50 protein-coding genes (1 of these 50 running past the window's edge) are annotated in these 57,671 nt (G+C 42.4%); 39 read left to right on the forward strand and 11 right to left on the reverse strand.

Going from position 1 to position 57,671, the window contains the following annotated elements; genetic code table 11:
* The first annotated feature begins 451 nt into the window (after positions 1–451).
* Together PGY05_RS07120 and PGY05_RS07125 are read left to right on the forward strand one after the other, a co-directional pair.
* On the forward strand, positions 452–922 hold the full coding sequence (locus tag PGY05_RS07120; protein ID WP_055246762.1) for a hypothetical protein: 471 nt from the start codon (positions 452–454) through the stop codon (positions 920–922).
* A gap of 78 nt (positions 923–1,000) precedes the next feature.
* Positions 1,001–2,602: an AAA family ATPase gene (locus tag PGY05_RS07125; RefSeq protein ID WP_055246760.1), complete on the forward strand. Its 1,602-nt coding sequence runs from the start codon at positions 1,001–1,003 to the stop codon at positions 2,600–2,602.
* A gap of 74 nt (positions 2,603–2,676) precedes the next feature.
* Here the strand turns inward: PGY05_RS07125 and PGY05_RS07130 are convergent, their stop codons facing one another.
* Genes PGY05_RS07130 through PGY05_RS07145 form a run of 4 tightly spaced genes read right to left on the reverse strand, consistent with a single transcriptional unit; the run spans position 2,677 to position 6,277 of the window.
* Positions 2,677–3,354 (reverse strand): hypothetical protein, encoded by a 678-nt coding sequence (locus PGY05_RS07130; RefSeq protein WP_008374417.1) that lies wholly within the window; start codon positions 3,352–3,354, stop codon positions 2,677–2,679.
* Positions 3,355–3,358: 4 nt separating this feature from the next.
* Positions 3,359–4,135, reverse strand: coding sequence for a carbohydrate ABC transporter permease (locus tag PGY05_RS07135; protein WP_022220100.1), 777 nt, complete (start codon positions 4,133–4,135; stop codon positions 3,359–3,361).
* Complete coding sequence (locus tag PGY05_RS07140; RefSeq protein ID WP_008374422.1) at positions 4,128–4,985, reverse strand: carbohydrate ABC transporter permease; 858 nt, start codon at positions 4,983–4,985, stop codon at positions 4,128–4,130. Before PGY05_RS07140 ends, PGY05_RS07135 begins: the two co-directional genes overlap by 8 nt.
* Before the next feature lie 26 nt (positions 4,986–5,011).
* Positions 5,012–6,277, reverse strand: a complete 1,266-nt coding sequence (locus PGY05_RS07145) for an extracellular solute-binding protein (RefSeq protein WP_215686160.1) — start codon at positions 6,275–6,277, stop codon at positions 5,012–5,014.
* Positions 6,278–6,511: 234 nt separating this feature from the next.
* On the opposite strand from PGY05_RS07145, the gene PGY05_RS07150 reads away from it, so the two are divergent.
* From PGY05_RS07150 to PGY05_RS07175, 6 genes are all read left to right on the forward strand, one after another.
* Complete coding sequence (locus PGY05_RS07150) at positions 6,512–7,729, forward strand: hypothetical protein (RefSeq protein ID WP_117824124.1); 1,218 nt, start codon at positions 6,512–6,514, stop codon at positions 7,727–7,729.
* Between the two features lie 47 nt (positions 7,730–7,776).
* On the forward strand, positions 7,777–8,412 hold the full coding sequence (locus tag PGY05_RS07155) for a DUF5052 family protein (protein ID WP_008374432.1): 636 nt from the start codon (positions 7,777–7,779) through the stop codon (positions 8,410–8,412).
* A gap of 171 nt (positions 8,413–8,583) precedes the next feature.
* Positions 8,584–9,249 carry a DUF1847 domain-containing protein gene (locus tag PGY05_RS07160; protein ID WP_022220098.1) on the forward strand — a complete coding sequence of 222 codons (666 nt, stop codon included), beginning with the start codon at positions 8,584–8,586 and terminating at the stop codon, positions 9,247–9,249.
* A complete protein-coding gene (locus PGY05_RS07165; RefSeq protein ID WP_055156476.1) occupies positions 9,249–9,971 on the forward strand; it encodes an HAD family hydrolase in 723 nt (240 codons plus the stop codon). Before PGY05_RS07160 ends, PGY05_RS07165 begins: the two co-directional genes overlap by 1 nt.
* 119 nt (positions 9,972–10,090) lie before the next feature.
* Positions 10,091–11,131, forward strand: coding sequence for a D-alanine--D-alanine ligase family protein (locus PGY05_RS07170; RefSeq protein ID WP_270475582.1), 1,041 nt, complete (start codon positions 10,091–10,093; stop codon positions 11,129–11,131).
* 263 nt (positions 11,132–11,394) lie between these two features.
* On the forward strand, positions 11,395–11,646 hold the full coding sequence (locus PGY05_RS07175) for a hypothetical protein (protein WP_055156479.1): 252 nt from the start codon (positions 11,395–11,397) through the stop codon (positions 11,644–11,646).
* 68 nt (positions 11,647–11,714) lie between these two features.
* Here PGY05_RS07175 and PGY05_RS07180 read toward each other — a convergent pair whose 3' ends face one another.
* Positions 11,715–13,325: a CTP synthase gene (locus PGY05_RS07180; RefSeq protein WP_055246750.1), complete on the reverse strand. Its 1,611-nt coding sequence runs from the start codon at positions 13,323–13,325 to the stop codon at positions 11,715–11,717.
* Positions 13,326–13,615: 290 nt separating this feature from the next.
* Positions 13,616–15,094, reverse strand: a complete 1,479-nt coding sequence (locus PGY05_RS07185) for a DUF1846 domain-containing protein (RefSeq protein ID WP_270475583.1) — start codon at positions 15,092–15,094, stop codon at positions 13,616–13,618.
* Positions 15,095–15,253: 159 nt separating this feature from the next.
* Here PGY05_RS07185 and ftsH point away from each other — a divergent pair, with 159 nt between their 5' ends.
* The 12 genes from ftsH (at position 15,254) to PGY05_RS07245 (ending at position 30,140) form a co-directional block, all read left to right on the forward strand.
* On the forward strand, positions 15,254–17,401 hold the full coding sequence (gene ftsH / locus PGY05_RS07190) for an ATP-dependent zinc metalloprotease FtsH (RefSeq protein ID WP_055156964.1): 2,148 nt from the start codon (positions 15,254–15,256) through the stop codon (positions 17,399–17,401).
* Between the two features lie 119 nt (positions 17,402–17,520).
* Positions 17,521–19,416, forward strand: coding sequence for an excinuclease ABC subunit UvrC (gene uvrC / locus PGY05_RS07195; protein ID WP_055156966.1), 1,896 nt, complete (start codon positions 17,521–17,523; stop codon positions 19,414–19,416).
* 14 nt (positions 19,417–19,430) lie between these two features.
* Positions 19,431–20,354 carry an HPr(Ser) kinase/phosphatase gene (hprK, locus tag PGY05_RS07200; RefSeq protein ID WP_270475584.1) on the forward strand — a complete coding sequence of 308 codons (924 nt, stop codon included), beginning with the start codon at positions 19,431–19,433 and terminating at the stop codon, positions 20,352–20,354.
* Positions 20,355–20,368: 14 nt separating this feature from the next.
* Positions 20,369–21,307, forward strand: a complete 939-nt coding sequence (locus PGY05_RS07205) for an ROK family glucokinase (protein ID WP_008374456.1) — start codon at positions 20,369–20,371, stop codon at positions 21,305–21,307.
* A gap of 196 nt (positions 21,308–21,503) precedes the next feature.
* Positions 21,504–22,166, forward strand: a complete 663-nt coding sequence (locus PGY05_RS07210; RefSeq protein WP_008374458.1) for a GntR family transcriptional regulator — start codon at positions 21,504–21,506, stop codon at positions 22,164–22,166.
* Between the two features lie 4 nt (positions 22,167–22,170).
* A complete protein-coding gene (locus PGY05_RS07215) occupies positions 22,171–23,106 on the forward strand; it encodes an ABC transporter permease (protein WP_044999327.1) in 936 nt (311 codons plus the stop codon).
* 11 nt (positions 23,107–23,117) lie between these two features.
* On the forward strand, positions 23,118–24,062 hold the full coding sequence (locus tag PGY05_RS07220) for an ABC transporter permease (RefSeq protein ID WP_008374461.1): 945 nt from the start codon (positions 23,118–23,120) through the stop codon (positions 24,060–24,062).
* A 16-nt stretch (positions 24,063–24,078) separates the two neighbouring features.
* The gene (locus tag PGY05_RS07225; protein WP_022220294.1) at positions 24,079–25,104 is read left to right on the forward strand and encodes an ABC transporter ATP-binding protein; all 1,026 of its coding nucleotides are present in this window, start codon (positions 24,079–24,081) and stop codon (positions 25,102–25,104) included.
* 2 nt (positions 25,105–25,106) lie between these two features.
* The gene (locus PGY05_RS07230; protein WP_022220293.1) at positions 25,107–26,096 is read left to right on the forward strand and encodes an ABC transporter ATP-binding protein; all 990 of its coding nucleotides are present in this window, start codon (positions 25,107–25,109) and stop codon (positions 26,094–26,096) included.
* Between the two features lie 27 nt (positions 26,097–26,123).
* On the forward strand, positions 26,124–27,812 hold the full coding sequence (locus PGY05_RS07235; RefSeq protein WP_008374467.1) for a peptide ABC transporter substrate-binding protein: 1,689 nt from the start codon (positions 26,124–26,126) through the stop codon (positions 27,810–27,812).
* Between the two features lie 100 nt (positions 27,813–27,912).
* Complete coding sequence (locus tag PGY05_RS07240; protein WP_055246734.1) at positions 27,913–28,983, forward strand: amidohydrolase family protein; 1,071 nt, start codon at positions 27,913–27,915, stop codon at positions 28,981–28,983.
* On the forward strand, positions 28,983–30,140 hold the full coding sequence (locus PGY05_RS07245) for an amidohydrolase family protein (protein ID WP_008374474.1): 1,158 nt from the start codon (positions 28,983–28,985) through the stop codon (positions 30,138–30,140). Before PGY05_RS07240 ends, PGY05_RS07245 begins: the two co-directional genes overlap by 1 nt.
* An 82-nt stretch (positions 30,141–30,222) precedes the next feature.
* Here the strand turns inward: PGY05_RS07245 and PGY05_RS07250 are convergent, their stop codons facing one another.
* Positions 30,223–32,880, reverse strand: coding sequence for a transglycosylase domain-containing protein (locus tag PGY05_RS07250; RefSeq protein WP_270475585.1), 2,658 nt, complete (start codon positions 32,878–32,880; stop codon positions 30,223–30,225).
* A gap of 216 nt (positions 32,881–33,096) precedes the next feature.
* On the opposite strand from PGY05_RS07250, the gene PGY05_RS07255 reads away from it, so the two are divergent.
* Positions 33,097–33,753, forward strand: a complete 657-nt coding sequence (locus tag PGY05_RS07255; protein ID WP_008374480.1) for a YigZ family protein — start codon at positions 33,097–33,099, stop codon at positions 33,751–33,753.
* A gap of 114 nt (positions 33,754–33,867) precedes the next feature.
* Here the strand turns inward: PGY05_RS07255 and hpf are convergent, their stop codons facing one another.
* The 3 genes from hpf to typA all read right to left on the reverse strand — a co-directional run bounded on the left by hpf (position 33,868) and on the right by typA (position 37,129).
* Positions 33,868–34,404, reverse strand: a complete 537-nt coding sequence (gene hpf, locus PGY05_RS07260) for a ribosome hibernation-promoting factor, HPF/YfiA family (RefSeq protein WP_022220288.1) — start codon at positions 34,402–34,404, stop codon at positions 33,868–33,870.
* 208 nt (positions 34,405–34,612) lie between these two features.
* Positions 34,613–35,224: a transporter gene (locus tag PGY05_RS07265; protein WP_008374483.1), complete on the reverse strand. Its 612-nt coding sequence runs from the start codon at positions 35,222–35,224 to the stop codon at positions 34,613–34,615.
* Positions 35,225–35,302: 78 nt separating this feature from the next.
* Positions 35,303–37,129, reverse strand: a complete 1,827-nt coding sequence (typA, locus tag PGY05_RS07270) for a translational GTPase TypA (RefSeq protein WP_008374484.1) — start codon at positions 37,127–37,129, stop codon at positions 35,303–35,305.
* A 218-nt stretch (positions 37,130–37,347) separates the two neighbouring features.
* On the opposite strand from typA, the gene PGY05_RS07275 reads away from it, so the two are divergent.
* The 11 genes from PGY05_RS07275 to PGY05_RS07325 all read left to right on the forward strand — a co-directional run bounded on the left by PGY05_RS07275 (position 37,348) and on the right by PGY05_RS07325 (position 49,788).
* Positions 37,348–37,992, forward strand: a complete 645-nt coding sequence (locus PGY05_RS07275) for a single-stranded DNA-binding protein (protein ID WP_008374486.1) — start codon at positions 37,348–37,350, stop codon at positions 37,990–37,992.
* Positions 37,993–38,048: 56 nt separating this feature from the next.
* Complete coding sequence (dapA, locus tag PGY05_RS07280; RefSeq protein ID WP_008374488.1) at positions 38,049–38,939, forward strand: 4-hydroxy-tetrahydrodipicolinate synthase; 891 nt, start codon at positions 38,049–38,051, stop codon at positions 38,937–38,939.
* A 119-nt stretch (positions 38,940–39,058) separates the two neighbouring features.
* On the forward strand, positions 39,059–39,817 hold the full coding sequence (gene dapB / locus PGY05_RS07285) for a 4-hydroxy-tetrahydrodipicolinate reductase (protein ID WP_022220287.1): 759 nt from the start codon (positions 39,059–39,061) through the stop codon (positions 39,815–39,817).
* A 34-nt stretch (positions 39,818–39,851) separates the two neighbouring features.
* Positions 39,852–41,804, forward strand: a complete 1,953-nt coding sequence (locus tag PGY05_RS07290) for a fructose-1,6-bisphosphatase (RefSeq protein ID WP_173692251.1) — start codon at positions 39,852–39,854, stop codon at positions 41,802–41,804.
* Positions 41,805–41,877: 73 nt separating this feature from the next.
* Complete coding sequence (locus tag PGY05_RS07295) at positions 41,878–42,150, forward strand: hypothetical protein (RefSeq protein WP_055156975.1); 273 nt, start codon at positions 41,878–41,880, stop codon at positions 42,148–42,150.
* Positions 42,151–42,276: 126 nt separating this feature from the next.
* Entirely contained in the window at positions 42,277–43,050 is a 774-nt protein-coding gene (gene hisA / locus PGY05_RS07300) for a phosphoribosylformimino-5-aminoimidazole carboxamide ribotide isomerase (protein ID WP_008374497.1), read from the forward strand.
* Between the two features lie 115 nt (positions 43,051–43,165).
* Positions 43,166–45,733, forward strand: coding sequence for a preprotein translocase subunit SecA (secA, locus tag PGY05_RS07305; RefSeq protein ID WP_055156979.1), 2,568 nt, complete (start codon positions 43,166–43,168; stop codon positions 45,731–45,733).
* Between the two features lie 50 nt (positions 45,734–45,783).
* Positions 45,784–46,894, forward strand: a protein-coding gene (gene prfB / locus PGY05_RS07310) for a peptide chain release factor 2 (RefSeq protein ID WP_117556961.1) whose coding sequence is annotated in 2 segments (ribosomal slippage) — positions 45,784–45,858 and positions 45,860–46,894 — 1,110 coding nt in all. Because the reading frame shifts where the segments join, the coding sequence is not laid out codon by codon here.
* Positions 46,887–47,327, forward strand: a complete 441-nt coding sequence (locus PGY05_RS07315; RefSeq protein WP_008374505.1) for an ACT domain-containing protein — start codon at positions 46,887–46,889, stop codon at positions 47,325–47,327. Before prfB ends, PGY05_RS07315 begins: the two co-directional genes overlap by 8 nt.
* Positions 47,328–47,335: 8 nt before the next feature.
* The gene (locus PGY05_RS07320) at positions 47,336–48,553 is read left to right on the forward strand and encodes a homoserine dehydrogenase (RefSeq protein WP_022220282.1); all 1,218 of its coding nucleotides are present in this window, start codon (positions 47,336–47,338) and stop codon (positions 48,551–48,553) included.
* A gap of 26 nt (positions 48,554–48,579) precedes the next feature.
* On the forward strand, positions 48,580–49,788 hold the full coding sequence (locus tag PGY05_RS07325) for an aspartate kinase (protein ID WP_008374509.1): 1,209 nt from the start codon (positions 48,580–48,582) through the stop codon (positions 49,786–49,788).
* A gap of 68 nt (positions 49,789–49,856) precedes the next feature.
* Here PGY05_RS07325 and PGY05_RS07330 read toward each other — a convergent pair whose 3' ends face one another.
* Positions 49,857–50,306, reverse strand: a complete 450-nt coding sequence (locus PGY05_RS07330; protein ID WP_270475586.1) for a CYTH domain-containing protein — start codon at positions 50,304–50,306, stop codon at positions 49,857–49,859.
* 132 nt (positions 50,307–50,438) lie between these two features.
* On the opposite strand from PGY05_RS07330, the gene PGY05_RS07335 reads away from it, so the two are divergent.
* From PGY05_RS07335 to yihA, 7 genes are all read left to right on the forward strand, one after another.
* Positions 50,439–50,990 (forward strand): DJ-1 family glyoxalase III, encoded by a 552-nt coding sequence (locus tag PGY05_RS07335; protein WP_195255388.1) that lies wholly within the window; start codon positions 50,439–50,441, stop codon positions 50,988–50,990.
* Positions 50,980–51,660 carry a hypothetical protein gene (locus PGY05_RS07340; RefSeq protein ID WP_173690277.1) on the forward strand — a complete coding sequence of 227 codons (681 nt, stop codon included), beginning with the start codon at positions 50,980–50,982 and terminating at the stop codon, positions 51,658–51,660. The genes PGY05_RS07335 and PGY05_RS07340 overlap by 11 nt, the downstream gene beginning before the upstream one ends.
* Positions 51,661–51,743: 83 nt before the next feature.
* The gene (gene tig, locus PGY05_RS07345; protein ID WP_055246719.1) at positions 51,744–53,030 is read left to right on the forward strand and encodes a trigger factor; all 1,287 of its coding nucleotides are present in this window, start codon (positions 51,744–51,746) and stop codon (positions 53,028–53,030) included.
* Between the two features lie 40 nt (positions 53,031–53,070).
* Complete coding sequence (clpP, locus tag PGY05_RS07350; protein WP_008374523.1) at positions 53,071–53,655, forward strand: ATP-dependent Clp endopeptidase proteolytic subunit ClpP; 585 nt, start codon at positions 53,071–53,073, stop codon at positions 53,653–53,655.
* Between the two features lie 64 nt (positions 53,656–53,719).
* A complete protein-coding gene (gene clpX / locus PGY05_RS07355) occupies positions 53,720–54,970 on the forward strand; it encodes an ATP-dependent Clp protease ATP-binding subunit ClpX (protein ID WP_008374524.1) in 1,251 nt (416 codons plus the stop codon).
* 79 nt (positions 54,971–55,049) lie between these two features.
* On the forward strand, positions 55,050–57,389 hold the full coding sequence (gene lon / locus PGY05_RS07360; RefSeq protein ID WP_270475587.1) for an endopeptidase La: 2,340 nt from the start codon (positions 55,050–55,052) through the stop codon (positions 57,387–57,389).
* On the forward strand, positions 57,379–57,671 hold the 5' end (the start) of the coding sequence (gene yihA / locus PGY05_RS07365; protein WP_008374529.1) for a ribosome biogenesis GTP-binding protein YihA/YsxC. 310 nt of this gene lie beyond the right edge of the window; only the first 293 of its 603 coding nucleotides appear in the window; the start codon lies at positions 57,379–57,381; its stop codon lies off the right edge, out of view. The genes lon and yihA overlap by 11 nt, the downstream gene beginning before the upstream one ends.

Below are 57,671 nucleotides of genomic sequence, written 5' to 3' on the forward strand. Positions count from 1 at the left end.
ACTCTAAGGAATTGACCTAATTATCTAAGTTTCATGTCCACACTATAGGGTCCATTATAACGCCGAATTTGTTGATTTATTTATGATTTCTGTAATTTTCAATCAACCAGATTAAACGAATTTGTTGATCTGTTTTTAATTTTTGAAATTCTAAATCAACTATATCTGCATATTTCGTTGATTAGCTTTGAATTTTACAGTATCTAAGTCAATAAAATATTCTTATTTTGTTGACTTGTTTTTGAGTTTTATAGCATCTAGATCAATAATAGTTCCTTATTTCGTTGATTCATTTTCGGCTTTTAAGTTTTGCAATCATTTTTTTCAGTATAACGCATGTAAAAATGTGTATCAATGAAGCAAAAAATAAATATGAAAAACTGTAAAAAATATTGCCATCAATAAAAATCATATATATGATATTTATAAAGAACAAAGGAGGTTTAAAATAATGCCTATGAAAAAAAGATTATCCAGTTCCATTGGTACTATTATTGTTCTCTGTGCGATAATCATAATATCGTTGCAGAAATATCAGCCGGACAAAGAAGTAATTACTACTTTCATATATGAATGGCTAAATGACGATTCCAGGGCAGAGACAGAATACAAAAAAATTCTGGAAACCGGAAGTGATAATCAATCCTTATCTCAGCCTTTGCAAAAATACTTCATAACAGAAGCGGCATTCCAATCTTTCTTAAAGACATTTTATTATTTACCAGTAAAAATTCTGCAACAATACGATTCCTACAATTTAATAGACATTAACATAACAAAAGAATCTAATAGTTACTTTGTAAAAGTAGACTTAGAATTGATAAAAGAAGAAAAATCAAAGAATCATTCCATCACAATAAAAATTCAAATGGATCATAAAAAGTTTACCTATTTTACCATCACAGAAGGAAAAGAAATTTAACACAAATAAGCGGTTGAAAGATAAGAAACAAATAGGATATAATAACCCATAGATATTCAGGAAGGGAGGAAATCTTTCATGCAAAAAGTAATCAGTATCGGAAAACAGAATTTTGTATCTCTTCGGGAGAATGATTGTTTTTATATTGATAAAACAGATCTGATCTGTAAGTGGTGGGAATCAAAAGATGAAATTACTTTGATCACCAGACCGCGTAGATTTGGAAAAACATTGAATATGAGTATGCTGAATTGTTTCTTTTCCAATCAATTTACAGGACGGGAAGACCTTTTTAAAGGATTGGCAGTCTGGAAAAAGGAAAAGTATCGTAAAATGCAAGGAACCTATCCGGTAATTTTTCTGAGTTTTGCCGCAATTAAAGGCAGTAATTATGAAGATGCCAGAGATGGGATTATCATGGCGATCAATGAAGCCTATTCAGAACATAGGTATCTGCTTGAAAGTAATGAACTTACGGATGGTGAGAGGAAATGCTTTGAAGAGTTAGATTATTATGCAAAAAATCCAGGAATCAAAAAACAGGTGGCAAATGATACAATCTGTAATGCGGTAAAAAATCTGGCAAATTGCCTGAGCCGGTATTATAAAAAGAAAGTTATTATTTTGCTGGATGAATATGATACCCCGATGCAGGAAGCTTATCTCTATGGATATTGGAAAGAATTTACAGCATTTATCAGAAGTTTATTTAATGCAACGTTTAAGACAAATCCATATTTGGAAAGAGCAATGATGACAGGGATTACACGCGTGTCGAAAGAATCTGTATTTTCAGATTTAAATAATCTTAACGTTGTAACAACGACATCAACGGAGTATGAAACCTGTTTCGGATTTTCGGAAGAAGAAGTATTTCAGGCGTTAGAAGAGCGTGGGATGAACAATCAGAAAAAGCTTGTAAAGTCCTGGTATGATGGTTTTGTATTTGGAAATACGCATGATATCTATAATCCTTGGTCAATTACTAATTTTTTAGATAAAAAACAGGTCCGTCCTTATTGGGCAGATACCAGTTCAAATAGTATGATTGATGAACTGATTCGAAAAGCTTCCACAGACATCAAAGAAAAGATGGAAGAATTGCTGCAGGGAAAAGAAATCGTAGTTAATTTTGATGAACAAATCGTATTTGAGCAGCTTGATCAAGATGAGAATGCAATCTGGAGCCTGATGCTGGTAAGTGGTTATCTGAAAGCAGAGCAGATAGAATATCGGGGCGTTTTGTTAGAGCCATGGTATCATCTGCGAATCACCAATCTGGAAACAACAGCAATGTTTACAACTATGTTTAAAGGATGGTTCGCAAAGAATCAATCCAATTATAATCAGTTCATGAAGGCATTATTAAGTGATGATATAGATGCTATGAACTATTATATGAATCAGATTATAATGACAACATTCAGTTATTTTGATGTAGGACAAAATGAACCGGAACGATTTTATCATGGATTTGTTCTGGGACTCATTGCGGATCAGACTGATATTAAAGTGAGAAATATAAAAAGAGAAGAATCGTTGGAAGACACTGTGCAGACGGCACTGACACAGATTAAAGAAAAATGTTATGATGCAGAACTATATGACAGAGGTCTAAAAAAAGAAGAGATTCATCATTATGGTTTTGCATTTGAAGGAAAAAAAGTATTGATAGGATAAAAAGAAGAAAGTCAAACTGCTATTGCGATTTAAAACTTTTTCATATAGCAGTTTGACTTTATCCGTTTTATAGATTAATGTAAATAAAATCCCAGATCCAATATACATTCCGGAGGCAGATATTCTCGCGGAATATTCACAAGTGCAGTAATTTTCCATAAGATACCAAATCCAATCAGAATGAGTAGCATTCCTCTGACACATTTTCTATAATCTCCGGCAGGAAACTTATACAAATCTTTAATTCCAAAAGCAAAGATAAAAATTAAAATCAGGACGGTTATTCCAAACAAAAAGAAAAAAGATTTTTGCTTTTCTAAAATACGTCTGTTTTCACCAGACTGTTTTTTATGTTCCCCTTCCTGGTCGATGGTGACTTCATCTCCATCTTTTAATGGATATGTAGACCATTTTATGATCTGCAAAAGTTGTCCTTTTTCATCTTTTTCTTCCGGAAGAAGAATACTATCTGCGGTTATGGAAAGAGGATCGACAGCCTTTGAAAAGGCGAGAAATTTTGTTCCGAATACTCCTTCTTGCTCTGCCAGATAAAAAATCATATTTGTATCGGTATTATAGCAACTTTTGGGAATACGGATGGTAGAATTAAGCTTTTCTTCTTCTGTCTGACTGATCGTTGCAATCTCTACAGGTATCTGCATCCATTTTTCTATACGGATGGATAAAATAGTACAGATCATTAAAGAAATCAGGATCATACATCCGGCATTCCAGGTTTTCTTTTTCATCATTTTATCAACTCCATAAAATATCTTTTAGTCCATCCGTCAATTCTGTATTGTAATATAAAAAGAAAAATGTCACTGGAAGTAAACATAGTAGACCACAGACGGATTGAATTCCAACAGCATTTTGATTGAGTGATGCGAGAAAAACAGAAAGGGGATAGTCGGTTTCTTTTTCGAGAAAAAGGATAGGCTGTTCAACCATATTCCAGCTTTCTGTAAATACTAATATAAATAATGTGATAACGGCAGGTTTTGAATTTGGAACTATAATGTAGCGAATCATTTGTAGCTGATTTACGCCATCCATTCTTGCGGCATCAAGTGTAGAATCTGGGATTGCCTGGAAAACGAAAGTAAGCCATACAGTTCCAAAAGGTGAAAATATTGCAGGGATTATCAAAGCTTTCCAACTGTTTAAAAGTTTTAGTTTTTCTAATAAAATATAATTCGGCAGCAGTGTTACCTGAATCGGTAAAATCATAAATAGTGCAAATAGTATAAACCAGAATTTTTTCAGAGGAAAAGAATATTTTGCAAATGCTGTTCCTGACATACAGGAAAAAAGGGTTTGTCCTGCCGCAATCATCAGACACATGGCAAGGCTTCTCCAAAATTTTATCAGATAATCAGGTTTTGCCAGAAAAACTTTATAATAATTCATCAGAGAAAATCCGGTATCTGAATGAAAAACTGAAAATACAATCAGATAGATAATTGGAAATAAAAAAATAAAGGCTATGATCGAAAAAACAAAGAGCCGGGTGTACTGTTTGTACTTATGCATCGGCAGTCCTCCTCTTTAGAAAATAGTATATCATATAGATAAGACCACTTAGAAAAAGAATAAATACGGTAATAATAGTTGCACTGGCGGAAACCTTTTGGTAATTCAGATTTTGTAAATTATTATTCATAAAATGTTGTAAAAAATAAATACTGTTGTCTGGATGAGTTCCGCCAAGTAAAAAGGCTTCTCTGTAGCATTTAAACGCATTCATTATGGAGAGTATTAATGTAAAAAGGATAACCGGAAACAATATAGGACAGGTAATATAATAAAAGCTCTGCCATTTTCCGGCTCCGTGAAGACTGGCATATTCATAATATTCTTTCGGAATCATCTGAAGTCTGGAAGAATAAATGAAAATATAATATCCAACAAATTTCCAGAAATATAAAATACAGATGATCCAAAAAGCGCTTGATGTATGAAGCCAGTCTTTTTCAGGAAGATAAAAAAAGTTTAGTATCAGATTCAAAAAACCATTATTTTTGAAAAAAAACTGGATGACTAAAACTATAGATGCGATTGGCATGATGATTGGATAAAGAAAAGAGAGTCGGAAAATTTTCTGACCTTTCGTAATCTGTTGTAAAATTACAGAAATACAGAGAGCTGTCCCTAAAGTAACTGGTATTGTAACAAGCATATATTTACAAGTGTTTTTTACTGCCAGTAAAAACATTGTATTTTTAAATAGTTCTTTATAATTATCAAGACCTACAAATTCGCGTTTTCCGATACCAAAAGAAACAGAATACCACAAAACAATCAAAAATGGGATCAGATAAAAGAAAAGAAATCCTGATATTGCAGGGAAAGCCAGTAAGAATCCCTTCTTCTTTTTTTTCATTGCATCACGCTCGCTTTCACTTAAAACTATTCTGTCACCTGTGTATGATAATCATTCCATGCTTTGTCTGCTAAAGCCGAGAGCTTATCTTGCCATATCTTTTTAAAATCAGTTTGCGGACCATATAATAAACTACTATTTTCTATAATCTCTTCATAAATAAAATGTTCAACTTCTGTCGGAAAATATGCTCCTTCTAAGGACTGAAATGCTTTTATAGCTAAATCCTGTTTTGACTGATCTAAGAAGGACAGTTTTGTACGGATGGCAGATACTTGTACCGGATAATCTGTTCCAAGGACACCATTTGCGCTTAGTGACATTCCATTAGTACTAGTTGATTCTTGAATTACGCTATTTAAAAAATACATTAAGAAGTGATAAGCTTCTTCTTTATAATCAGATGCCATACTTACAGCACCAAAGCAACGAATGGCAGCCATTTTTTTCCCCTGAATATCAGGGATTATGTCTATTTGCGTTGTGTGTTCGTTTATGTCATCCAAAGATGAGATTAAAATATGCGAAGAGCTAGTATCAGTATTATTTGTCTTTTCATTTTCTAAATAATCTTGTTTAAATAATAAGTATTCTAATGCGAAATTACTCCACTTTTCCTTATCAAAGAAAATCTGACCGGAATTGTAATCCGCAGCAGGTTGAAACCAGTTACCACTGATATTATCTAATTCGAATAGTGCATTTTTCAGAGCGTGGTCAGAAGAACTTTTTATATTTGAAATCCAATCTTCTAAGGTATCATTTTCCTGTGTATAATCAAGTACAGTATCGGAGATTAACATATTATAGTGGCAGGAAAGAGGAAGAATATATTGTCTTTCCTGATATTGACCGGGGAGAAGAAAAGACGGATTATAGTTTTCCTTTTGCCAATAAGAATCTTTTTTCATATATTTATCCAATGAGGCGAATACACCACTTTGCATTGCCTTATAAGGATTTTCAAAAAGAGGTTCGTTCATCTGCGCAGCTCCATCGGTGGAACAGTTAACAAGATATAAGTCAGGACCTTTTCCAGACATGATCTGTGTACGGAGTTTCTGAATTTCTGCAGATCTTTTATCAGGATCAGGAGATAATATTTTAATTTCAAATTCCAGAGAGTTATTTTTGGATGTGGCATATTTTACAGCATCAAGAACCTGCTCCTTAAAAGCAGGTTCTATAACAATAGAGAGTGTTTTGGAGACATCTTTATTTAGCTTTGTACATCCGGATAATCCAATTGAAAGGATGAGGAGTGGAAGAAGAGCAAATTTAAAATTGAACATTGGTATGATCCATCCTTAAAAATTACAAAGTATAATTGATTGAATTTAAATGATGTATATATCTTAGTATCTGAATTTTAACACAAAAATAAAACGATGTCAAATAATAAAGAAATTTTTTGAAAACGAAGTAGTTCGTATGATTTTGTTGATTTTCGAAGAATACCAGAGGACGCTTGCATTTCAAAAAAATACAAGTTATCCTTAAGAAGATGTACAAAGGAGGAAAAGAAGATGCAGCTTGCAACAGCAATGAATCTAAGAAAAGCAATGGATGAGGAAACCAAAAGAGAGCGGTTCGCTTCCTGGTACAGCACACTGCCCGGAATCCCGGCACATGAAAAAGAGATCATAGAAAGGTCTTTAAAATATAACGTGTGGAAAGAACTCATAAAACTCTTTGTCGTTTATATGATCCTTTCACTGGTATGGTTTTTCGGAGCCGGTCAGTATGATCCGTTTGAAAGTGTAACAGGATATTCTCTCATAGGAAAAAAGAGCGTAATTGGAGTTGTGCAGGAGGATGGCGAGTCATTGCGCTTGAAAAATCCGAATAAAGGTGAGCATGTAAGTTACACACTTGCAGAACTTGGAATGGATCCGATCAAATATTCTTATGGCAGTCGGTTTCAGACATACTGGGAAAAAGAAAAGAATGGGGAATATCAGTTACTTGCGGTATTGCCGGAAAAGCAGGTATCGAAAATAGAAGGTCTTTATTATGGCGTAATGGGAGTCGGATATTTTGCAATTCTTATTGGCGGGATTTGTGCGTTTTTTATCCGGAGAAAACGATATACAGGATGGTTTTTATCGTTCTATTACAGGCTGGAAAAGTTTTACTCAGAATATGGTGTATGGCAGAAATACAGTGTTGAAAGAGGTTATGACACGGTCGATGCGATTATTGCTTACGGAAATGAAAATCCGATATATTTTGTAAACGAATTTTCGAATATCCATCTCACAAAAGAGGAAGTAAAGAAAAAGAAATCAAAGCTTGCCATGGTCTGGCTGACATCAATAGCGGTTATGGCTGGGATTATACTTGTTATTTCACTGTATGTGAATATTACGTCAGCGATCGAGTGCAGGCAAAATGAGGCAAGGACAGCAGCAGTTTTAGAAAAGCTGCAGAATGCGATCGATGAAAAAACGACAGGTCTTGGTGACAAATCGGAATATTACAATTATGCGGACATGATCGACCGGGCAAGGGATACATTCCCGGAAGAAGATATCTACTACAAGCTTCAGACAACGGAGGATTATGTCACGATAATTGTCACAACAAAAAAGAAACAAAATGTCTGCTTTGACCGGTATGTGCCGGTTCAGGGATCAATTGGTGATGAGGATACAGAGTATAAGCTTGAGATTGCCATGGTATCGGATGCGATGCAGCCGGACGACATTTTACATAATTATACAGGGATACTTAAGATAAAGTAAGGTAATGGCAAAAAGATGATTCTGCGAAAGGACGAAGGAGAAAATTTATGAAAAAGAAAAGATTTGCAATGGCAGCAGTATGCGCAGTCATGACTATAGCGCTTGCGGGATGCAGTATGCTCAGCTCCAAATTGAACGATATTACAGGAAAATTAGTGGGGAATTCGTACACGATCACGACCTATGATAATTACGGGAATCGTGTAATGACAACTACAGGAGACAAGATCAATGTGCAGGGAAATGCAGTGGAAACTTCAAGCTATGATTCAGACGGTAATGTTATCACAGGATATGAGCTTTCCTCTGTCATTACGATTACAATCGATGGAAAGGAAATCGAGAGTTGTGGTGATACCTGTATTTTTGCGCAGGACGCGTTGAAAGCGGATGTGGATTTTACGCAGGAGGATATTGAAAGCAATGCAAGCGGTAAGATTACAGACAATACTGCGATCGCAGGTGTCCTGAATAAGTATAAAAATATGTTTGGAAAAGCCAGAGTGGTTGTTATCAAATCCCAGCTTGGACAGCCAATCGTAGCGTATAGCGGAGAAGATGTGTACTGGGAAATCCCGGATGATCTGCCGAAATTTACGAAGTTGATGATCGATGGGAAAGCGTTGTACATACACCGGGCAAATTTCCAGATTATTGATAAGAGTTTGTTGGAATCCAACTGATAAATTTACTGTGGTGAAATTTCACGGCTGATATAATCAAAGCATGGGTGCTATCATAACGGTGGTGGTTAGTCTTTCTTCAGAGGGACTGGTAAAGCAGAGGTATTTTAACTTGCATTTCCCGAAAATACAAGTTATCCTTATCTGTATATCAAGAGGAGGCAGAAAAAAGTGGAAGAAACAAAAAAGTTGTCATGTATAGATTGCAATGTCAAGAAATGTAATGTAAAGCAGAATATAGAGAATCATAAGCCATATCCTGGATTTTGCGTGTCACATAATATGGACTTGAAAGACCGGCAGATGGCGCTTGATACCTATCTGGGAGATGAAAAAGATTTAAAGATCATGCGTGCAAGTGCCGAGATTGAGCACGATTTTTACTGCCAGGCAACCCGTGTGGAGGAGACGATCCGCTGGGCAAAAAAACTGGGTGCCAAGAAGATCGGAATTGCAAGCTGTGTGGGACTCTTAAAGGAAAGCCACCTGCTGGCAGGACTTTTGAGAGAATACGGCTTTGAAGTGTACGGTGTGGGCTGTAAGATCGGAGAAGTTCCAAAGACCGAGGTCGGCATTCCGGAACGCTGCGAGGAGGTCGGAGTTCATATGTGTAACCCAATCCTGCAGGCGCAGATGCTGAACAAAGAGAAGACGGACATCAATATCGTGATGGGACTTTGCGTGGGACATGACAGCCTCTTTTACAAATATGCCGAGGCGCCGAGTACAACGCTGGTTGTAAAGGATCGGGTGCTTGGAAATAATCCGGTGGCTGCTTTGTATACGCTGGACTCTTATTATAAAAAGTTACATCATCTGAATCTGGAGGAAGAATAATGCACATTCGACATATTTTATTTGATCTTGACGGAACGCTGCTTCCGATGAACCAGGACGAATTTGTTACCTTTTATATGCCGCTTCTGGCAAAAAAATATATATCCGAGGGGATTTCCTTTGATCCGAAAGCATTTATCGCATCCGTGTGGAAGGGCTATGGAGCGATGGTGAATAATGACGGAAGTTGTACCAACCGGGAAGCATTCTGGCAGTATATGGACGAACTGCTTCCGACGGATTCGGAGAATTCCGAACGGATTGCCCTTGATTTCTATGCAAATGAATTTAACCAGGCAATTGCGGTGACGCAGCCAAACAGTCTGTCGGACAAGGTTGTGAAAAAGGCAAAGGAAAAAGGAATCCGCACCTACCTTGCAACCAATCCGGTATTTCCAAAGGTGGCAACGATGAACCGGATCAAATGGGCGGGACTGGATGCAGAGGATTTTGAGCTGATCACAACTTATGAGGATAATTGTTACTGCAAGCCAAATGTGGACTATTACCGAACAATTCTTGAACAGTTTCATCTTAGACCGGAAGAGTGTCTGATGGTAGGAAATGACGTGGAAGAGGATCTTGCAATTCGGAAACTCGGCGTAAAGACATTCCTTGTTACAGATACGAAGGAAAATAAAAAGGATCTTCCAATCGAAAGCGATTACCAGGGATCGATGGAAGAGTTGTTTGCATTTGTGGAAAGCCTGGAAAATGCTTAAAAATTTATTGAAATTCCAAACTTTTATTGTAAATGCATGGCGGACGTGGTAAATTATTCTAAGTAGTATCCGGAGGGAACCGGAGAAGAGTATATGATAAGAAACAGAGGGAAACTGATATGAAGAAAAAGTTACTTGTTGTTTGTGGCGGACAGTCCAGTGAGCATTCAATTTCACGAATTTCCTGTAATTCAGTGATGAAGCATCTGGATAAAGATAAATATGAGATTACACTTGTCGGCATTGCAAAAGATGGGAAATGGTACATCTTAAAGCAGGAAGATAATGACCTGTCAAAAGATACCTGGCTTGACGGAGCAGAAGTGGTAGAAGGTGTATTCGATCTTCTGAGAAGTCAGGATGTTGCATTCCCGGTACTTCACGGACTTTACGGAGAAGATGGAACTATCCAGGGATTATTTGAACTGGCACAGCTTCCGTATGTAGGATGCCGTGTATTTGCATCCAGTGCATGTATGGATAAGATTTTTGCAAAGAAAGTATTTGAAAGTGCAGGAATTCCGCAGGTCAAATCTGTATATGTAAAGAAGCGCAATGACGGAAGACTGGTCGTTGTCGAAAAAGACATGGAAGAAACAGAAGAAGTAGAAGCTTCGATTATGAAAGAACTTGGTATGCCATGCTTTATCAAAGCAAGCCGTTCCGGATCCAGTGTGGGCTGTTATCGTTGTGATAAAGTTGAAGATTTACTTCCGAAGCTGGAAGAGGCAGCAAAATATGACACTCATGTTGTAGTAGAAGAGTGCGTGGATTGTATCGAACTTGAGACTGCTGTTCTTGGAAATGATGACATTATCGTATCCAGAGTCGGACAGATCATGCCACACGGTGAATTCTATACCTTTGAATCCAAATATGAAGATGCAGAGAGCAAGACATGTATCCCTGCAAAAGTAGATGAAGAGATTCAGGAACAGATCCGTAAGTATGCTGTTCGTGCCTTTAAGGCAATTGACGGACACGGACTGAGCCGTGTGGATTTCTTCCTGGATAAGAAGACCAATCACGTTTACCTGAATGAGATCAATACCCTTCCGGGATTTACGAGTATCTCCATGTATCCGCAGCTGATGGAAGATTTGGGATATAGTTATTCTGAACTGCTGGATAAACTGATTGAGATTGCTGATGAGAACTAGTTAAAAAGAATAGAAGAATGTTTATTACTGCCGCCGATGATGGTGGCAGTTTTTTTATTACATAGGAAATTTCGTTTCCTATGTAATAAAAGCCTCCGGCAGGATGCGCACTGCGGCGTATAATGAAGATGTCGCAAACGACTTCTACAATTCATAGTGCATAATGACTAAAAATCTGTAAATACAAAAAAATATTGAAATAAATCTGAAAATAATATAGAATTAAAGTAATAAAAAATAATAATGGAAGAGGAGATGATCGCATGAAAAGAAAAAATAATATTTTACTGATTTCGATTCCTTTAGGTGTTCTGTTGCTTTTATATTATGGTTACATTGCATTGGATACTTGGCTCCAATTTCAAATTAGAACAGGAAATGGCATTTCAGCAGCAAATGGTGAATGGATTTTATCTATTCAATACACGTTTCTTTTTATACTGAAATGGTTTGGCCCGGTTTTATTAGTCGTATGTTTGTACGGAATTCTAAAATGGATAAAAAAGAAAGAATAAAGAAAAAGCTCCAGAATCAGCAAAATAATTGTTGATCCTGGAGCTTATTTAGAAGAAACAATATAATTTTAGTTCTCTTTACTATATTCCAGAGAAGCTTCCACAAATCCCTTAAACAGCGGATGTGGTTTGTTTGGACGGGATTTGAGTTCCGGATGTGCCTGTGTTCCGATGAACCAAGGATGTTCCGGAATTTCCACCATCTCTACGATTCTGCCGTCCGGAGAAAGTCCGGATAAGAGCATACCGTTCTGGGTAAGAGCATCACGGTAGTCATTGTTGACTTCATAACGATGACGATGACGTTCGTGGATTTCTTCTTTTCCATATAATTTATAAGCTTTTGATTCTTTGTTAAGAACACAAGGATAAGAACCAAGACGAAGGGTTCCACCGATGTCTTCAATACCGATCTGGTCAGGCATGATGTGGATGACCGGATGTGTAGTGTTTGGATTCAGTTCTACGCTGTGTGCATCATGATATCCGACAACGTCTCTTGCAAATTCTACGATGGCAAGCTGCATTCCAAGGCAGAGTCCGAGGAATGGAACCTTATGTGTTCTTGCATATTTGATGGCTTCGATCTTACCTTCGATACCACGGTCACCGAATCCACCAGGTACGAGGATACCACTTACATCACCGAGAAGTTCATCGACATTTTCCGGTGTGACAGTTTCAGAGTCAATCCATTTGATATTTACGGTTGTGTGGCTGTAGATGCCGCCATGTTTTAATGCTTCAACAACACTGATATATGCGTCATGGAGCTGGATATATTTGCCGACCAGGGCGACTGTTACATCCTGTGTCGGATGCTTCAGGCATTCGACCATCTCTTTCCAGTCTTTCAGATCCGGTTCCGGACAGTCAAGCTTCAGGCATTCGCATACAACGGAAGCGAGATGTTCTTCTTCCATGGCGAGTGGTGCTTCGTAAAGGTATTCCACATCCAGGTTCTGAAGAACGTGATCAGATGGCACGTTACAGAAGAGGGCGATCTTGTCTTTGATTCCCTGATCCAGTGGATGCTCAGAACGGCAGACCAGAATATCCGGCTGGATTCCCATTCCCTGTAATTCTTTTACGCTTGCCTGAGTCGGTTTGGTCTTCATCTCCTGGGAAGCATGCAGATATGGGATCAGTGTGACGTGGATCAGCGCAACATTGTCATGTCCCATATCATGTTGGAACTGGCGGATAGATTCCAGGAAAGGCTGGCTTTCGATGTCTCCGACGGTTCCACCGACTTCGATGATCGCAATCTCGGTATCTGTAGCTGCAGGGTTGCGATAGAAACGGCTCTTGATCTCATTCGTGATATGCGGGATGACCTGTACGGTTCCTCCACCAAAATCTCCACGACGTTCTTTCTGAAGAACGGACCAGTAAATCTTTCCTGTCGTTACATTCGAGTTCTTGGTAAGACTTTCATCGATAAATCTTTCATAATGTCCAAGGTCAAGGTCTGTCTCAGCTCCATCGTCTGTTACAAAAACTTCACCGTGTTGTACCGGATTCATTGTACCCGGGTCAATGTTGATGTACGGATCAAATTTCTGCATTGTAACTGTGTACCCGCGTGCTTTGAGCAGACGCCCAAGAGAAGCTGCTGTGATTCCTTTTCCAAGACCTGAGACAACGCCTCCGGTAACAAATACATACTTAACTGCCATAGTTCCAGTTCCCTCCTTATGGTATTTTTTTTGTCTACTACTCATTGTGTTCTGTAAAAAATAAGATAGAATGCGATTTCTATTCATCAGAAAAGTCCGGTATAACCTCCTGACGGATAAAAATAGAAAAAAACCCCATAAAAACAAATTTATGTGGCTCCCTCGCTACTTTGATTTCCCCTTGAAATCAATTCCCCTATAAAATACTTTAAAAGTATACACCCATTCCAGAAAAAAATACAACAATTTTTTTGAAATGGGTGTATAAAAATCAAAAATATAATATTTGTCTACTGATAGATCGGTTTTTTCTCGTATCTCGGTTCAGATGTAACCTGGATGGATAACTTCTGGAACAGACGGATATCTACATTTGCAAGCATAACGGATACATGAGCCTGGCAGCCTTTTAAATTCGGGACTTGTCTGAGTGCCTGTTCAGCAACCGGATTGGAAGAGGCACTGATAGAAAGTGCAATCAGAGCTTCATCGATGTGAAGTCTTGGGTTCTTGCTTCCAAGGAATTCGGTTTTAACTTTCTGGATCGGTTCCAGGGCAGTCGGTGAGATCAGGTGCATATCATGATCGATTCCGGCGAGTTCTTTTAAGGCGTTCAGGATCAGGGCAGCAGATGCGCCAAGCAGATCAGAGGTTTTCCCTGTTACGATGCGTCCGTCCGGAAGCTCCATAGCGGCAGCCGGTGCACCGGTTTCTTCAGCGCGTGCAAGGGCGGCATCAACAACCTTACGGTCATGTACGGTGACTCCTGCCTGATTCATCAGAAGCTCGACCTTATAAGTCTCTTCCTTCGGGCATTCACCGGAAAGGAAACGGTCCATGGTGCGGTAGTAGCGGCGAATGATCTCCTGACGGGAAGCTTCTTTGCAGACTTCATCGTCACAGATGCAGTTACCAGCCATGTTAACACCCATGTCTGTTGGTGATTTGTATGGATTTTCTCCGTAAATGCGCTCAAAAATTGCACTCAGTACAGGGAAGATCTCTACGTCACGGTTGTAGTTGACGGTAGTAACACCGTAAGCTTCCAGATGGAACGGGTCGATCATATTTACATCGTTAAGGTCAGCAGTAGCTGCTTCATATGCTAAGTTGACCGGATGCTTTAACGGGATATTCCAGATCGGGAAGGTTTCGAATTTGGCATATCCTGCGCGGACTCCGCGCTTGTGCTCATGATAGAGCTGGGAAAGGCAGGTAGCCATCTTTCCACTTCCAGGTCCAGGTGCGGTGATGACAACCAGAGGTCTGCTTGTCTCAATATATTCGTTCCTTCCGTATCCTTCGTCACTTACGATCAGCGGGATGTTGGAAGGATAACCTTCTATTACATAATGGATATAAACTTTAATGCCAAGCTTTTCCAGACGTCCTTTGAAAAGATCGGCACTGTTCTGTCCGGAGTACTGTGTGATAACAACACTTCCGACAAAGAGACCATTGGCTTCAAATTCGTCTTTCAGGCGGAGAACGTCAGTGTCATAAGTGATCCCAAGGTCACCGCGGACTTTGTTGGCCTCAATATCGGCTGCACTGATAACGATCACAATCTCTGCGGTATCCGATAATTCTTTTAGTAAATGTAATTTGCTGTCCGGCTGAAATCCAGGAAGCACGCGGGAAGCATGATAGTCATCGAAAAGCTTTCCACCGAATTCGAGATACAGTTTGTTGTCAAACTGATTGATTCGCTCACGAATGTGAGAAGACTGCATTTGCAGGTATTTTTCATTATCAAACCCAATTTTCATAAAGTTCCATCCTTTTTGTCCATAATTTTACTTTCATAGAAGCAATTCAAACCTAGTATACTATAAAATATGACTTTTTTACAATCTTTTCATAAATTTTTCATTGATTTCTAAAAAACGCCTACTTATAATAGAGAGGACGACACTTAGGAGGTAGGTATGGATAACCAGAATAATAGAAATAAGCAGAATCTTCCGGGAAATAATAACCCGAATAATAAAAATAACCGCCAAAGATGGAATATTATATTATTTACCGTTATGCTGATCTCGTTTATCGTATTTGCGCTGTATCAGTTCCGGGAAGACACAGATGCCCGGGAGATTACCTATGATCAGTTCCTGAACATGGTAGATTCCGGGGAAGTTAAGAAAGTTGTGATCGAGGATGACAAGATTGTGATCACAGCGAAGACAGAAGCTGAGATGAAGAACAGCAAGAAAAAAGGCGCTTCTGAGAGCGATGTGGTCGAAGGTTCTGTAGCAGATAACAACGACAGCAGCAGTAAGGACAGCAGCGATGACAGTACAGGTCTGTTCAGTAATGTGACAAGGAAGCAGTATTATACCGGTATTGTGAAGGATGATACCCTTTCGGACAGACTGTATAAAGCAGGTGTTGAGTATGAACAGAAGATACCGGATTCTACATCTTATATGGTGATGAATCTTCTGGTCAACATTGTTCCGCTTGTGATCATGATCGGTCTGGGCGTGATGCTGATGCGCCGTATGACAAAGGGTGGCGGCATGATGGGCGTTGGCAAGAGCAATGCCAAGATGTATGTGGAAAAATCTACCGGAGTCACATTTAAGGATGTAGCCGGTCAGGATGAAGCAAAAGAATCCCTGCAGGAAGTAGTCGATTTCCTGCATAACCCTGGCAAATACACCGGAATCGGAGCGAAGCTTCCGAAGGGAGCACTTCTTGTAGGTCCTCCCGGAACCGGTAAGACACTTCTTGCAAAAGCAGTTGCCGGAGAAGCAAAAGTACCGTTCTTCTCTCTTTCGGGTTCTGCATTTGTTGAGATGTATGTCGGTGTCGGAGCGTCAAGAGTACGTGACCTCTTTAAGCAGGCACAGCAGATGGCGCCGTGTATTATTTTTATCGATGAGATCGATGCAATCGGAAAAAGCAGAGATTCACAGCTTGGTGGCAATGATGAAAGAGAACAGACATTGAATCAGCTCCTTGCAGAGATGGATGGATTTGACAGTAATAAAGGTCTTCTGCTTCTTGCGGCAACGAACCGTCCGGAGATCCTGGATCCGGCGCTTCTCCGTCCGGGAAGATTTGACAGGCGTATCATCGTAGATAAGCCAGATCTCAAGGGACGTATTGATGTCCTGAAAGTACATGCCAAAGATGTTAAGATGGATGAGACAGTCAATCTGGAAGAGATTGCACTTGCAACTTCCGGGGCAGTCGGTTCTGATCTTGCCAATATGATCAACGAGGCTGCGATCAATGCAGTAAAAAAAGGAAGAAATGTTGTATCCCAGGCAGACCTTTTTGAGGCTGTTGAGGTCGTTCTTGTGGGTAAAGAGAAGAAAGACCGTATCATGAGTCAGAAAGAACGCCGTATCGTATCATACCATGAAGTCGGTCATGCACTGGTAACTGCCCTTCAGAAGGACGCAGAACCGGTACAGAAGATTACAATCGTTCCGAGAACCATGGGTGCACTCGGTTATGTGATGCAGACACCGGAGGAAGAAAAGTTCCTGAATACCAAGGCTGAGCTGGAAGCAATGCTGGTGACAGCCCTTGCAGGACGTGCAGCAGAGGAACTGGTGTTTGACACAGTTACAACCGGAGCATCGAACGATATTGAGCAGGCAACCAAGATCGCAAGAGCGATGGTAACACAGTATGGTATGTCTGAAAAATTCGGACTTATCGGACTGGAATCTATCCAGAACCGTTATCTGGACGGAAGAGCTGTTATGAACTGCGGAGAGGCAACCGCGGCAGAAATCGATCAGGAAGTTATGAAGATGCTGAAGGGAGCATATGCAGAAGCGAAGAGAATGCTTTCCGAGCATCGTGAAACGATGGATCAGATCGCCGGATTCCTGATTGAGAAAGAGACGATCACCGGAAAAGAATTCATGAAGATTTACCGCAGATGTGAAGGAATTCCGGAACCGGAAGAAAAGAAAGAAGAGAATCCTGTAAAAGAGCAGACGATCGAGATGCCGAAGAAAGAGGCAGATACCGAAGCTGCACAGCAGGAAGAGAAAGAAACGCAGAAGAAAGTAGAAAGAGATGAAGACGGATTCATCCTTCCGCAGAAGCGTGACTAGTCTAAAATAACAGAAGATGCAGAGGTTTCAGAACAATAGGTTCTGGAGCCTCTTTTTTCTGTAGATTCTTTCGAAAGAATGACTTGTATTGTCTGCAGGAAGCAAGGTATAATGTGACTATGGAAAATCAGACATTTATTATTGAAGACGAACTTAAAAAACTTCCTGGGAAACCGGGAGTCTATCTGATGCATGGGGAAAAGGACGAGATCATTTATGTTGGAAAGGCGATCAGCCTGAAGAACCGTGTCAGACAGTATTTTCAGCCGAGCAGGAACCGGGGGGCCAAGATTGACCAGATGGTGACGCATATCACCCGGTTTGAGTATATCGTGACGGATTCGGAACTGGAAGCACTGGTTCTGGAATGCAATCTGATCAAGGAACACCGGCCAAAGTACAATACGATGCTGATGGATGATAAGAGTTATCCATTTATCAAAGTGACAACCGGCGAAGCATATCCAAGGATTATGATGGCAAGGCAGATGAAGAAGGACAAGTCAAAGTATTTCGGCCCTTATACCAGTGTGACGGCGGTAAAAGATACGATCGAACTGATCCGGAAGCTTTACCGTCTGCGTAGCTGTAACCGCATCCTTCCGCGCGATATCGGGAAAGAAAGATGCTGTCTCTATCATCATATCAAGCAGTGCGATGCACCGTGTCAGGGGTATATTTCGCAGGAAAAATACAGAGAGTCGGTTGATGAAGTACTCAAATTCCTGGGAGGAAATTATGATAAAATCTTAAAGGATCTGGAGAAAAAGATGCAGGAGGCATCGGATGATCTGGAATTTGAGAAAGCAATTGAATACCGGGAGCTTCTGCACAGCGTGAAGCAGATTGCACAGAAGCAGAAGATTACCGATACAGGGGGCGAGGACCGGGATATTGTGGCTCTTGCAAGAGAGCATGAGGATGCGGTGGTACAGGTATTCTTTATCCGCAATGGTCGTCTGATCGGCAGAGATCATTTTTATCTGCGGATTGCCCAGGGAGATGAAAATGCAGAGATCCTCTCCAGCTTTATCAAGCAGTTTTATGCCGGAACGCCATATATTCCGGGCGAACTGATGCTTCCGGTGGAACCGGAAGAGCGGGAGATCCTGGAAGCATGGCTTGGAGAAAAACGTGGGCATAAGGTTCATTTCCGTATTCCGAAAAAAGGGGAAAAAGAAAAGCTTGTTGAGCTTGCGGCGAAAAATGCAAAGATGGTACTGGAAAAAGATAAGGAGCGTATCAAGCGTGAAGAAGGAAGAACGATCGGTGCAGTAAAAGAAATAGAAAAGTTGCTTGGTCTTAATAACCTGGTGCGCATGGAGGCGTATGATATTTCCAATACCAATGGATTTGCCTCGGTAGGGTCGATGATCGTTTATGAGAGGGGCAAACCGAAACGAAACGATTATCGTAAGTTCCACATCAAGGGTGTGCAAGGGGCGGATGATTATGCAAGTATGCGTGAGGTCCTCACCAGAAGATTCCGGCATGGTCTGGAGGAACAGAAAAGCGGGAAAGAGCTGGGAAGTTTTAATGTTTTTCCGGATCTGATCATGATGGATGGTGGAAAAGGACAGGTTAATATAGCACTGGAAGTACTGGATGAACTTCATATATCCATTCCGGTATGCGGTATGGTCAAAGATGACCACCATCGGACGAGAGGTATCTACTATCAGAATATCGAGATTCCGATCGACCGCAATTCCGAAGGGTTTCGGCTGATCACAAGAGTGCAGGATGAGGCACACAGATTTGCTATAGAATTTCACCGGAAACTGCGTAGTCAGGGACAAGTGCATTCGATCCTGGATGATATTCCGGGAATCGGACCTGCGAGAAGGAAAGCACTGATGCGGACATTTGCCAGCCTGGATGAGATTAAGAATGCAGAGGTGGAAGAGTTGAAAAAAATTCCATCAATGGATGAAAAATCGGCAAAAAACGTGTATAATTTTTTCAGGGGAAGCGAAAAGGAAGATACAGAAGCTACTCTGATGGAAGAACAATAAAAGGAGACAGGACTATGGGAGTTACATTAACAAAAATCGTAGAGAAGATGGAACTTAGAAATCTTACTCCGGATGTCGATATGACACAGCGGGAAGTAAAAATTCCGGATATTAACCGTCCGGCACTTCAGCTCGCCGGATTTTTTGATCATTTTGATTGCGAACGGATTCAGCTTATCGGATATGTAGAGTACACTTATCTGCAGACACTGGAATATGAGCATAAGATGAGAATATATGATACACTGCTTGAGTATGGGATTCCATGCTTTATTTTCTGCAGAAATCTGCAGCCGGATCCGGAATTTCTGGAGAAAGCAGTGAAGAACAATATTCCGGTATTTATTACGGATAAACAGACTTCTTCCTTTTCAGCAGAACTGATCCGCTGGATGAAAGTGGAACTGGCACCGTGTATTTCAATTCACGGGGTACTGGTGGATTGTTATGGAGTCGGTGTTCTGATCATGGGAGACAGCGGTATCGGTAAAAGTGAGGCGGCACTGGAGCTGATCAAGCGAGGTCATCGTCTGGTAACAGATGACGTGGTGGAGATCCGGAAGGTCAGTGATGATACTCTTGTTGGTACAGCACCGGATATTACCCGCCATTTTATTGAACTTCGCGGAATTGGTATCATTGACGTAAAGACGCTGTTTGGTGTGCAGAGTGTAAGAGAGACACAAAATATTGATCTCGTCATTACGCTTGAGGACTGGAACAAGGATCGCGAGTACGACAGGCTTGGACTTACTGAGGAGTATACAGAATTTCTTGGTAATAAGGTTGTATGCCACAGTATTCCAATCCGCCCGGGACGTAATGTTGCCATTATCGTAGAATCAGCGGCAGTCAACCACAGACAGAAACAAATGGGCTATAACGCAGCTCAGGAGCTGTACCGCCGGGTACAGGAAAATCTAAAAAAGAATATGTAAGGAGCAGGAGACAGATGAAATATTGTTTTGGTATCGATATAGGCGGAACGACAGTAAAGATGGGACTTTTTCAGGAAGACGGAGAGCTTCTTGACAAATGGGAGATCAAGACACGTACTGAGAACCAGGGAGAAGCAATCCTCCCGGATATTGCGCAGGCAGTGAAAGCAAAGATGGCAGAAAAGAAACTGGTGAAGGAACAGATCATCGGACTTGGAATGGGGCTTCCGGCACCGGTAACCGAGGATGGAATTGTTCAGAATACAGCAAATCTTGGATGGGGATACAAAGAAGTGACACGTGAACTGGAAGAGCTTCTTGACGGAATGAAAGTGATTCCGGGGAATGATGCAAATGTAGCTGCGCTTGGTGAGATGTGGAAAGGTGGCGGAAAAGGTCACAAGAATGTTATTATGGTTACCCTTGGAACCGGTGTTGGCGGTGGAATCATCGTGGATGGAAAGTGCCTTGTAGGGGCACACGGTGCTGGCGGAGAGATCGGTCATCTGTGTGTAAACTACCAGGAGACAGAAACCTGTGGATGTGGAAAGAAAGGCTGTCTGGAACAGTATGCTTCTGCAACAGGAATCACAAGACTTGCCAATATGCGTCTTGCAAAAGATGAGAAACCAAGTACCCTCAGAAATGTGGCAGAGATGTCTGCGAAAGAAGTGTTTGATGCAGTGAAAGCCGGAGACGAAGTTGCAATCGAAATCGCAACTGAATTTGGAAAGTATCTGGGACATGCGCTGGCGAACCTTGCAGCTGCCTGTGATCCGGCGGTTATCGTAATCGGCGGAGGGGTATCAAAAGCCGGAGAGGTTCTGCTGGATTACATCAAAGGTCCATTTAAAGAAATGGCATTCTTTGCAGACAAAGATACAGAATTTGCACTCGCAGAACTTGCAAATGATGCAGGAATCTGCGGAGCAGCAAAACTGGTACTGAAATAAGTGAAAGATATTATAAAAAAACAAAAATCTTGTGAGAAATATTTAACATTCTTGCAAGATTTTTGTTTTTTATAGAAGAAAATGCAGAATAACAAATGTTTACATTTGACATTCTGCACAAAATGATGTAGACTTATCGTAGTAACATTATTAAATAAGCCTATGAACTCTAAAAAATTGTGAAAAGGAAGACAAAATGATAATACGTAAAACATTAAGAGAGCAAGTAGTTGAAATTTTAAGACATAAGATTTTATCAGGAGAGATCAAACCGGGAGAACGAATTATAGAGGCAAAAGTAGCAGAAGAGCTGAAAGTCAGCAGAGGTCCCTTAAGAGAAGCTCTCAGGCAGATTGAAGAAGAAGGGTTGGTTGTATATGAAGCGCAGAAAGGCTGCGTAGTAAAGACGATGACTTATGAAGAGATGCAGGAAACATACCTGATCCAGTCTACGCTTGAGAAACTGGCAGTGCAGATGTGCGGGGGAGAGATCAGCAAAGAACAGGATGAAGAGATGCAGAAGCTTGTCCTTTCCATGGAGAAAGCGGCCAATCAGAAAAATCTGTATGATGTTATAAAATTCGATGAACAGTTCCATGAATGTATTGTGAAGACCGCACACAGTGAAAAACTTCATAGAATCTGGAAAATACTGGAAGGAGGGAATACGGCGGCATATTATACGATGGATACAAAAACTCTGGTACCATTTGATGTGGTCCACATCAATCATCAGAGAATTTTGGATCTGTTTCATAAAGGGACAGTCGAAGATATCTGTAAAGAGATAGAATTACACTACATGGTTGTCCCGCATGTTCTGTATGAAAATCAAAAGAAAAAAGGAGAAAGGAACTGAAGGTATGGTTAAATTTATTGGGAAAAGGCTGGCATATGCTGTTTTGACATTGTTCTTGATTACGACAGCGACATTTTTCTTGGTAGCAGGTGCTCCCGGAGATCCGATCGCTGCGAAGGTTGGTCAGATGCCTGAACAGGCACAGCAGATTATCCGTGAGAAATACGGACTCGATCAGCCGGTAGTAAAACGGTATACAACTTATATGAAGAATCTTCTTACAACAGGAGACTTCGGAGAATCTATTATTTATACCGGTCAGTCAGCAAATGACATTATTAAAAACAATACGCTGGTATCAGCGAAGATAGGTTTGTTGGGACTACTCTTCCAGACAACGATTGGTATATGTCTTGGAATGGTAGCGGCTCTTAACAGGGGAAAACCGGTGGATCATGTCATAAGGGTACTCGTTGTATTAGCTATTTGTGTTCCTAGTTTCGTATTTGCATCTGTATTGCAGTATTTTCTGGCATTTAAGTGGAAACTGGTGCCGGTATTCGGCTGGGGACAAATGAAACATTATATTCTTCCGGTTGCCGCATATGCGATCGGCGGTATCGCATCTTATACAAAATATATGAGAAGCAGTACCTTATCTGTTATCGGAGAAGATTATATTATTACAGCAAAAGCAAAGGGATGTACAAAGAAGAGAGTTGTACGGAAACATGTTTTGAGAAATGCAATGCTTCCTATCATTACTATGATCGGACCTTCTCTGGCAGGAATTTTTGCAGGATCATTCATCCTTGAACGTATGTTTGCGATTCCGGGACTTGGATTCTACTATGTAAAAGCAGTTTCGGATAATGATTATACGATGGTAATCGGTCTTACAATTTTCTTTGCTATTTTGTTCGTTGGCTCGCTGATTGTAGTAGACATTCTGTATGGAATCGTCGATCCGAGAATCCGAGTTGCAAAAGGTAAGAAATAGGAGGGCTTCTGATGAGTACAAAAGAGGTAGTAATGACAGAAGAATGGAATGAATCAGATGATTTTAAACGTGTTGGGACGGAAGGATTATCTGGTGAAGATATCGGAGAGAAATCCCTGACCTATTGGGCGGATGTCTGGAGAAGATTCAGGGAAAACAAACTTGCAATATTTGGTCTTATATTATTAGGCCTGATCGTAGTGCTCCTGTTTATCGGACCAATGGTCACAGGACAGGATTATCAGCTGATCGATGCGTCGATCAAGAATCAGGGACCAAGCAGTGCACACTGGTTTGGTACAGATGATATGGGAAGAGATCTCTTTACCCGTGTCTGTGTAGGTGGACGTATTTCAATTTATATTGGTTTATGTTGTACATTGGTAATGTTTGTGATCGGAGCACTTCTTGGAGCGCTGGCAGGATTAAAAGGCGGACTGGTAGATGACATCATCATGCGTATCTGCGAATTTATCGGAAACCTGCCATATCTGATCATTGTAGTAATTTTATCCATGGTACTTGGAAGAAGTATGTTCTCCCTTGTTTTTGCAATGAGCCTTACCGCGTGGGTAGGAACCGCGCGTATGGTAAGAGGACAGATCCTTCAGATCAAGGAACAGGATTATGTGCAGGCAGCAACAGCACTTGGTGCATCAACCGGACGTATTATTGTCAAACATCTTCTTCCGAATACACTTGGAATTATTATGGTTGATATCACGATGTCAGTTCCGGGATTTATTTTCAGTGAGGCTTTCTTAAGTTATATCGGACTTGGAGTAAGACCACCGGAAACCAGCTGGGGAGCACTTGCATCAGCAGGACAGCAGCAGCTTATGTTTTACCCACATGAATTGTTCTTCCCATGTCTGATGATCGTACTTACAATGCTGACTTTCCATCTGATCGGTGATGGACTTTCAGATGCATTGGATCCGAAGCTGAGAAAATAAAAGGGGGAACTACAAGATGAAAGAAAAAATACTGGAAGTGAAAAACCTGGAGGTATCTTTCAAGACCTATGCCGGAATCTCACATGCAGTAAGAGGAATTGATTTTAATCTGCATAAAGGAGAAACTCTTGCGATTGTAGGAGAGTCTGGCTGTGGTAAGACAGTATCTTCAAAAGCAATCATGCGATTGCTTCCAGAATCGAACACAATAATAGGTGAAAACTCTGAAGTATTGTTCCACGGGGAAGATCTTCTGAAAAAGTCAGAAAATGAAATGGTTTCCATTCGAGGAAGCAAGATTTCAATGATTTTCCAGGATCCAATGACTTCACTGAATCCGACCATGAAGATCGGAGATCAGATTGCAGAAAGTATTCTGATTCATAGACAGATTTCTAAAGAAGAAGCATATAAAGAAGCTTTAGAAATGCTGCAGCTGGTTAAAATACCAAATGCAGAAAAACGAATGAAACAGTATCCGTTTGAATTTTCAGGCGGTATGAGACAGAGAGCGATGATCGCAATCGCACTTGCATGTAAACCGGAGATCCTGATTGCGGATGAGCCGACAACTGCTCTGGACGTAACCATTCAGGCACAGATTATGGAACTGATCGGAGAACTGCAAAAAGAACTGGATATGGCGATGATCCTCGTAACCCATGACTTAGGTGTTGTAGCGAGTGTTGCAGATAAGATTCAGGTGATGTATGCAGGAAAAATTGTAGAACGTGGTGATGTACGAGAGATTTTCTATCAGTCTACACATCCTTATACGAGAGCTCTTCTGGATTCCGTTCCGAAGATTCATTCTACAAACAAAGAAACATTATATTCCTTAAAAGGAACGCCGCCGGATCTTATCAATCCGCCGGTTGGATGTTCTTTTGCTCCGCGTTGTGAGTATGGAATGAATATCTGCAGAAAGAAATATCCGGAGCTTACAAAATTCAGTGATACACAGGAATGCAACTGCTGGCTTCATGATCCAAGAGCGGATGTGAGCAATCTTCCTGAGAATATGATAAGGAGGAGACAGTAACCATGGATAAAAAAGAAGTACTGATCGAAGTGAAAGACCTGAAGAAATATTTTCAGGTTGGAAGAAACCAGACACTGAAGGCAGTGGATGGGGTAAACTTTAAGATCTATAAAGGTGAGACTCTTGGAATCGTAGGAGAATCCGGCTGTGGTAAAACAACCTGTGGAAAGACAGTTATGGGGCTTTACAAGGCTACAGGCGGTGAAGTTCTTTTTGACGGAGTTGATATTAATAAACTGAATAAAAATGAAAAGAAAGAGTTTACAAAGAGAGCTCAGATTATTTTCCAGGATCCATATTCTTCACTGAATCCGAGAATGACAGTCGGTGACATCATCGGGGAAGGAATTGACATTCACAAGCTTTATACCGGAAAAGAACGCCAGGAAAAGATTTATGAATTACTGGAACTGGTCGGACTTAACCGAGAACATGCGCTTCGTTTCCCTCATGAATTCTCAGGCGGACAAAGACAGCGTATTGGAATCGCAAGAGCACTTGCTATCGAACCAGAATTCATCGTTTGCGATGAGCCGATTTCAGCTCTTGACGTTTCCATTCAGGCACAGGTTGTCAACCTGCTGATCGAACTTCAGCAGAAGAAAAACCTGACCTATCTCTTTATCGCACATGACCTGTCTATGGTAAAACATATTTCAGACCGTGTCGGTGTAATGTATCTGGGAAATATGGTTGAATTTGCAGAGAGTGATGAATTATATCAGAATCCACTTCATCCATATACAAAAGCGTTGATGGCAGCGATTCCGATCCCGGATCCGGACACAGAAGAACAGAAGAAGAGAATTCGACTCGAGGGAGAGATCCCAAGCCCGGTTAATCCAAAACCTGGATGCAGATTTGTGACGAGATGCAGATATGCAACAGAAAAATGTCATCAGGAGACACCGCAGCTTGAAGAACTCAAACCGGAACACTTTGTAGCTTGTCATAGAGCAAAAGAGTTGATGGAAGATCACCCGCAAGAGTAATCTTGCTGGATATAAAGGAGGAAGACTATGAAAAAAAGAAAAACATTAGCGATGGGACTCGCAGTAGCAATGGCAGTCAGCTGTCTTGCCGGATGTGGCGGAGATGACAAAAAAGCTAGTTCTGACGGAAAAACAGAACAGGTTCTGAATATCTCCAACAACAGTGTGGTTGTCGGACTGAACCCGCTGATCAACACAACTGGCCCGGATAACTCAGCATTTAACATGGTATTGGATCCACTCGTTAAAAGAGTAACTCAGGAAGGAAATACCTATAAAATCGTGCCTGCTGCAGCAGAGAGCTGGGATATCAGTGAAGATGGACTTACTTATACTTTCCACATGAACAAAGATGCGAAGTGGAGCGATGGAACGAAAGTAACTGCAAATGACTTTGAATTTACTTTCCAGAAGATGGCAACTCCATCCGTTGCAGCAACAAATGCATGGCTGTTTGATGGAATTATCGAGAACTTCTCAGAAGCTCTTTACGATCAGGGAAAGAAACCGGAAGAAATCGGTGTACATGCCATTGATGAAGATACACTGGAAATCAAAATTATCCACCCGGCATCTTACTTCCTGGAACTGGTTTCCTCATCAGCTTATCCGGTAAACAAAGCAATGTATGAAAAACTCGGAAGCGACTATGCAACATCAGAAACAAAGACTGTATTTAACGGACCTTTCAAGATTGAAAGCTGGAGTCAGAATACAGAGATGGTATTGGTAAGAAATGATCAGTACTGGGGAGCCGACGATGTGAAGCTTGACAAGATCAATAGCAAGATCATTCAGGAATCAGGTACTGCAGTTCAGTCTTATATCAACGGTGAACTGGATGTGATCGGTACAACGGATGCAAACTGGGGAAAGACTATCGAAGAACAGGGAGAATCTGAATCTTATCAGGTTCCGGATAGTGCACCGGAATTCTTCATGCTGAATGCAGCAAACGAATATCTGTGCAATGAAAAGATCAGACAGGCTTTATCAGTAGCTTATGACCGTCAGGAAATGATCGATACTCTTCGTAATGGAAAAGGTGTTCCGATTTATTCTATGATGCCAGATACCATTCAGGTTGGGGAAAAAACATACACAGAATTAGTTGGCGGAAAGAACCATTTCGTTCAGGAACTTCAGGATGAAATCAAAGATCCGAAAGCTTTACTTATTGAAGGGTTAAAAGAACTTGGTAAAGATCCAGACCCGTCAAAAGTGACAATCCGTTATGCAAGCCGTGGTACATCTGAAGTATCTAAAAAGATTGCTGAATGGATGAAACAGCAGTGGGAAAGCGTTCTTGGAATCAATATCGAAATCGATATGATGGAATGGAACATCATGTGGGATAAGATTGACGCCGGTGATTACGATATCGCAACAGGCGGCTGGGGACCATACTACAATGAACCAAGTGCTCTTCTTCAGTTATTCGATCCGGATAATGGATATTTCAACGCAGAAAAGACAGGATGGTCTGGAGAAGATCCTAAGAAATATCAGGAACTTCTGAATGAAGCAAAATTTGAAGTTGATGACCAGAAGAAGGCAGAGCTTTATCTGCAGGCAGAAGAACTGGTTGTTAAGTCAGGACTGATCGAACCTACTTATGTTGAAGAAGCACCTACATTTGTTAAGAAATATGTGAAGAACTACTTCGTTTCTACAGTTGGTCAGGTTGATTTCTCAAAGGTTTATATTGAAAAATAGCATGTCTTTTAGAGATATAAATTAAACAAAAATGTCATAGAGGTTGCAAAACCTCTATGGCACTTTAAGGTAAAAAATAAAAGTAAATGGAGAAATGATTATGTATGTAATTAAAAATGGAACCATTCATACCGGAACGGGTGAAGTGCTCGAAAACTATGATATCTTAATCGAGGGGAAAAAGATTAAGAAAATCGAAAAGAATATTTGCGAAGCGGATGCAGAAATTATCGATGCAACCGGAAAACAAGTTTTCCCTGGTTTCATCGATCCACATTCTTCTATCGGAGCTATGGGGATTCCGACTCGTTACAGAGATAATGCAGAAACTACAAATGTAATCAATCCGGATCTGAGCGTGAAGTATGCCATCGATCCAGATGAAGTGAATGCACAGGAATTCTACAAATCAGGAATTACATCTGTTGGATTTTCACCGGATCACAGCAATGTGATCGGAGGACAGATTACAGTGTGTAAGACAGCTCCGGATCATATGGCAAACCGTATTGTAAAAGAGCACGCAGCAATGAAGGGGAGCGTATGCTCAACCGTTAAGGATGTATATGGTGCAAGTAACCAGATGCCGAAAACAAGAATGGGAATTTTCCATTTGCTCAAAGAAGCAATCAGAAAAGATGACCTTTTGAAGAAATATCAGATGCCATTTGTCATCGCAGCAGAAACTGCAGGTGAGATTCAGTGTCTTATGGAGCTTCTGAAAGATGAAGATATCCAGCTTACAATCGTAGATGGATTTGAATTCGGCGATGCGATTGAAGAACTGAAAGAAAAGAAAGTTGGAATTATCTTTGGTAATTTCAGCAATCTGTCACAGATTTCCAAACATGAAATCGACCTTTCCAGATTAAAAGAACTGGTAGAAAACGGAAACCGCATCGCATTTACAAACACATGCAAAGGTGCTTCTGAAGGTAGAGAAGTATTCATCTGGAGTGCAATCGAAGTATATCGTGCAGGAATCGATGCCGAGGATGTAGTAAAAATGATGACGATCCAGCCAGCCGAGATGCTTGGTGTTGCAGATCAGATCGGAAGTATCGAAGTTGGAAAAGACGCGGACATCACAATTTACAGTGATCATCCTGTAAAATCTTATGCGGCACACGTACAGTTTTGTATGATAAATGGAAAGGTGGTATTATCGTAATGCAGACATTAATCAAAAATGGTATTTTGTATACAATGACAGAGGATAAGGGCATCTTTCAGGGGGATATTCTCGTCGAAGGAACAAAGATCAAAGAAGTAGCAGAACATATCAGTGAAGACTGCTTAGAGGATGGAGATAAGCTCATTGAGGCAGAAGGATATTATGTTCTTCCGGGACTTATCGATGCACATTCTCACATCGGATTATTTGATTTCAATGTGGATCCGGGTGTAGACGATGCCAATGAGATGACAAATCCGGTTACTCTTTCTGTTGATGCACGTTTTGGAACAAATCCAAAAGCAAGAGAATTTAAAGTAGCTTATGAGCACGGAATCACAACCATGCTTCTGACTCCGGGAAGCGGAAATGTATTTTGCGGACTTCCGTTTGCACTTAAAACTTATGGAAACAATGTGTTTGATATGACAATCAAATCTCCATGTGCTGTAAAGATTGCTCTTGGCGGTAATCCGAAAAATACATACGGAGATCAGAGAAGACTTCCGATGACAAGAATGGGAATCGCTAAGGTTCTGGATGATACCTTTGCAAAAGCAAAGAAATACATGGAAGACAAAGAACAGAATAAAGAAGTGGAGTATGATCCGGATATGGAAGCTCTTTGCCTGGCTTTAAAAGGAGAAATTCCATGTAAGATCCACTGTACACAGTATGATATGCTCACAGCAATCGAGATTGCGAAAAAATACAACGTACACTTCTCATTAGAACATGCATGGGGAGCAACCGATTATCTGGATGAAATCGTGGAAAGCGGATGCGATATATGCTACGGACCGATTGCAACTTACCGTAGCCCTGGAGAACGTAGAAAAATCGATGTGGAAGCTGTAAAAATGCTGGATGACAGAGGGGTGAATGTGGCGATGATCACTGATTCACCGATTCTGAGTGAAGAATCCCTGTATCATCATGTGGGAGAAGCAGTGCGTGAAGGACTTGCACAGGAGAGAGCAGTAAGAACGGTTACGATCAATGCTGCAAAAGTGCTGGGCGTAGAAGACCGTCTGGGAAGCCTGGAAGAAGGAAAAGATGCAGATATTATTGTAATGAAAGGAAAACTCGGACTTGATACCGATGCGATGGTATACTATACGATGATTGAAGGTAAGATCGTATATCAGAAATAGAAACCAGATTGATAGATAAAAAAGAGAGATCAGTGAATTTCAAATATTCACTGATCTCTTTTTCTAATTGGATGATAGATTCTTATTGTCCATTGCCAGAATCTGAGCCGCCGGTATTGCCGGAATCAGTGCCGCCACCGGTATTACCGGAATCGCCACCGGTATTACCGGAATCGCCACCAGTATTACCGGAATCGCCACCGGTATTACCAGAATTGCCACTATTATTACCGGAATCAGTGCCGCCGCCGGTATTGCCGGAATCACCGCCGGTACCACCGGTAGTATCCCCATTAGTGCCGGTAGAGTTACCGGAGGAGTTTCCACCCGTTGTACTATTAGAATCGGATTTGTCATTCGAATTTTTTGTACTGTTTGTGGTAGTTGACTTGCTTGCATGTCCGGAACATGTCTCGGTCGGGACAGTATCCGGATCAAACCATTCGGTCTGTGACGGACAGCCGGAACCGGCAAGTTTACCGGAAATTGTACATACGCTCTTCTGAACGAGAGAACCTGGCATCGCGAAGTCTTTGTAGGTTAGTCCCAAAGCTTCATCGATCCGGTTCATGATCTTAGCCCAGATCTTGAAATGATAGTTCCAGCTTCCTTCAGACATTTCCTGGTTACCATCGTAACCCATCCAGATACCACAGGTATAATACGGTGTAAATCCTTCGAACCAGAAGTCACGGTTGTCGGAGGTTGTACCGGATTTACCGGATGCAGGCATATTATTGAGCTGTGCATCGGTTGCAGTACCCTTTGCGACAACATCCTGCATGGCGTTGGTAAGAAGTGCTGCAGTTGTATCTTTGATCACAGTGTGGCTTTCCGGATTGGAGTTGTCGATCAGGACATTACCATCATGATCCAATACCTTTGTGTACAGGGATGGTTTGTTATATACACCGCCGTTTGCAATGGATGCATAGGCTGCTGTCAGTTCATAGTTGTAAACACCATGGGAAATACCACCAAGAGCAAGAGACTCTACAGCATCGTCTTCGGTAAGTGTGGAAAGACCAAATTTCTCGCAGTATTCAAAACCAAGATTGATACCAATCTTATTCAATGTCTTTACCGCAATGATGTTCATGGACTGTTCGATCGCCTGACGGTATGTTACGGTACCTTTATAGTAATCGCCCCACCAGTTATGAACCTGATGATGTTCCAGGTCGTGCTGATAGTAGTATTCTTCATCAACTTCGGTGGTAGCAAGTGTAAGATCTGCGCTGTCCAATGCCGGAGCGTATACGGCAAGAATCTTGAATGTAGAACCTGCGTTACGGGTAGAACCCTTGTATGCGCGGTTCAGTCCACGGTTGGTTGTCTTTTGTCCACGGCCACCGACAAGAGCTTTGATCTGCCCTGTTTTCTGATCGATGATGGTCAGTGAAGTCTGCGGCTGTGGAGAGAGGTTGACATACTCATCATAGGTCTCGCCATCCTGGAGAAGACTGTTACGGAATGCGTCAATTCTTTCCTGTGCAGCTTCCTGTGATCCGAAGAGAAGTCCTTCATCATCACCGTACTGATCTGCCCCGAATTGTTTCAGGTGTCCGGCACTGTAGTTATCTACCGAGCCATCAGTATGATAGACTGTGAGGGCATAATCAACACCCCAGTCAATATTGGCCGGATAATTGTTGTCATCATTCAATTCTTCATCACAGATGTTCTGCATCGTAAGATTCTGAGTTGAATAAATGGTGAGACCACCGCTGTACAGTGCGTTCTCTGCCTGTGTCTGGGAATATCCAAGTCCGTCTTCTGAGGTGAGATCTTCGATCAGCTGCTCAGACAGGGCATCAACAAAATAAGAGTTGACGGTGTTGGTCTCTTCGATCCGTGTATTTACGTTCTGAATTCTGGAATATACGTCATCTGCCAGTGCCTCATCATGGGCAGCCTGGTCGATCCAGCCCTGATCGAGCATATTATCCAGAACTTTTTTGCGGCGGGTTGCGTTGTCTTCCGGATTGGTGATCGGATTGTATCTTCCCGGATTCTGTGTGATTGCAGCGATGGTTGCAGATTCGGAAAGGTTAAGTTCATTGACATCCTTATTAAAATATCTCTGTGCGGCTGACTGTACTCCCAGACAGTCCTGACCAAGGTTGATCGTGTTCAGGTAGCTTTCAAGGATTGAATCTTTATCAAGCTGCTTTTCAACCTGAATTGCGAGATACTGTTCCTGGATCTTACGTTCCAGCTTTTCTTCAAAAGTGCTTTCATTTACAAAGTCAGGGAAGACATTGTTCTTGATCAGCTGCTGGGTAATGGTACTGGCTCCTTCAGAGAAGTTGCCACCATGAGTGATACCAACAACAAAAGCACGGATAATACCTTGGATATCAACACCGTTATGCTTGTAAAAACGGGAGTCTTCGATTGCGACGAATGCATGCTGCAGATCCTCCGGGATCTGATCAATCGTCTTATATACACGGTTGGCACCTGCACCGGTGAATTCGGCTATTGTTGTCGTGCCGTCATCTGCAAGTGCGGTGGACGTATAACCCTGTGGTTTGATGCTGTCAGCTGTAATCTCAGGTGCATTATCAATCACATGCTTGATGATAAAGCCACCTCCGATCGCTGCGAGGATACAGCAGACAAAGATACATAATAGAAAACCTTTAAAAAGGCGAACGCCCAGTTTCTTTTTGTGCATATTCTTTTTCGATGTTATGCGTTTTTGTTTTTTAGAAGCTTTTCGCTTTCCATAATTCATGAATGCTTCCTCCTTCATATTGCAATATTATATCAAACTTGATAATCTAAATAAAGGAAAAATTGAAAACTTCAATGTTCCATTTTACAAAATTAAGAAAAATTTCGGAAATATAGGGAAATTGTAACATTTTTGTAATTTTCTTGCATCTGAAGAAATAGATTTGTATACTGGGAATAGTGAAAATATAAGGAAAATGAAGGGAAAAACGCAGACATGCAGGAAGAATACAAAACAGTATACCGGGGAGGAGAAGGGGAAATTGTTGAAAAGAAATCCCGTTTTATCGCAACGGTAAGACCGGTACACTCAGAAGAAGAAGTACTGGCATTTATAGAAGAAGTGAAGAAAAAATACTGGGACGCAAGACATAACTGTTTTGCTTATGTGATCGGTGTAACAAATCCAACTCTGAGATGTAGTGATGACGGGGAGCCTGCAGGTACAGCAGGAAAACCGATGCTGGATGTGCTTACAGGGGAAGGTCTTCACGATACGGCGGTTGTTGTGACCAGGTATTTTGGCGGGACGCTTCTGGGAACAGGTGGTCTGGTGCGGGCTTATCAGGGAGCAGTAAAGGAAGGTCTTCAGGCAAGTACTGTGATCACAAAGCGCCTGGGTTACCGGTATGAGATTGGAACGGATTATACCGGACTTGGGAAGATCCAGTATATCCTCGGACAACGGCAGATCAGTGTGCAGGATACACAGTATACGGATAAAGTGCTGATGAAAGTGATTCTGCCTTATGATCAGGAGCAATGTGTGGTTTCCGAGATTACAGAGGGAACAAATGGACAGGCTGTGATCGAAAAAGGAGACAGCTGCTATTTTGCGGAGGATGGAAAAGAAATCCTGGTTTTTGAGGAATAGAACAGGAAAAAGAACCCCTATACAGAACGGAGAATCCGTTCTGTATAGGGGTTTTAATGTCTTAGTATACAGGAGGAACTGCAGACAGCAGGTTCTCTGTATGAGCTTATTGGTTTACTGGAATTCCGGTTCGATCAGACCGTAGGTTCCATTCTTTCTCTTATATACGACATTGACTTCGTCTGTCTCAGCATTGCTGAATACGTAGAAGTTATGTCCGAGAAGTTCCATCTGAATGCAGGCATCCTCCGGGAACATTGGTTTGATGCCGAAACGTTTGGTACGGACGATCTCAATCTCATCTGACTCTGCTGCCGAAGTATCGGATTCAATAAATTCCTGACGGAAATCATGTCCGCCCTGCTGTTTTGCAATCAGTTTGGTTTTATACTTTCTGAGCTGACGCTCGATAATTTCTTCTACGAGATCAATGGATACATACATATCGCTGCTTTCCTGCTCGGAACGGATAATGTTTCCTTTTACAGGGATCGTAACTTCGATTTTCTGACGTTCTTTTTCTACACTGAGTGTAACGATAATGTCAGTTTCAGGAGTAAAATACTTTTCCAGTTTTCCTAATTTCTGTTCTACAGCCTGTCTGAGACCAGGTGTGATGTCAATGTTTCTTCCGCTAATGATAAAATTCATACAGCTCAACTCCTTTTTTCTCATATTTCTCATAGTATGTACGGAGATAAGTGCATCTATAAGAGCTTGACCGGCAGGATGTATAGATAGTTTTTATATCCTTCCGGCTATAGCTACATTATACTCTATCATAGGGGAGAGATGCAATGGTAAATGCAAAAAAATTATTAAAATTCTGTAAAGAAAACTGAATTATCAGAAAATTCTGTCAATGTATGGAGCGGATTACTTCGATACGACTGATCTTGCCGTTATGCATTTTGGCAACGCGCAGACCAAAATTGTCGAAGAATGTACTTGCACCAACACCAATTTCTGTTTTTTCCTGTTCAAATCTTTTAGTGATCACGTCATATAAGGTTTGTTCATCTTCATACGGAATATGGACGTGCAGGATGCTGTTTACAATCCGTGCTTTTGTAGTAGCACGGAAAATGATTTTTTCAGATTCATCAAATTCAATAAAAAGGAACTTTCTGGTTGCAAATAAAAGTGCGATGGAGATCACACCGATCAGGCTGGATACCGGATTATTATGTGCCATGATCACCTGTCTGGCGATGGCAAATAACAGCACCTCAAACACAGTGGAAGGCTTGTGCTGATAAAGCATACGGATCAGCTCGACACCAATGATCAGATTGAAACAGGTTTCTACCAGGTCTTCGTAATTTGGATAAATATTCAGATCCGGAACATTTGGCATGGACAGGATCAGCTGGACAAGCAGAATGATGATTCCGGCAGCCAGAACGAATGAAATGATAAATTCCAGAAGTACGGTCAGCTTATGGAGTGCTGCGTTTAAGTATTTTTTCATAAAAAATCCCCCTTGTTCGTTGTATACAAAGATTGTAACGGATACAAGGGGGAAGTGTAAAGAAAAATCTATAGTTTTTTACTGGAAATTGCTTCTCTTACGGAGTTTAGGATCCAGAATCTTTTTACGGATACGCAGGCTCTTCGGTGTGACTTCCAGAAGTTCATCGGTATCGATGAAATCAAGTGCTTCTTCCAGACTGAGGATTCTCGGCGGAGTAAGCTTTAAGGCTTCATCAGCACTTGAAGAACGGGTATTGGTAAGGTGTTTGGTCTTACATACATTCAGTTCGATATCATCTGTCTTCGCATTCTGACCGATTACCATACCGGAGTAAACCTTTTCACCAGGTCCGATGAAGAGTGTTCCACGATCCTGTGCGTTGAACAGACCGTAAGCTACAGCTTCACCTGTCTCGAAGGCGATCAAGGATCCCTGGCTTCTGTACTGGATATCTCCTTTATACGGAGCGTAGCAGTCAAAGGCTGTGTTCATGATACCGTTACCTTTTGTATCGGTCAGGAATTCTCCACGATAACCGATCAGACCTCTTGACGGGATGGAGAATTCAAGACGGGTGTATCCGCCATTAGACATTCCCATGTTGCGGAGTTCGCCTTTTCTCTGGCTTAATTTATCAATAACTATACCTGTAAATTCATCCGGTACATCAATGTATACGGTTTCCATTGGCTCGAGCTGCTTGCCGTTTTCGTCTTTTTTGTAAAGAACTTCGGCTTTGCTGACTGCGAATTCATAACCTTCACGACGCATGTTTTCAACGAGGACGGAAAGATGAAGCTCTCCACGTCCGGATACCTTGAAGCTGTCTGTGTTGTCTGTCTCTTCAACACGAAGGCTGACGTCTGTATTCAGTTCACGGAACAGACGGTCACGGAGGTGACGGGAAGTGACGAATTTACCCTCCTGTCCTGCAAACGGACTGTCGTTGACAACGAACTGCATTGCGATCGTAGGCTCGGAAATCTTCTGGAATTCGATCGGAACCGGATTGTCCGGCGAACAGATCGTATCACCGATGGAAATATCTGCAATACCGGAGATTGCAACGATAGAACCGATGCCTGCTTCTTTTACTTCTACTTTATTCAGACCGTCAAATTCATATAATTTGCTGATCTTTACTTTTTTCTGTTTGTCCGGATCATGATGGTTTACAACAACTACATCCTGGTTGACAGAAATCGTTCCGTTATCGACTTTTCCAACACCGATACGGCCAACGTATTCATTGTAATCGATGGTGCTGATCAGCATCTGTGTACCTGCATCAGGATCTCCTTCCGGAGCCGGGATGTAATCCAGGATGGTCTCAAACAGAGGAACCATGTCTTTCGGTTCATCGTCGATATTGTAAGTTGCATATCCGTCTCTTGCAGAAGCAAAAAGGAACGGGCAGTCAAGCTGTTCGTCAGATGCGCCCAGATCGATGAGAAGTTCAAGAACTTCATCGATAACTTCATCCGGACGTGCTTCCGGACGGTCGATCTTGTTGATACATACGATAACCGGGAGCTTCAGTGCAAGAGCTTTTTTCAAAACAAATTTGGTCTGTGGCATGGCACCTTCAAAAGCGTCAACCAGAAGAACCACTCCATTGACCATCTTAAGGACACGTTCTACTTCTCCGCCGAAATCGGCATGTCCAGGAGTGTCAATGATATTGATCTTTGTATTTTTATAAACAACTGCAGTGTTTTTGGAAAGAATGGTAATTCCACGTTCACGTTCGATATCGTTGGAATCCATTACTCGTTCGGCTACTTCCTGATTTTCACGGAAAACACCGCTCTGTTTTAAAAGTTCATCTACTAATGTTGTTTTACCATGGTCAACATGGGCGATGATAGCGATATTTCTAATGTCTTCACGTTTTGTCTTCATATTCTCAAAACCCTTCTTATTACCTATTTAAAGTTACAACCCGTATAGTTTATCACATTTTGAAAAATTTACAAGTAGAAAGAAAAAAATTTGACTTTCTGCAAAAAAAGAGTTTACTTTTTGTTCTAAAAACTGGAAAAGCTTCATAGATTAGATAGTGATCAAGAGTAAGAACGCGGTAAAATACGCCTGCGAAGAGGAAGGAGATTTACATTATTATGTCAGATAAGATTATTGAAAATAACCAGGTAACGATCATGGGAAAGGTAGCAACTGAATTTTCATTCAGCCATGAGGTCTTTGGAGAAGGCTTTTATATGGTAGAGGTAGAAGTGAAAAGACTGAGCAATTCAGAAGACCGTATTCCGCTGATGATCTCAGAGAGGCTGATCGACGTGACACAGGATTATACCGGAGAGTATATTATGGTGCACGGACAGTTCCGCTCTTACAATCGGCATGAAGAGCAGAAAAACCGTCTGGTATTATCCGTATTTGTACGGGAGATTTCCTTTATGGAAGAAGAACCTGACGGGACAAAGACCAACAGTATCTGGCTGGATGGTTATATCTGCAAGGAACCGATCTACCGAAAGACACCGCTTGGAAGGGAGATTGCAGATCTTTTGCTTGCGGTTAACCGCCCATATGGAAAATCGGATTACATTCCATGTATCTGCTGGGGGAGAAATGCAAGATATGCCTCCGGCTTTGAAGTGGGAGAGCATGTACAGCTTCTGGGAAGGATCCAGAGCAGGGAATATGTAAAACGGATTTCAGATACCGAGACAGAAAAGAGGGTTGCTTATGAAGTTTCGGTCAGTAAACTGGAAAAGACTCTGATTGACAGTGCCTGCATTTAATGCTAAACTTGATTTGATCGTTTAGTATCATAAAGCAACATGTCAGGAGGAATATTATGGCTATATTTACAGGATCAGGAGTGGCACTTGTAACGCCGTTTCATGAGGACGAGAGTATAAATTATGACAAACTGGATGAAATGCTGGACTACCATTGTACACATGGGACCGACAGTATTATCATCTGCGGAACAACAGGTGAATCCTCTACTTTATCAGAAGAAGAGCACATGGAATGCATCAAATTTGCGATCGAGCGTGTCAAGGGAAGAATCCCGGTGATCGCAGGTACCGGTTCCAACAGTACCTACACAACGATCCAGATGTCAAAAGAGGCAGTAGAAGACGGTGCAGACGGACTGCTGCTTGTAACACCATATTATAACAAATGTACACAGGACGGACTGATCGCACATTATACCGCTGTTGCAAAAGAAGCAAAAGCACCAATTATCCTTTACAGTGTGGCGAGCCGTACCGGTGTGAATATTGCTCCGGAGACAGTTGCAGCTTTACATAAAAATATAGAGAATATTGTTGCGGTAAAAGAAGCATCAGGCAATATTTCCCAGATTTCAAAGATCATGCAGCTGACAGATGGCAAGATCGATCTGTATTCAGGCAATGATGACCAGATCGTACCGCTCCTTTCTGTTGGAGGAAAGGGTGTCATCTCAGTTCTTGCGAACGTGGCTCCGCAGTATACACATGACATCTGTGCAAAGTTCTTTGAAGGAGATGTCAAGGGAAGCTGTAAGATGCAGCTGGATGCGATTCCGCTGATCGAGAAGTTATTCTGTGAAGTGAATCCGATTCCGGTTAAAAAGGCTTTAAATCTGATGGGATGGCAGGCAGGTCCTCTGCGTATGCCTCTGACAGAGATGACAGAAGCACATACAGCACAGCTTGCAAAAGAACTGGAAGCATTTGGAATTAAACTGGCATAATAAAGGGTCAGATTATAGAGAAAAGGGACTGACTGGAGTATCCATCAGTTCCTTTTGTGCTATACAGGAATTTGTGAAAAGATACACAAGAAAATGGAGATAACAAGGAGGAATACAAAATGGTTAAGGCAATTATGCATGGATGTAACGGAAAAATGGGACAGGTGATCTCGGGACTTGTAAAGGAGGATGATGTGATCGAGATCGTGGCAGGTATTGATAAATTCACCGGAATCGAGAATCCGTACCCGGTATTTACAAGCCTTGCAGAGTGTGATGTGCAGGCAGATGTTGTGATTGATTTCTCAAACGCAGCAGCAGTTGATGAGCTTCTGGATGTATGTGTGGAGAAAACTCTTCCGGTTGTTCTTTGCACAACAGGACTTTCTGAGGAACAGCTTGCAAAGGTGAAAGAAGCAGGAGAAAAAGTTGCGGTTCTCCGTTCTGCAAACATGTCACTGGGAGTCAATCTTTTGATGAAGCTTTTAAAGGATGCAGCAAAGGTTCTTGCTCCGGCAGGCTTTGATATTGAAATTGTAGAAAAACATCATAATCAGAAAGTTGATGCTCCAAGTGGAACAGCGATCGCACTTGCAGATTCGATTAATGAAGCGATGGCTGACCAGTATGTATACAATTATGACCGCAGTCATGAACGAAAAAAACGTGAGAAAAACGAAATCGGGATCGTTGCAGTACGTGGAGGTACGATCGTTGGACAGCATGACGTCATCTTTGCGGGGGCAGATGAAGTGATCGAATTCCACCACACTGCATATTCAAAAGCAATTTTTGGAAAAGGTGCAGTTGAAGCTGCCAAATTCCTGGCTGGAAAACCGGCAGGAATGTACGATATGAGTGATGTGATCGGACTGTAAGCAGAAAAAGCTTTTATACAAGAGGGAGGAAGTTATGAAAGCATTAGAGGAGAAATATCTGGAAGGGCTGTCGGAATTATTTCCATCAATCGCAGCTGCGTCCACAGAAATTATTAATTTACAGGCAATCGTGAATCTTCCAAAAGGAACGGAACATTTTCTGACGGATATTCACGGAGAATATGAAGCGTTTGCACATGTGCTGAAGAACGGATCGGGTTCGGTAAAGCGCAAGGTCGATGATGTATTTGCAAACACAATGAGCAGTCGGGACAAGCAGACGCTGGCAACCTTGATCTACTATCCGCGGGAGAAGATGGAGCGGATCCGGGAAGAAGAACAGAATATGGATGACTGGTACAAGATCATGCTGTACCGTCTGATCGAGGTAGCAAAACGTTCGGCGAGCAAATATACCAGATCGAAGGTCAGAAAAGCACTCCCGAAGGATTTTGCATATGTGATCGAGGAACTGATCACAGAAAAGTCAGGAATGACAGATAAGGAATCATATTATAATTCGATCATCAGTACAATTATCCAGATCGGAAGAGCGGAGGAATTTATTGTAGCCTTATGTGAACTGATCCAGCGTCTGGTTGTGGATCACCTGCATATTGTCGGTGATATTTACGACAGAGGTCCGGGACCGCATCTGATCATGGACAAGCTGATGGAGTATCATTCGGTGGACATCCAGTGGGGGAATCATGATATCCTGTGGATGGGAGCGGCAGCGGGGCAGAAATGCTGTATTGCGAATGTAATCCGTATCTGTGCCCGCTATGGGAATCTGGATATTCTGGAGGATGGATATGGGATCAATCTGCTTCCGCTTGCAACTTTCGCATGGAAACAGTATGCAAAAGATCCCTGTGAATGCTTTTTATTAAAAGGGCAGGACAACTGCAAACCACAGGAGATGGAACTGAATATGAAAATGCACAAGGCAATTTCTGTTATCCAGTTCAAAGTAGAAGGACAGGCAGCAGAGCTTTATCCGGAATTTGGTTTCCAGAGAAGAAACTTTCTGGATAAGATCAACTACGAGGAAGGGACTATAACGATAGGAGGAAAAATCTATCAGCTTCTGGATGATTATTTTCCGACCATAGATCCGAAGAATCCATATCAGCTTTCAGCTGAAGAAGAAGAGATCATGAACCGCCTGGTGAAAGCGTTCCAGAGCTGTGAAAAATTGCAGCGGCATATGCGTTTTCTTTTGAACAAAGGAAGTCTTTACAAGATTTACAATTCCAATCTGCTGTATCACGGCTGTGTTCCACTGAATGATGACGGATCACTCAGAAAGGTAAAGATATACGGTAAAAGCTATCAGGGAAGGACACTTTATGATGTGATGGAGTCCTATGTGAGAAAAGGATTTTTTGCGGTAGATCCGGATGAAAAGAAAAAAGGGCGTGACCTGATGTGGTATATCTGGCAGGGTGCGAATTCTCCTCTTTTCGGCAAAGATAAAATGGCGACCTTTGAGCGTTATTTCCTTGCAGAAAAGGAGCTGTGGAAAGAGAAAAAGAATGCGTATTATCTTCTTCTTGAAGATGAAAATGTGATGAACGGAATTCTGGATGAATTTGGCCTGGACAGAGAAATTTCCCATATCATCAACGGACATGTTCCGGTGAAAACGAAAAATGGAGAGAATCCGGTTAAATGTGGTGGAAAAGTGCTTGTAATTGATGGCGGATTTTCAAAAGCGTACCAGAAAGAAACCGGAATTGCAGGATACACGCTGATCTATAATTCCTATGGACTGATCCTTGCGGCGCATGATCCGTTTGAATCGACGGAGGCAGCTATTGAAAAAGAAAGAGATATTCATTCGGACAGTGTGATCGTAAAACGGACACTCGAACGCAAGACGGTAGGAGATACTGATGTTGGAAAAGTACTGAAGGAACGGATCGCGGATCTGGAGGCATTGCTGGATGCTTACAGAAGTGGTCAGATCATCGAAAAAATTTAAAAATAAGTATAAAAATCCTTTTTCTGCGGATAGTAATAGTACAAGTATTTTACAGAAAAAGGAGAATTACAACATGCAATATCTAAGAAGAATGGTTCTGGTTTTTACCTGTGTGATGCTGATGGGAGGAATTACGGCGTGTGGAAATGGTGATAACGCTGCAAATCCGGATACGAATACCGGTGGGACGAATCAGAATGGAACGGTAAATGATGTCACAAACGATATCGGAGATGGTGTTGAGGATGCAGTAGATGATGTGGAAGACGGAGTCGATGATATGACCAGAAACAGGACAGAGGACCGGAATGTAAATGATAATCATACAATAGATGGTCAGGAATAGGGAAAAGGCAAGACTTTGCGGAAAAGTCTTGCCTTTTTTACAGACAAAAGGTAGTAAAATGTCCGTGGGTGTGATACAATATGACGGTATGTAAAGACGAGATCAACAGAAAAAGCGGAGGACTTCATGAAATTTCGACCATGTATAGATATTCATAATGGTGCAGTCAAGCAGATTGTGGGTGGCAGCCTGAAAGATGCGGGAAATGCAGCGGTAGAAAATTACATATCCAGACAGGATGCAGATTATTATGCGACAATGTATAAGAAAGATGGACTTACCGGAGGACACATTATTTTGCTGAATCCGCCGGCATCGGAATACTATGATGCGACAAAGGCACAGGCACTGAAAGCACTACATGCCTATCCGGGCGGAATGCAGATCGGCGGAGGAATTACTGCAGAAAATGCTGCAGAGTATCTGGAGGAAGGGGCAAGTCATGTGATCGTTACATCCTATGTATTTCAGAATGGACAAGTGCGGTATGACCGGCTGGACCGGCTGAAAAAGGCAGTAGGGAAAGAGCATCTGGTACTGGATCTCAGCTGCCGGAGACGCGAGAACAGTTATTATATTGTAACCAACAGATGGCAGACATTTACCGAGCTCAGACTGATACCGGAGGTCCTGGAAGAGCTGTCCGGATGGTGTGATGAATTTCTGGTTCACGGGGTTGATGTAGAAGGAAAAGCATCTGGTACAGAGGAGGATCTGGTCAGGATGCTTGCGGCGTGGAACGGACTTCCGATCACCTATGCCGGTGGAATTGGAAGCATGGAGGATCTGCGGGAGTTTGCACGGATCAGCGGGGAAAAGCTGGACTATACGATCGGCAGTGCACTGGATCTTTTTGGCGGTAAGATTCCGTATGCCGAGCTGACAGAACCGGTGAAATAAACTGATTGAAGAATAAAAGAAATGGTGCTACAATGGATACTGTCTATCTATAGCGGAAAAAAGCAAAACACTTCAGACAGAAGTGATAAGCAAGGAATATAAGGAGCTTAATAAAATGGGAATTATTGAAAAGATATTTGGAACGCACAGCGAACATGAATTGAAGCGAATCTACCCGATCGTGGATCATATTGATGCGCTGGAGCCGGAGATGCAGAAGCTCTCCGATGAGGAATTGAAAGAAAAGACGAAAGAATTCAAGGAGAGGCTTGCAAAAGGAGAGACACTGGACGATCTTCTTCCGGAAGCGTTTGCTGTTGTAAGAGAGGCAGCTGTCCGTGTACTTGGAATGCGCCACTACCGTGTACAGATGATCGGGGGTATCATCCTGCATCAGGGCCGTATTGCCGAGATGAAGACCGGTGAAGGTAAAACACTTGTATCTACACTGCCGGCATACTTAAATGCACTGACCGGAGAAGGGGTGCATATTGTAACAGTCAACGACTATCTGGCAAAGCGTGATGCTGAGTGGATGGGAAAGGTTCATGAATTCCTGGGACTGACTGTTGGAGTTGTTCTGAACCAGATGGATAATGATGAACGACGTGCAGCGTATAATTGCGATATCACTTATGTGACGAATAATGAACTTGGTTTCGATTACCTCCGTGATAACATGGTTATCTACAAAGAACAGCTGGTACAGCGCGGTATGAAATATGCACTTATCGATGAGGTTGACTCAGTTCTGATCGATGAAGCGAGAACACCGCTTATCATTTCCGGACAGAGTGGAAAGTCAACCAGACTTTACGAAGCATGTGATGTTCTGGCAAGACAGCTGGAGAGAGGTGAAGCAAGCGGGGAATTCTCTAAGATGAACGCCATTATGGGAGAAGAGATCGAAGAGACCGGAGACTTCATTGTCAATGAAAAAGAAAAGAATATCAACCTGACCGAAGAGGGTGTGAAGAAGGTTGAGAAGTTCTTCCATATTGAGAACCTTGCTGACCCGGAGAACCTGGAGATCCAGCACAACATCATTCTGGCACTGCGTGCACATAATCTGATGTTCCGTGACCAGGATTATGTAGTAAAAGATGATGAGGTCCTGATCGTTGATGAATTTACCGGACGTATCATGCCGGGACGCCGTTATTCTGACGGACTTCATCAGGCAATCGAAGCAAAAGAGCATGTAAAGGTCAAGAGAGAAAGCAAGACTCTGGCTACCATTACATTCCAGAATTTGTTTAATAAATATGAGAAGAAATCCGGTATGACAGGTACAGCCCTCACAGAGGAACAGGAGTTCCGTGATATTTACGGAATGGACGTTATTGAGATTCCGACGAATGTTCCGGTACAGAGAATTGACCTGGAGGATGCCGTTTACAAATCAAAGAAAGAGAAATTTAACGCGGTTATTGATGCAATCTGTGAAGCGCATGAAAAAGAACAGCCGGTTCTGGTTGGTACGATCACGATCGAAACTTCCGAGCTCCTCAGTAAGATGCTCAGTAAACGCGGCGTAAAACATAATGTACTGAATGCCAAGTTCCATGAACTGGAGGCTGAGATCGTTGCACAGGCAGGACAGCATGGGGCTGTTACGATCGCAACCAACATGGCAGGCCGTGGTACGGATATCAAGCTTGATGAAGAATCAAGAGCAGCCGGCGGACTGAAGATCATCGGTACAGAACGTCATGAATCCCGTCGTATTGACAACCAGTTGCGTGGACGTGCCGGACGTCAGGGCGATCCGGGAGAATCCAGATTCTATATTTCTCTGGAGGATGACCTGATGCGTCTGTTCGGTTCCGAGAGACTGATGGATGTATTTACCAAGCTTGGAGTAGAAGAAGGAGAACAGATCGAGCACAAGATGCTTTCAAGTGCGATTGAGAAGGCTCAGAAGAAGATTGAGAGCAATAACTTTGGTATTCGTAAGAACCTGCTTGAATATGACCAGGTAATGAATGAACAGAGAGAGATCATCTACGATGAAAGACGCAGAGTCCTTGACGGTGAGAATATGAGAGATTCTATCTTCCATATGATCACAGACTTTGTGGAAAATACTGTCGATGCCAATCTTTCTGAGGAACAGGATTTTGAAGAATGGGATCTTGGAGCAATGAACCGTGAACTTCTGGATGTGATTCCAACGCTTCCGCCGGTTACGGAGGAGGATGCAAAGGATAAAGAGCCAAAAGAGATCAAGCATCTCCTGAAAGAACGTGCTGCAAAAGCATACGAAGAAAAAGAAGCACAGTTCCCGGAAGCAGAGCATCTGCGTGAGGTGGAGCGTGTGTTCCTTCTGCGTGTGATCGATGCAAAATGGATGGATCACATTGATGATATGGATCAGTTACGTCAGGGAATCGGTCTGCAGGCTTACGGACAGAGAGATCCTCTGGTTGAATACAAGATGATCGGATATGATATGTTCGGTGAAATGACACGTGCAATCGAAGTGGATACAGTCAGACTTCTCTTCCATGTTAATGTAGAACAGAAGGTTGAAAGAGAACAGGTTGCAAAGGTAACCGGTACCAATAAAGATGACAGTGTTGCAAAGGGTCCAAAGGTACGTGCCGAGAAAAAGATATATCCAAATGATCCATGCCCGTGTGGAAGCGGCAAGAAATACAAACAGTGCTGTGGAAGAAAATAAATACGACTGTTTGGATTTTTATATAATTTTATGAGATTTGAGGTGATACAGTGGTTGAATTAGACGGATTTAAGCAGACATTAAATGCGTATGAAGAACCCCTGAAGGAAATGAGGGATTCACTTTGACCTGGCAGGCAAAGAAAAACGGATTGAAGAGCTGGAAAGAAAGATAGAAGAACCGGGGTTCTGGGACAAGACAGAGCTTTCGCAGAGGATCATGAAGGAACTCCGGAAAATGCAGGACTGTGTGAAGGAGGTCCGGGATCTGGAAAGTTCATATGAAGATATCAATGCACTGATTGAACTTACGGAAGAGGAAGAAGACCGGGAGATGATCAAAGAGATCCAGCGTGAGATCGCTAAATTTGAAAAAGAATTTGAAGATCTCAGGATCCGGACGCTTCTTTCGGGAGAATATGATTCCTGCAATGCAATCGTGACACTGCATGCAGGAGCCGGAGGAACAGACAGCTGTGACTGGGCAAATATGCTGTATCGTATGTATACAAGATATGCACAGTCAAAAGGATTTCAGATAACCGTGCTGGACTATCAGGACGGAGATATTACCGGACTGAAAGGAATCACGTTTGAAGTAACGGGAGATAATGCATATGGCTATTTTCAGTCAGAAAAGGGAGTGCACCGTCTGGTGCGTATTTCTCCGTTTAATTCAGCAGGCAAGAGGCAGACATCTTTTGCATCCTGTGATGTGATACCGGATATTGAAGATGATATTGACATTGAGCTGAATGACGACGACCTGCGGATCGATACCTACCGTTCGAGCGGAGCCGGAGGACAGCATATCAACAAGACTTCGTCTGCAGTGCGGATCACGCATCTTCCGACAGGAATCGTAGTGCAGTGCCAGAATGAACGTTCGCAGCTTTTTAATAAGGACAAAGCGATGCAGATGTTGAAAGCCAAGCTGTATCTTTTGAAAAAGCAGGAGCAGGAAGAAAAGGTATCCGGCATCCGGGGGGAAGTTCAGGATATCAATTTTGGAAGCCAGATCCGATCCTATATTTTACATCCTTACAATCTGGTCAAGGATCACCGTACCGGTGAAGAGACCGGAAATGTAAGTGCAGTTCTGGATGGGGAGCTGGATCCATTTATCAATGCTTATCTGAAACAGAGGAGTAACAATGGATAATACAAAGTACTATGTGGTAAAGAAAAAAGCAGTGCCGGAGGTGCTCATAAAGGTTGTCGAGACAAAGAGACTGCTCGCAACCAGACGTGGAATGACTATTCAGGAAGCGACAGAAGAGATCGGTATCAGCAGAAGTTCTTTCTATAAATATAAGGATGATATTTTCCCATTTCACGAAAATGAAAAAGGAAGGACTGTTACGATGGTTATTCAGCTTGATGATACACCGGGGGTTATGGCAGAGCTTTTAAACGCGGTGGCAAGGTATCAGGCGAATATCCTGACTATTCACCAGAGTATTCCGATCAACGGGGTGGCAACACTGACGCTCAGTGTGGAGGTGTTGCAGACAACGAAGAATCTGTCGGAGATGGTGGAAGAGATTGAACAGCATTCAGGTGTGCATTATTTGAAAATCGTAGGCAGGGAGTAGACAAAAAGATGAAGATTGCAGTATTGGGTTATGGTACCGTAGGTTCTGGTGTGGTAGAGGTTCTGGATGTAAATCAGAAGCTGATCGCGTCACGGGCAAAAGAAGAAATTGAAGTAAAATATGTGCTGGATCTGAGAAATTTCCCGGGAGATAAGATCCAGGAAAAGATTGTTCATGATTATGAGATTATCCTGAATGATCCGGAGATTGGAATTGTAGTAGAAGTGATGGGCGGTGTGGAACCGGCGAATACCTTTGTCAGAAAAGCACTGGAAGCAGGAAAAAGTGTTGTGACATCCAATAAGGCGTTGGTTGCCAAGCATGGATCCGCACTCCTTAAAACAGCACGGGAAAAGAATGTGAATTTCCTTTTTGAAGCAAGTGTGGGAGGGGGGATTCCAATCCTCCGGGCACTTGGATCATCCCTGACAGGTGATGAGATCGAAGAAATCGCGGGAATCCTGAACGGAACAACCAATTACATGATGACCAGGATGTTCTACGAGGGAGCGAACTATGAAGAGGTTCTCCGTGAAGCACAGAAGAATGGATTTGCAGAGGCAGATCCGACTGCTGATGTGGAAGGACAGGATGCATGCCGGAAGATCGCGATCCTTGCATCGATCATCTCAGGAAAATATGTGGATTTTGAAGAAATTTATACCGAAGGTATTACAAAGATCACAACAGAAGATATGCAGTATGCAAAGGCTCTGGGAATGAATATCAAACTTCTTGCTGAATGTAAGCATGTGGACGGAACTCTTTATGCGGGAGTTGCACCGGTGCTTCTTCATGCAGAACATCCGCTTTACAGTGTGAATGGTGTATTTAATGCCGTATTTGTAAAGGGGAATATGCTGGGAGATGCGATGTTCTACGGAAGTGGGGCAGGAAAGCTTCCGACTGCAAGTGCGGTTGTGGCTGACATTGTGGCAGTTGTACAGAATCAGGGCAGAGATATCATGAATTTCTGGAGCGAAGAAAAGCTTACATTGGAAGACAGAAGCAAGACCAGCAAGAAGTTCCTGGTGAGAATCCTTGGAAATGAGGATGCGTTCAAAGAACGAATCGGCAATGATTTTGGTGAAGTAAGATTTGTAGAGGCAGGGGTCAATGGAGAATTTGGTTTTGTCACACCGGTGATGACCGAGGGAGAATATGAGGAAAAAGCAAAAGCTTATCCGGAAATTCTGCATATGATAAGAGTACAAGAAGAAGTATAAAAGTGCAGGAATTGTAGGAGGAAATTATGCTGGTAGTTAAGAAATTTGGCGGCAGTTCAGTTGCAGATAAAGAGAGGATCTTTAATGTGGCAAGACGCTGCGCAGAAGAGTATCAGATGGGGAATGATGTGATCGTTGTTCTCTCTGCAATGGGAGATACAACAGATGAACTGCTTGAGAAGGCAGCCGAGATCAATCCGTATCCATCAAAACGAGAACTTGATATGCTCCTTACCACGGGAGAGCAGGTATCTGTGGCACTGATGGCAATGGCACTTCAGTTTTTGAATGTTCCGGCAATCTCGCTGAATGCATTCCAGGTAAAGATGCATTCTACGGCGCGGAACGGAAATGCAAGATTTAAAAGAGTGGATACAGACCGTATCACCCATGAACTGGAGAACCGTAAGGTCGTGATCGTAACCGGATTCCAGGGAGTCAACCATTATGGAGACTATACCACACTTGGAAGAGGTGGATCCGATACGACAGCTGTGGCACTTGCGGCTGCAATGCATGCAGACAAATGCGAGATTTATACAGACGTAGACGGTGTTTACACTGCAGACCCGAGAGTGGTACCGAATGCACGCAAAATCGAAGAGATCACCTACGATGAGATGCTGGAGCTTGCAACATCAGGGGCAAAGGTTTTACATAATCGTTCTGTAGAGATGGCGAAAAAATACGGGGTTGAGCTGGTTGTACGTTCCAGCCTGAACACAGAAGAAGGAACCCTGGTCAAGGAGGTAGCAAAGGTGGAAAAAATGTTAATTACCGGCGTTGCGGCAGATAAAAATACAGCGAGAATTTCAGTAATGGGTGTAGAAGACAAACCAGGTACTGCATTTAAGATTTTTAATACACTTGCAAAGCATAATATTAACGTAGATATTATTCTGCAGTCAGTTGGACGTGATGGAACAAAAGACATTACGTTTACTGTATCACAGGATGATCTTAAAGAGGCAATGGAAGTTATGGAAGCCAGAAAAGAAGCCCTTACGATCAAAGAGATGAATTATAACGAAAAAGTTGCAAAGGTATCGATCGTAGGAGCTGGAATGCTCAGCAATCCGGGTGTTGCTGCGACCATGTTTGAATCACTTAGCAATTCCAATATCAATATCAATATGATTTCTACATCAGAGATCCGTATCACGGTTCTGATCGATGAAAAAGATGCAGACCGTGCACTGGTTGCAATCCATGACGGATTTGGTCTGGAAGACTAATAAAAAGAATGTGGTTGCAAATGTACCGGATGGCGCATTTGCGAAAGAAAAAAGGATTGGGAAATTTCTCAATCCTTTTTCTGACTCAGTGTACTGTTATGATATTTGCTGGAAAAGGTGACATCCTCACCAAACCAGTCCGGCGGGGTAAAGGAATTTGCCTCTTCTTCGGAAGAGAATTCGACTTCGGCAAGGAGAAGCGGGGCGAGATCACCGGCGAAGACATCAAGCTCGATCGTGAGATGATCTCCGTAAGGGATGCAGTAGCGTTCTTTTGTGATAATGCGCCCGTCTGCCTTTTCGCGCAGATGGCAGTAGGCTTCCTCGGTAAGAGGAAGATTATGTTCTTCACGCATCATCAGACCTTTGGATTTGTAGGTCAGGATGTAGTCAGCAGCATCCCTGCGGACACGGACAACCGGTTCGATGCATAGATAAGCCTGTTCAAGTGTGCGGTGCGGATAAGCTTCAAGGTGATCCGGAAGCTTATGAATCAGATATTTGCGTTCAATTTCCATGGGAAAGCCCTCCTTATACATTCATTAACAGTATAGCGGAGTTTTTCGGGGGAGACAAGGCAGAAAGTTGCCATTTTTGCAGGCTTCTGTTACAATGGGGAACATCAGGAAAAAGAAAGGATGGACAAGATTATGAGTGAAGTATGTGTATTTCTTGCAGATGGATTTGAAGAAATTGAAGGTCTTACGGTCGTTGATCTTTTAAGAAGAGCCGGGATCGAGACCAGAACCGTTTCCATCATGGGACAGGAAGAGATCCAGGGGGCACACGGAATTATAGTAAAAGCAGACAGCTTGTTTGAAAATACAGATTTTTCAGAGGTGAAGATGCTGGTGCTTCCGGGGGGGATGCCGGGAACAATCCATTTAAAAGAACACAAAGGTCTTGAAGAGCTGATCCTAAAACATAATGAAGAAAAAAAATATCTGGCTGCAATCTGTGCGGCACCGACCGTATTTGGCGGAATGGGAATCCTGAAAGGAAAGAAGGCAATCTGCTATCCGGGAATGGAAGAAGGACTTACCGGAGCGGAAGTTACCTGTCAGCCGGCAGTGACAGATGGACATATCACAACCAGCCGGGGACTTGGAACCGCGATCGATTTTGCACTTGCGCTGATCAGCGAGCTGCGGGATAAAGAAAGCGCAGATACCATTTCAAAGCAGGTAGTCTATGAACGGTAGTTTCTGGAAAAAGAAAAAAGCAGGCAGTGTGTTTCTGGCAATGCTGCTTTTGACTACACTGCTTGCCGGATGTGGGATCAATGAAGGAAAGGCGGAAAAATATGTGCAGGCGAACCTGGATCTGACTTTTCAGGGACAAACCCAGGAAGCAAAAGAAATCCTCGGAGCATCAGACAGTGATCTGAAAAAGGTCTATGAGAACGGGATCAATGCTTTTGTCCAGGACTGTCTGCTAAATGGTGTGGAGACGGAAAATGACTTTTCTGAGACATATGGTGTATTGATCAAAGAGATCTTTAGTTCTGTCCGTTATCAGGTAAGTGGTGTAAAAAAGACGGGGAGTAAGACCTGTGAGGTGACGGTAAAGTACCAGCCGGTGGATGTATTTACCCGCTTCATGCCGAAGCTGAAGGAAGAGTCCGAGAAGATCCAGGCAGACAAAGATGCAGGAAAGTACAGCGGAACAGATGAAGAAATCAAAGAGGCAATGGTGCTGGATTACATGACCGGTGCATACAGTCTTTTAAGAAGTTCTTATCTTGATATGCAGTATGGAGAGAAGCAGGAGTATACCTTTACCGTGACGCAAAAAGGGCGGAATACCTGGTCGCTCGGTGATGAGGAATTAAATGGCTTTATAGAACGAATTTTAGAGCTTGATAAACTGTAGAAGTTGTGCTATACTTGTAAAATGATTGTAATGTAGATAAGTCTGTCGACTTTTTGCATATGTAAATTTAGGAGGAAATGGTAATGAGTTTACAAGTTGAACAGTTAGAACACAATATGGCGAAACTCACAATCGAAGTTTCAGCAGAAGAATTAGAAGGAGCACTTCAGAAAGCATACCAGAAACAGAAAAGCAGAATTAATGTTCCTGGATTCCGTAAAGGAAAAGTTCCGCGCCAGCTCATCGAAAAGATGTACGGACCGGAAATCTTCTATGATGATGCAGCAAACGCTCTGATTCCGGAAGCATATTCAAAAGCATACGATGAAAGCGGACTTGAGATCGTATCTCAGCCGAAGATCGATGTAACACAGATCGAAAAAGGAAAACCGTTCATCTTCACAGCTGAAGTAGCTACAAAGCCGGAAGTAGAACTTGGCGAATACAAAGGAATCGAAGTTCCGAAATATTCTAACCGCGTAACACAGAAAGAAATCGACGCTAAGCTTGAGGAAGAACAGCTTAAGAACGCAAGAACAATCACAGTAGAAGGACGTCCGGTACAGGATAAAGATGAAGTTGTCCTTGATTTTGAAGGATTTGTAGACGGAGAAGCTTTTGAAGGTGGAAAAGGAGAAAACTATCCGCTGACAATCGGTTCAGGATCTTTCATTCCAGGATTTGAAGAACAGCTGATCGGTGCAGAACCGGAAAAAGAAGTTGAAGTTAAGGTTACATTCCCGGAAGATTACCATGCAGAAGACCTCAAAGGAAAAGAAGCTGTATTCAAATGCACAGTTCATGAGATCAAAGCAAAAGAACTTCCGGAGCTTGATGATGAATTTGCTTCAGAAGTATCAGAATTCGATACTCTTGATGAATTAAAAGCTGATATCAAAGCTAAGATCAAAGAGCAGAAAGTAAACGATGGCAAGAGAGCACAGGAAGATGCAGCTGTAGATGCGATCATCGAATCAGCTAAGATGGATCTTCCGGAAGCTATGGTTGATACACAGGCAAGACAGATGCTTGATGAATTCGCTCAGAGAATGCAGCAGCAGGGACTGACTCTTGATCAGTATATGCAGTTCACAGGCATGACAGCTGACAAGATGATGGATGAACTTCGTCCGCAGGCTGAGAAGAGAATCAAGACAAGACTTGTTCTTGAAGCAATTGCAAAAGCAGAAAACATCGAAATCACAGATGAAAAATTAGACGAAGAGATCGCTAAGATGGCAGAAGCTTACCAGATGGAAGCTGACAAGCTTAAGAGCTTTATGGGCGACAAAGAAAAAGAACAGATGAAGCAGGATATGGCAGTTCAGGAAGCAATTACATTTGTAGTTGACAATGCCGTAGAAAAATAAGTATCTGTTTCATACTTTAATATAGCAGGAGGAGTGTTACATGAGTAGTTTAGTACCTTATGTCGTTGAACAGACAAGCCGTGGAGAACGCTCTTACGACATTTATTCAAGACTTTTAAAAGACAGAATCATTTTCCTGGATACCGAAGTGAATGATGCATCAGCGAGCCTGATCGTAGCGCAGCTGCTGTTTCTGGAAGCAGAAGATCCGGAAAAGGATATCCAGTTTTATATTAACAGTCCTGGCGGATCAATTTCAGCAGGTATGTCGATCTACGACACTATGAATTACATCAAATGTGACGTCTCTACGATGTGTATGGGAATGGCTGCAAGTATGGGAGCCTTCCTTCTCGCAGGCGGAGCAAAGGGAAAGAGATATGCCCTTCCGAATGCAGAGATCATGATTCACCAGCCTTCAGGCGGTGCACAGGGTCAGGCAACCGAGATTGAGATCAATGCACAGCATATTCTGAAGATCAGAGAAAGAATGAACAGATTGATGGCTGCAAATACAGGTCAGAGTTATGAGACAATTTGTGCAGATACGGAAAGAGATAACTGGAAGACTGCCGAAGAAGCTTTGGCATATGGATTGATTGATAAGGTTATTACAAGCCGTTAACGGGAAAAGGGAATGTCCTTATTGGGACATTCCCTTTACGTGTAAAAAAGTGCGAGGTAAGAATATGGCAGGAAAATATGAAGAAATCGTAAGATGTTCTTTTTGCAATAAACCACAGAGTCAGGTACGCAAGATGATCGCCGGACCAAATGGGGTGTTTATCTGCGACCAGTGTGTGGATGTATGTACTGAGATCATTGAAGATGAACTTGGTTATGAAGAAGAAAATGCATATGATGATATCAATCTTCTGAAACCGGAAGAAATCAAGGCATTTCTGGATGATTATGTGATCGGACAGGACGAAGCAAAGAAAGTACTTTCTGTTGCGGTATATAATCACTATAAGCGTATTATGGCAGAAAAAGATCTGGGCGTGGAGCTTCAGAAGAGTAACATTCTGATGGTAGGACCGACAGGATGCGGTAAGACTTTTCTGGCACAGTCTCTCGCAAAAATTCTGAATGTACCGTTTGCAATTGCAGATGCAACTGCGCTTACAGAAGCAGGATATGTCGGAGAAGATGTAGAGAATATTCTCCTTAAGATCATTCAGGCAGCAGATGGTGATATTGAACGTGCAGAGCACGGAATCATTTATATCGATGAGATTGACAAAATCACAAGAAAATCTGAGAATCCGTCGATTACCCGTGATGTATCAGGAGAAGGTGTTCAGCAGGCACTTCTGAAGATCCTGGAAGGTACAATCGCAAATGTACCGCCACAGGGTGGACGTAAGCATCCGCAGCAGGAGATGATCCAGATTGATACCACCAATATTTTATTTATCTGCGGTGGAGCGTTTGAGGGAATAGATAAGATCATAGAGAACAGAATAGATAAGAAATCCATTGGATTTGAGGCACAGATCGCGCAGCGGCATGAGGAAGATATCGACCGGCTTCTGCAGCAGATCCTTCCACAGGATCTTGTGAAGTTCGGACTGATCCCGGAACTTGTAGGACGTGTGCCGGTAACTGTATCCCTGGAACTTCTGGATAAGGAAGATCTGATCCGCATTCTGACGGAACCAAAGAATGCGATTGTAAAACAGTACCAGAAGCTTCTGGAGCTGGATGATGTGGAACTGGAATTCGACAAAGAGGCGCTGGAGGCGATTGCTGAGACTTCCCTGAAGCGTAAGACAGGAGCCAGAGGACTCCGTGCGATCATGGAAAATGTAATGATGGATATCATGTATAAAGCACCGTCTGATGAGAATCTGAAATACTGTCTTGTGACAAAAGAGGCAGTACTTGGGGAGAAAGCACCGAGTACAGAAAAGATTGAAGCAAGACCGGAAAGTGCATAAGAAAATCAGACGTATGGAAATGGGTGCTGACGGTTAAGACCAGAAGCATCCATTTTTATTTAACAGGAGAAAAAACTATATGAACAGAACAGAAAGTCTGCCAATGGTTGCCCTGCGGGGAATGACAATTCTGCCGGAGATGGTGGCACATTTTGACCTCAGCCGGGAACGCTCGATTGAAGCGGTTCAGGAAGCGATGGCAAGCGACCAGAAGATTTTTTTGCTGACACAGAAAGATGTGGAAGTGGAAAATCCGGGAGAAGCAGATCTCTACCGTGTGGGAACAGTTGCGACAGTAAAACAGATCATCAAACTGCCAAAGCAGATTCTGCGGGTGCTTGTATCAGCAGAAGAACGGGCGGTTTTAAATACAATAGAATTTGCAGATCCGTATCTTCGGGCAAATATTACGATTCCGGAAGAGAGTGATCCGGATATTGCAGGTGAGATCAACCGGGAAGCGATGATGCGGGGACTTCGGGATCTGTATCTGGATTATGCGGCGAGAATGCCGAAGATTACAAAAGATATGGTAAACCAGATCAAAGAGATCACGGAATTGAAAAAGATGGTGAATCAGGTGGCAGCGAATATGCCTCTGGATTACCGGGAATTGCAGGAAATCCTGGAAGAACTTGATTTTGACAGACGTTATGAGCTTATTTCCTTTAAGTTGGTCAATGAGATGCAGATCATGAACATCCGCGATGAGATCCAGATGAAGGTGAAAGAGCGTGTGGATAAGCATCAGAGAGAATATATCCTGCGCGAACAGTTGAAGCTGATCCGAGAAGAGCTTGGTGAGGATACTACAATTTCCGATGCGGAGGAATTTGCACAGAAGGCAGAAGCGCTGGATGCACCGGATGAGGTAAAAGAAAAGCTGAAAAAAGAGATCAGCAGATTTAAAAATTCCATGCAGAGTCCGGCAGAAGCGGGCGTGATCCGTACATATATTGAAACCATGCTGGAAATGCCATGGAATAAGCGGGCTGAGGATTTTACAGACATTGCATATGCGAAAGAGCTTCTGGAAGCAGAACATTACGGACTGGAAGAGGTGAAAGAGCGTGTGCTGGAGTTTCTGGCAGTACGTGCTCTTACGAAAAAGGGTGACAGCCCGATCCTGTGTCTGGTAGGTCCTCCGGGAACTGGAAAGACATCCATTGCAAGATCACTTGCAAAAGCACTGAAAAAACCGTATGTGAGAATTTCTCTTGGCGGTGTCCGTGATGAGGCTGAAATCCGTGGACACAGAAAAACTTATGTTGGTGCAATGCCGGGACGGATCGCAAACGGTATTAAGAGCGCCGGGGTAAAGAACCCGCTGCTCCTTCTGGATGAGATTGATAAAGTCAGCACAGACTATAAGGGAGATACTTTTTCTGCGCTTCTGGAGGTGTTGGACAGTGAACAGAACAACCGTTTCCGTGATCATTATCTGGAAGTCCCGGTCGATCTGTCTGAGGTGACATTTGTAACGACGGCTAACTCGCTGCAGACAATCCCCCGGCCACTTCTTGACCGTATGGAAGTAATTGAGGTCAGCAGTTATACGGAGAATGAAAAGCTGCATATTGCGACAGAACATTTGATTCCAAAGCAGTTGGAAAGACATGGACTAACAAAAGAACAGCTTACGATCAGTAAGGGCGTGATCTGGAAAATTGCGCAGAACTACACCAAGGAAGCCGGTGTGCGTCAGATGGAGCGTGAAATCGGTAATATCTGCAGGAAGGCTGCCAGAGAGATCTATGAACATGATAAAAAGAGAGTTCAGGTAACAGAGCGGAATATTGAAAAGTATCTTGGAAAAGAAAAGTACACCTATCAGATGGCAAATGCAGAGGATGAGGTGGGAATCGTCCGTGGTCTGGCATGGACCAGTGTAGGAGGAGATACCCTGCAGATTGAAGTGAATGTAATGCCAGGAAAGGGTGAGATCATTCTGACGGGACAGCTTGGCGATGTGATGAAAGAATCTGCGCAGGCAGGAATCAGTTATATCCGGTCAATCAGCAGTAAATATAAGGTTGCTGAAGATTTCTTTGAAAAACATGATATCCATATCCATATTCCGGAAGGGGCAGTTCCGAAAGATGGACCTTCAGCCGGCATTACGATGGCGACTGCGATGCTCTCTGCAATTACAGACAAGAAAGTGCGTGCCGATCTTGCCATGACGGGTGAGATTACGCTGCGGGGAAGAGTACTTCCGATCGGAGGACTGAAAGAGAAGCTCCTGGCGGCAAAGAATGCCGGAATCAGGACGGTACTTGTACCGAGGGAGAACAAAAAAGATGTGGATGAACTTTCTTCTGAGATCACAAAGGGACTGGAGATTATTCCGGTATCGCAGATGGAAGAGGTTCTGAAGATCGCGCTTGTGCGCACACGGAGGAAAAAAGATGGTAATTAAGAATGTAAATCTGGAAACAGTCTGTGGAATTACAAGTAAATTGCCGGATCACACCTTGCCGGAGATCGCATTTGCCGGAAAATCCAATGTCGGTAAATCCTCTCTGATCAATGCACTGATGAACCGGAAGGCGCTTGCCAGAACTTCGGCAAAACCTGGAAAAACACAGACCATCAACTTTTACAATATCAACGAAGAAATGTATCTGGTGGACCTTCCGGGATACGGTTATGCAAAGGTTTCCGAGCAGGAGAAGGCACAGTGGGGAAAGCTGATCGAGCG

Origin of the sequence: Coprococcus sp. AF51-11b1, assembly GCF_027682785.1 — a bacterium.
Lineage (GTDB): Bacteria > Bacillota > Clostridia > Lachnospirales > Lachnospiraceae > Allocoprococcus > Allocoprococcus comes.

Coding starts and splice junctions, on each gene's coding strand:
- dapB (WP_022220287.1), top strand. CDS start 39,059: ATGGTTAAGGCAATTATGCATGGATGTAACGGAAAAATGGGACAGGTG.
- PGY05_RS07135 (WP_022220100.1), bottom strand. CDS start 4,135: ATGCATAAGTACAAACAGTACACCCGGCTCTTTGTTTTTTCGATCATA.
- PGY05_RS07165 (WP_055156476.1), top strand. CDS start 9,249: ATGCACATTCGACATATTTTATTTGATCTTGACGGAACGCTGCTTCCG.
- PGY05_RS07315 (WP_008374505.1), top strand. CDS start 46,887: ATGGATAATACAAAGTACTATGTGGTAAAGAAAAAAGCAGTGCCGGAG.
- PGY05_RS07335 (WP_195255388.1), top strand. CDS start 50,439: ATGAGTGAAGTATGTGTATTTCTTGCAGATGGATTTGAAGAAATTGAA.
- uvrC (WP_055156966.1), top strand. CDS start 17,521: ATGGAAAATCAGACATTTATTATTGAAGACGAACTTAAAAAACTTCCT.
- PGY05_RS07340 (WP_173690277.1), top strand. CDS start 50,980: ATGAACGGTAGTTTCTGGAAAAAGAAAAAAGCAGGCAGTGTGTTTCTG.
- clpP (WP_008374523.1), top strand. CDS start 53,071: ATGAGTAGTTTAGTACCTTATGTCGTTGAACAGACAAGCCGTGGAGAA.
- ftsH (WP_055156964.1), top strand. CDS start 15,254: ATGGATAACCAGAATAATAGAAATAAGCAGAATCTTCCGGGAAATAAT.
- hisA (WP_008374497.1), top strand. CDS start 42,277: ATGAAATTTCGACCATGTATAGATATTCATAATGGTGCAGTCAAGCAG.
- lon (WP_270475587.1), top strand. CDS start 55,050: ATGAACAGAACAGAAAGTCTGCCAATGGTTGCCCTGCGGGGAATGACA.
- PGY05_RS07245 (WP_008374474.1), top strand. CDS start 28,983: ATGCAGACATTAATCAAAAATGGTATTTTGTATACAATGACAGAGGAT.
- PGY05_RS07225 (WP_022220294.1), top strand. CDS start 24,079: ATGAAAGAAAAAATACTGGAAGTGAAAAACCTGGAGGTATCTTTCAAG.
- PGY05_RS07145 (WP_215686160.1), bottom strand. CDS start 6,277: ATGTTCAATTTTAAATTTGCTCTTCTTCCACTCCTCATCCTTTCAATT.
- PGY05_RS07130 (WP_008374417.1), bottom strand. CDS start 3,354: ATGATGAAAAAGAAAACCTGGAATGCCGGATGTATGATCCTGATTTCT.
- clpX (WP_008374524.1), top strand. CDS start 53,720: ATGGCAGGAAAATATGAAGAAATCGTAAGATGTTCTTTTTGCAATAAA.
- PGY05_RS07215 (WP_044999327.1), top strand. CDS start 22,171: ATGGTTAAATTTATTGGGAAAAGGCTGGCATATGCTGTTTTGACATTG.
- PGY05_RS07265 (WP_008374483.1), bottom strand. CDS start 35,224: ATGAAAAAATACTTAAACGCAGCACTCCATAAGCTGACCGTACTTCTG.
- PGY05_RS07325 (WP_008374509.1), top strand. CDS start 48,580: ATGCTGGTAGTTAAGAAATTTGGCGGCAGTTCAGTTGCAGATAAAGAG.
- PGY05_RS07150 (WP_117824124.1), top strand. CDS start 6,512: ATGCAGCTTGCAACAGCAATGAATCTAAGAAAAGCAATGGATGAGGAA.
- typA (WP_008374484.1), bottom strand. CDS start 37,129: ATGAAGACAAAACGTGAAGACATTAGAAATATCGCTATCATCGCCCAT.
- PGY05_RS07140 (WP_008374422.1), bottom strand. CDS start 4,985: ATGAAAAAAAAGAAGAAGGGATTCTTACTGGCTTTCCCTGCAATATCA.
- PGY05_RS07120 (WP_055246762.1), top strand. CDS start 452: ATGCCTATGAAAAAAAGATTATCCAGTTCCATTGGTACTATTATTGTT.
- PGY05_RS07250 (WP_270475585.1), bottom strand. CDS start 32,880: ATGAATTATGGAAAGCGAAAAGCTTCTAAAAAACAAAAACGCATAACA.
- PGY05_RS07330 (WP_270475586.1), bottom strand. CDS start 50,306: ATGGAAATTGAACGCAAATATCTGATTCATAAGCTTCCGGATCACCTT.
- PGY05_RS07205 (WP_008374456.1), top strand. CDS start 20,369: ATGAAATATTGTTTTGGTATCGATATAGGCGGAACGACAGTAAAGATG.
- PGY05_RS07255 (WP_008374480.1), top strand. CDS start 33,097: ATGCAGGAAGAATACAAAACAGTATACCGGGGAGGAGAAGGGGAAATT.
- PGY05_RS07235 (WP_008374467.1), top strand. CDS start 26,124: ATGAAAAAAAGAAAAACATTAGCGATGGGACTCGCAGTAGCAATGGCA.
- PGY05_RS07210 (WP_008374458.1), top strand. CDS start 21,504: ATGATAATACGTAAAACATTAAGAGAGCAAGTAGTTGAAATTTTAAGA.
- dapA (WP_008374488.1), top strand. CDS start 38,049: ATGGCTATATTTACAGGATCAGGAGTGGCACTTGTAACGCCGTTTCAT.
- PGY05_RS07185 (WP_270475583.1), bottom strand. CDS start 15,094: ATGAAAATTGGGTTTGATAATGAAAAATACCTGCAAATGCAGTCTTCT.
- secA (WP_055156979.1), top strand. CDS start 43,166: ATGGGAATTATTGAAAAGATATTTGGAACGCACAGCGAACATGAATTG.
- hpf (WP_022220288.1), bottom strand. CDS start 34,404: ATGAATTTTATCATTAGCGGAAGAAACATTGACATCACACCTGGTCTC.
- tig (WP_055246719.1), top strand. CDS start 51,744: ATGAGTTTACAAGTTGAACAGTTAGAACACAATATGGCGAAACTCACA.
- hprK (WP_270475584.1), top strand. CDS start 19,431: ATGGGAGTTACATTAACAAAAATCGTAGAGAAGATGGAACTTAGAAAT.
- PGY05_RS07125 (WP_055246760.1), top strand. CDS start 1,001: ATGCAAAAAGTAATCAGTATCGGAAAACAGAATTTTGTATCTCTTCGG.
- PGY05_RS07180 (WP_055246750.1), bottom strand. CDS start 13,325: ATGGCAGTTAAGTATGTATTTGTTACCGGAGGCGTTGTCTCAGGTCTT.
- PGY05_RS07320 (WP_022220282.1), top strand. CDS start 47,336: ATGAAGATTGCAGTATTGGGTTATGGTACCGTAGGTTCTGGTGTGGTA.
- PGY05_RS07240 (WP_055246734.1), top strand. CDS start 27,913: ATGTATGTAATTAAAAATGGAACCATTCATACCGGAACGGGTGAAGTG.
- PGY05_RS07170 (WP_270475582.1), top strand. CDS start 10,091: ATGAAGAAAAAGTTACTTGTTGTTTGTGGCGGACAGTCCAGTGAGCAT.
- PGY05_RS07275 (WP_008374486.1), top strand. CDS start 37,348: ATGTCAGATAAGATTATTGAAAATAACCAGGTAACGATCATGGGAAAG.
- PGY05_RS07155 (WP_008374432.1), top strand. CDS start 7,777: ATGAAAAAGAAAAGATTTGCAATGGCAGCAGTATGCGCAGTCATGACT.
- PGY05_RS07290 (WP_173692251.1), top strand. CDS start 39,852: ATGAAAGCATTAGAGGAGAAATATCTGGAAGGGCTGTCGGAATTATTT.
- PGY05_RS07230 (WP_022220293.1), top strand. CDS start 25,107: ATGGATAAAAAAGAAGTACTGATCGAAGTGAAAGACCTGAAGAAATAT.
- PGY05_RS07220 (WP_008374461.1), top strand. CDS start 23,118: ATGAGTACAAAAGAGGTAGTAATGACAGAAGAATGGAATGAATCAGAT.
- PGY05_RS07175 (WP_055156479.1), top strand. CDS start 11,395: ATGAAAAGAAAAAATAATATTTTACTGATTTCGATTCCTTTAGGTGTT.
- PGY05_RS07295 (WP_055156975.1), top strand. CDS start 41,878: ATGCAATATCTAAGAAGAATGGTTCTGGTTTTTACCTGTGTGATGCTG.